Source organism: Lacrimispora sp. YZC11, from assembly GCF_057543815.1.
The window spans coordinates 173,015-228,724 of sequence record NZ_BAAJYQ010000003.1 but is presented as its reverse complement, the minus strand read 5'-3'; the positions used below and the strand labels follow the sequence as shown (position 1 = coordinate 228,724).

The window sequence follows — 55,710 nt, the reverse complement described above, 5'->3', positions numbered from 1 at the left end:
CAGCCGCAGACGCAGCCCATGACGCAGCCGCAGACGCAGCCTATGACTCAACCACAGCCCATGACTCCTGTTCCGGGAGAAGAAGATTTCGATAATTTAATGAATAATTGCCCAGGTGGGATGCAATCCTATACAATTCAAGCCGGAGATACCCTGTGGCTTATTTCGCGGCGCCATTCTATTACCATTGACGATATTATGGAGGCGAATCCAGGTATAAACCCGAATCGTCTGTTTATTGGTCAGGTAATCTGTATTCCACAGGCGGGCGGAAGCCGTAATATGCCTTCACAAGCCCAGCCGCAGACCCAGCCTATGACTCAGCCGCAAACACAGCCTATGACTCAGCCGCAGACCCAGCCTATGACTCAACCCCAGACACAGCCTATGACTCAACCCCAGACACAGCCTCAGTCCCAGTTTCACTCCCAATCCCAGGATTTTATTGAAGAAGACCGGAGACGCAGAAACAGAAGGAGCCAGTGTCCGGAAGGATTATATCCATACACAATTCAAGCAGGTGATACTTTATGGCTCATCTCACAGCGTCATTGTACGACTGTAGAGGCTATTATGGAGGCAAACCCGGGATTAACTCCTGCTAATCTGTTTATTGATCAGGTAATCTGCGTTCCTCGCGGAACAGGATGCGCAATGCCTGAAAGACCACATATCCGGCCACGCAATGAGGAAGAGCGGAGAGGGACCCGCAATGAGGAAGAACGGAGAGGGACCCGCAATGAGGAAGAGCGGAGAGGGACCCGCAATGAGGAAGAACGGAGAGAGACCCGCAATGAGGAAGAGCGGAGAGGGACCCGCAATGAAGAAGAACGGAGAGGGGGCCGCACTGAGAATCTCTGCCCGGGAGGATTGCATTCCTATATCATTCAGGCCAGCGATACCATTTGGATTATTGCACAACGTTTTCAGACTACCGTTGAGGCGATCCTGGATGTAAATCCAGGTATTAATCCTACAAATCTGTTTATTGGTCAGGTGATTTGTATTCCATATGGGCACAGACTGCCACCAGTCTGCCCGACTCCCCAGCCGATGCCGATGCCTCAACCCCAACCACAACCAAGGCCGCAGCCGATGCCGATGCCGCAGATGCCGCAACCACAACCCCAGCCGATGCCGATGCCGACTCCCCAACCCCAGCCGATGCCGATGCCGGTTCCCCAGCCCCAACCTCAGCCAATGCCGCTGCCTGTTCCCCAGCCTATCATGTGTGTCTCCGAGGCGGAACAAAGCTTAAGTAATTACATGAGGCTTTTGTGGTTACAGCATGTATACTGGACGAGAATGGTTATTGAGAGCGTAGCTTTTGACCTTCCGGATGCGAAATTTGTAACAGACCGTCTGCTGCAGAATCCTAAGGATTTTGAAGAAGTATTGATTACGTTTTATGGGCAGGATAATGCAGCTCAATTTGCAGAGCTGCTGACAACTCACCTTACTACCGCCAATGAACTTGTTGGGGCTATGAAGGAAGGCAATACTGATGCTGCTTCCGATGCGGAAAAACGCTGGTACGACAACGCAGATCAGATTGCAACATTCCTGGCCAATATCAATCCCAACTGGTCGGTCGATGACTGGCAGGATATGCTCTATAATCACCTGGCAATGACTAAGGCGGAAGCTAATGATATCCTGACACAGAATTTTGAAGACAGCATCAATGTATTTGCAGACATTGAGAGAGAAGCTCTGGAAATGGCCGACGTCATGACACAGGGGATCACACAACAGTTCATGCAGTTTTTTAGATAGTTACAGTTAAAGAAACGATGGTATCCCAAAAGGCATTCATTGCCTTTTGGGATACCTTTTTTGGTTACGGTAAATGAACACTGCAGCTGGCAGGCCGGAAACGTTTGTGGTAAAATATCCATAAGCTTATGGCAATTGTTTCTGTGGGCGTCAAACTTTGACAAAAGAATAGTATAGATTGGGAGAGAAAATGATAATCAGGGAATATAATTCAAAGGATATTGAGGAAATAGCAGCATTGTTTTATGATACGGTCCATGAAATATGCTCCAGAGATTACACAAAGGGGCAGCTCGATGCTTGGGCATCAATGGATATGGATAGAGATGCCTGGGACCATTCGTTTTTGAAGCATTATACCCTTGTGGCGGTGAAAGACGGCATGATTGCCGGATTTGGGGATATGGATAATACGGGTTATCTTGACCGCCTCTATGTCCACAAGGACTATCAGGGACAGGGAGTTGCAACCGCACTTTGTGACAGGCTGGAAGCTGGTTTTCCCGATGGTACGGTGACAACACATGCTTCCATAACCGCAAGACCGTTTTTTGAATCCCGGGGATACAGGGTTCTCAAAGAACAGCAGGTTGAGCGAAAAGGCGTTATTTTAACAAACTACGTAATGAAGAAAGATTAACTTAAACGAAAAAACCATTTTGGATAGGGCCGCGTTCTTTTCTGTTTGGGAATCATAATGGAAGAAACTCTACGGAGCGTAGATTGAAAAGCCCATGACAAACGACTACAATGATAGGTGGAGTAGAAACACTGAACGTCAGAAAGATGGTGAAAATAAAATGGATAAAACTTCAAGAAAAGCTCTGAAAGAGCAGTATCATAATAGAAAAGTAATTGGTGGAGTATATTGTATAAAATGCAGCGGCAAAACCGATGTATGGTTTCGGGCTACAACAGATATTCAGGGTGCAAAAAACCGGTTTCAATTTTCCGTGTCAACGGATTCATGCCCTGAAATATGTATGATGGCTGCATGGAAGGAGTCCGGAGCATCCGGATTTTCCTTTGAAATTATTGAGGAAATAGAAAAAAAGGAAACACAGACGGAACGTGAATTTTATGACGATGTAAATACGCTGCTGGAATTATGGCTGGAAAAGAACCGGAACCCTGCCCCTTGATTCCAGATAAGGAGGTAAATCATGGAAAACAGTAAAGTAGGCAGCATAATCCGCACCTTGCGGCAGGAACATGGCATGACACAAAAGGAACTTGCGGATAAAATGAACCTTAGCGATAAAACCATTTCCAAGTGGGAACGGGGCCTGGGCCTGCCTGATATTTCTCTTATTCCGGAGCTTTCCCAGCTTCTAGGAATTGATATAATGAATTTATTGGCCGGCGATATGACACCCAACAATTTTGCAGGAGGTAATATGAAAAATACGAGATATTTTATTTGTCCCTCATGCCATAATATAACGCTTTGCACAGGAGAAGCGGAAGTTTCATGCTGCGGCAAAAAGTTAGCGGCCCAGACCTTGAAAAAAGCGGAAGAAAACGAAATGCTGACTGTCCAGGTGCTGGAAGGTGACTGGTATATCACCAGCGAACATCCCATGGATAAAGAACATTACATTTCCTTTGTGGCTTTGGCTTTAAGTGACCGGATCCAGATCATCAAGCAATATCCGGAATGGAATTTAAATGTGCGCATTCCCAAAAGGGGCTATGGGATGCTGATATGGTATAGTACGGATTATGGTTTAAGGTATCAATTGATAAAGTAAAAAAAGCACAGGGAGGTCAATGCCCCCTGTGCTTTTCCTTGCGTTTTTCCTGCCGCAGTTCAAATTGGCGCTCTTTCTCAGCTTCCCGTTGTTCACGGGAATGGGATTTGCGTTCCGATTTTACCTGCTCCTGTTGAAGCTTCAAAGCCTGCTGCGCCTTTGTTCCGACCCCTGTGTTTTGCAGATGTCTATGGATTTCCCTCCGCAATCTCTTGGGATTGATGCGCCGTTCAGTCATTGATGACGCTTCCAGAGATGGACTAAACCGCAGCCTGTCGTAGTTTTTGAGTATGAAATCGTAGATTTCGTAGTCCTTGGGTTCCGCTCCAAAGGTGATTTTGCAAACCTCATATCTGCCTTCAAATTCACGCTCACAGATGCCCACCCAAAACGGCTCCTCAAAGAATACAGTCAGCCTGGAACCAGTCTTTCTCATGATAAAACCCTCCTTTTATATGCCTTACAAAGAACGGACAACCAAGGAGGCAGGTTACTGACAGCTCTCGCTGCGTCCGGACTACCAACCGGAACTGTGTTTTTATCTTTGCATTGTATATTTTAACACTTATTGCCTGGCTTTGGAACCTGATAAATAATATTACATCATTTTTTTTGAATCTTTTTTATCAGCTTTACTGCTTCATACCAGAATACCGCAAAAGCAGCGATGCCTGCAGCAGTGAAAAGCGTGGAAGCAGACAGGGGAGCAAGCTTTAAAAATGTATTGATCGGAGAATACAGAATGATCCCCAGCATTGTAAATGTTCCAAAGATCGCCGCCCACATCACCTTGTCTTTTGCAAGACGTTTTATGGACTGCACTGCAAAATCATGGTCAGAGCTGTTCACCTGCACCAGGAAGAGATTGGAAAGCATGATAATGGTAAGCCCCATTGCACGGGCTGTGGGTGCGTTTGCTTCATTGCCGTCAAGTATCGTATAATATGTGCCGAATGAAACGGCGAATATAACCAGTCCTTGCAGGACGCTTTTGAAAAGAAGGGCCGGAGTGAGAAGCTTCTCTTTTGGATCACGGGGCCTGCGCTCCATAATATCCATTTCAGCAGGCTGCCGCTCCAGTACAATGGAGCAGGTCGGATCAATCAACAGCTCCAGCAGCACAACATGCAGCGGCAGCAGCAAAAGAGCAGTGGGTGCGATGCCGAGCATAGGGGCAAGCAAGGATGCAAATGCAATCGGGATGTGGATGGTAAATACATAACCAACCGCTTTGCGGATGTTGTCATAAATACGTCTTCCGTCTTTTACGGTCTCTACAATGGTGGTAAAATTATCATCCATTAAAATTAAGCCGGCGGCTTCACGGGAAACCTCGCTGCCCCGCTTTCCCATGGCAATGCCAATATCGGCGTATTTCAGTGCAGGGGCATCATTCACCCCATCACCTGTCATGGCAACGATTTCGCCGTTTTCCTTAAATGCCCTAACAATCCTCATTTTGTGTTCCGGCACAACACGGGAGAAGATCGAAACATCTTTTACCTTTTCACGAAGCTCCTCATCACTCATTTCGTTTATCATATCACCGGTAATGATATGGTCACTGTTAAGCATATTGATCTTTTTTGCAATGGAAGAAGCGGTGATGCCGTTGTCACCCGTAATCATCACCACACGAATACCGGCTTTGCTGCAGACGGCAATATCTGCTTTTACACTTTCACGGGGAGGATCGGCAAGCCCGATCAGTCCGCAGAGTGTTAAGGCGCAGCCGGTGATCTCAGCCGGTATCTCTGCTTCGCTTTGGAGGTTTGCAGCGGCGACTGCAATTACACGAAGACCTTCCATGGACATTTCCATGATTTTATGGTCAACGGTTTTCCTTTCTTCATCGCTGAGATTGCAGATGGTAAGAATCCGTTCAGGAGAACCTTTTGCTGCAATGACCAGTTTTTCATTTCTGCGCCAGACATGCCCCATCATTTTCTGCTCGTTGGTAAAGGTGTATTCACTGACCAGTTCTCCGCTGAAAAGATGATCCTTGGTGATGCCAAGACTGCCGCAGTGGGAAAGCATGGCTTTTTCCATGGGATCATAAGCATCTGTTTCACAGCCAAATCCCATGGTCTCACATAAGGCATGATCATCTCCATCCAGTGCCCATACCTCCTGCACTGTCATTTGATTCATGGTAATGGTGCCGGTTTTATCTACGCAAAGTACTGATACAGCACCCAATGTTTCCACGGAGGGCAGCTTACGCACCAAAGACTGTTTTTTTGCAAGCCGCCATGCACCCATAGAAAGAAAAACCGTAAGAATCACTGGAAATTCCTCGGGAATCATCGCCATGGCAAGGGTAATGCCGGAAAGAATGCTTTCAATCAGCCGGTCGTGAAAGGCATGGTCCGGTATATTGAACCATGTGAATATTCCTACAAGGGTAAACAGAACAGCGGCGATGCCGGCACAAAGCGTAACAAGGCTGCGGGTTTGCTTTTGCAAAGGGGTATCCTCATTGGGAGCTGCGGCCACATTTGCACCGATTTTGCCATATTCGGTGGCAACGCCGATTTTATCCACACAAATGGTCCCCGTACCCTGGGTGACCAGGGTGCCTGCGTAACAATAATCCCTGCGCCAGTAGTCGGCAGCCGGGCCGGCATTTTCTTCGGGCAATTTCCAGACGCACTCTGCTTCGCCGGTGAGAGAGGATTCATCGACACATAAGTCGTTACACTTTACTATAATACCGTCTGCAGGAATTTTGACACCCTCACAGATCATCATAAAGTCACCGGGAACAAGATCAACGCTGGCAATGGTCTGTTCCCTGCCGTCACGGATTACTGTCACATGAGGGGCAGACAGATCTTTTAAGGCTTTTAAGGTTTTGTCGGTTTTCCATTCCTGTATGACATCGATGCTGATGATGCCCACTACAAAAATGAGCATGATGGCACCGTCTCTGGGCTCACCCAGAATGAAATAGATAATTGCAGCAACAATCAGCAGCAAAAACATTGGCTCACAGATAATGTGAAAAACCTTTCGAAAGAAGCTTTCCTTCTTCTGCGGTGTCAGTTCGTTTTTGCCGTATTGCTCCTGCAATCTTTTTGCTTCGGCGGTGGTTAAACCCGCCTTGTGTCCTTTGTTGTTTGTCATAAAAGTTACCTCCGTTTTAGCCTTTCGGCATTCGTTTGATAGCTCTATGGCACTCCATTTACGGGGTCTTTGTTCCATTTTGGTATGAAAAAACACACCTATGGAACATATTATGAAAACAAAGAGGTGTTTTCATAATCGGATGGACGGCGCGAAAAGTTACGCCTTTTTATGAGAAGAAAGCTTCTCATAAACCATACTACTGTCCCACAGATGTGCAATAATTGCAATCTGTTGCCACTTATTAGGCGGCCCGGCCCCATGACCTTTGCAAAAAGGTTCATCGCCTGCTCAGTTTGTACCGTTGATCTCGCATCCAAAATCGGATGTAATGCAGTGCAAAGAGATTACAGAATATTATATGCACTGATTTTTCGTTTGTCAACCGATACTGGATTTTTTTTAATAGAGTTATGTTTTATTGTTGGATTATGAGAATCTATCAAACGATAAACAGAGAAGTATCCTGGATTGTAATGGAATTGCATCGTATTGAAGCACTTTAATGAGGCAGTCATTTAGCTTGAAAAAACATGTTAAAAAACCAATTTTAATAGTAAAAGTGATGATGATATTTCGCAAGTTAATTAAATGTTAAAAAAAACTAACATAATGCATAAGAAAATCATTAAAAAAATGTTGACTTTTAAAAATCGACATGTTAGTATTTATCCAACAGTTAAGGGGGTGGTCGCAGATAGAAAGTAAATCCAAATCAAAAAGTAAATAGATGAAAACTAGTTATTATCATATCAGGAAGCACAGTTGGATCGTGAATATGGCTTGAACATATACGAAACCTGCTTGGTTCCGGGGATTTTTATCCCTGGAATCAGGCGGGTTTTCTTTTTTGGGGGGATCAGTAAGATGAAGATTGTCAAATTTTTAAACAATAATGCTGCACTGGTCTTAGACGGACAGGAGCGTGAACTGGTTGTCATGGGAAAAGGAATCGCTCATTTATCCCATAAAAATGAGGAGATATCACGTGAATTAATTGATAAAATATTCATTTTGGAAGACCGGTCACAGCTTGCGCAGTATACGCAATTATTTTCAGAGATACCGGATACGATTTTTGAATTGGCCGGCCGTTTTGTAACGGAAGCCAAAGAGGATCTAAACCGTACTTTGCAGAATTCTCTTGTCATATCCCTGGCAGACCATTTAAACAGCATGATTGAGCGTGGGAAGCTGGGAGCTTATCTGGAAAACAGAATGCTCTGGGATATCAGGAAAATGTATCAGGATGAATTCCGGCTAAGCAGGGAGCTGGTGGCTGAATTTAATAAGCTCTATGATACCTGGTATGATGATCATGAAGCAGCAACTCTTGCCATGCATTTTGTCAATGCGGAATTGGAATCAGGCATGGAACATGCAGGGAAGATAACAAAACTCATCGGTGAGATTCTAAATATCGTGAAATATCATTTTTTAATCGATTATGACGAAGAAAGTTATGCTTATTACCGTTTTGTGACTCATCTGCGTTTTCTTGCTCAACGGGTTTTTCAGGGCTCACAATTAAATGATGCCGATATGAGCGGGATGTTAAAAGACCATTTAAGCGAACGTTACGAAGATACGTTTCAGTGTGTGAAAAAAATCAGGGATTTTTTTTGTAGCCATTATCATTACTGCTTTACAGAACAGGAAGGATTATACCTGGCGATCCATATCATTAAGATCAATGATGATAATATAAAAACAGACTAGAAAGGGGAGATTTGCCATGGGAAAATATGAGGAACTGGCAAAGAAAATTGTCAAAGAAGTAGGAGGGAAAGAAAACATTGCGTCTTTGACCCATTGTATTACCCGCCTTCGTTTTCAGTTAAAGGATGAGAGCAAGGCACACGATGAAGTTTTAAAGAAAATGGACGGAGTCGTCACGGTTATGAAAAGCGGCGGACAATACCAGGTGGTTATCGGCAATCATGTGCCTGCCGTGTACGAAGAGGTTTGTCAGGCGGCGGGAATCAGCAGTGAAGGAGGGGCAGCAGCGGATGCAGGCAGTAAAAAGCTGTTTGATAAGCTGATTGATACGATCAGCGGCTGCTTCCAGCCATTCTTAGGGATTCTCTCAGCAGGAGGTATTATAAAGGGTATATGCGCACTTTTGGTATTTCTCGGCGTTTTTTCCACTACGTCAGGCACCTATGCAATGCTTAATGCCATAGGTGATTCTGTGTTCCAGTTTATGCCCATCATCATTGGCTTTACTGCAGCGGGAAAATTTAATGTAAACAGGATGACAGGCATGGCCCTTGGTGCGGCCCTGTGTTATCCGGGCATCCAGTTATCTGCCCTGTCAGGAGGAGACATCCTTGGTGTGCTGTTTGAAGGAAGCGTTTTTCACAGCGCTTATTACTTAAAGGCGTTTGGGGTGCCCTGGGTAGCGAATAACTATTTAAGCAGTGTAATTCCCGTTATTATTGTGGTCTGGTTTGCAAGCTATGTGCAGAAATTTGCAAAAAAAGTAATTCCGGAGATGCTCCAAAACTTTTTTGTTCCGTTTGTTGTTATGCTTGTATCCATGGTTGCGGGATTTTTGGTCATAGGACCGGTAATATCTATCCTGACAAGTTTTTTAAACTCAGGATTTTCTTCCCTCTTTGCAGCTTCTCCAATCCTATTTGGTATTCTGACGGGATTCTTCTGGCAGGTATTGGTTATTTTTGGCCTCCATTGGGCTTTGATTCCGTTGGCGTTCATTCAGCTGGCTGAACTTGGATATATCAACGTATTAAGCGGAATGTATGGTGCAAGCTTTGCACAGACAGCCTGTGTGCTTGCCATGTACTTTAAACTCAAGGATAAGAAAACAAAATCACTTTGTATTCCCGCCGTGGTTTCTGGTATCTGCGGTGTGACGGAGCCTGCGATTTATGGTATTACCCTTCCGAAAAAACTGCCCTTTATTTACTCCATGATCGGTGGTGCGGTAGGCGGAGCTATTATGACTACTATGAATGCAACTTCTTATACCATGGGCGGCCTTGGAATCTTTGGTGTGGTAAACTATATTAATACTGCAACAGGAGATGCAAGCGGAATGGTTACTTCCTTTATCTGTATCGCCGTTTCTTCCCTGGTTGGATTTTTACTTACTTTCTTCTTCTGGAATGATAAAGAGACGCCGGCAGAGGATAGCGAGGGTACCGATGCATCGGCAGGGACACAGGATAGTCCTGCAAAGACTATTTCCATAGAGGTTCTTTCTCCGGTAGAAGGTGATATTGTTCCACTGGAAAGTCTGGAAGATGCTGCATTTTCCAGCGGTACTTTGGGAAAGGGTATTGCGGTAAGGCCATCAAAAGGAGTTGTTGTTTCTCCGGCAGATGGTGTGATCAGTGCTTTTTTCCATACAAAACATGCTTTGGGCATTATAGCTGACAATGGTCTGGAGATTCTGATTCACATTGGAATGGATACCACAAGATTAGAGGGTGAAGGTTTTACCGCTAAGGCAGAGCAGGGACAGAGAGTAAAAAAAGGCCAGGTCTTATTGGAGTTTGATAAGGATTTTATACATTCTAAAGGATATTCATTGGTGACACCGGTATTGATTACCAATCTGGGTGAACATGACAGTATGATTTTGTGGAAAGAAAAGAAGGTGACTACAGAGGATTGTCTGATAGGAATTGAGAGAGCGGCTGTCCGGCAATAATCTTTATGCTCAGGCATATGAGCAGAAAAGTATAGAGGAAAGGAGTTATCATATGGCGTTAAGAAATGATTTTTTATGGGGCGGTGCAACTGCTGCCAACCAATGCGAAGGAGGATATGCGGAGGGAGGCAGGGGCCTTGCCAATGTGGACGTGGTTCCACATGGCAAAGACCGCTGGGATGTCGTTGCCGGAACCAGGAAAATGTTTGATTTTGATGAGGAACACTACTACCCGGCAAAAAAGTCTATTGATATGTATCATCACTATCTTGATGATATTAAATTATTTGGAGAAATGGGTTTTAAAACTTATCGTCTTTCCATCGCATGGAGCAGAATCTTTCCGAACGGGGACGATGACCTTCCCAATGAAGAAGGGCTGAAATTTTACGAAACTATTTTTAAAGAATGCCGCAAGTATGGTATAGAACCGCTTGTTACTTTGGTACATTTTGACTGTCCTATGCACTTAATCGCAGAATACGGCGGCTGGAGGAATAGAAAGGTCATAGACTTTTTTGTTAATTATTGTAAGACCGTATTTACACGCTACAAAGGACTGGTAAAATATTGGCTTACTTTTAATGAAATCAACATGATTCTCCATGGGCCTTTTATGGCGGCAGGCTTATATTTTGAAGAGGGGGAAGACAGAACGCAGATTCAGTACCAGGCCGCTCACCATGAACTGGTTGCCAGTGCTTTGGCAGTCAGAATGGCTCATGAGATCGATTCGCAGAATAAGGTGGGCTGTATGCTGGCGGCGGGACAATATTATCCATTCACCTGCAAACCTCAGGATGTATGGGCGGCGTTTGAAGGAGATAGAGAGGGGTATTTCTTCGTTGATGTGCAGGCAAGAGGCGAGTATCCTGATTATGCCTGGAAACGCTTTGAACGGGAGAAGATTAAACTGGATATAACAGATGGTGATCTGGAAATATTGAAAGAAACACCGGTTGACTTCATTTCTTTTTCTTATTATTCGTCGAGAGTCGCCAGCGGGGATCCAACTGCTGCGGGAACAACTGAAGGCAATGTATTTGCCTCCCTGAAAAATCCTTATCTGGAAGCAAGCCAGTGGGGCTGGCAGATCGATCCTCTGGGACTTCGAATTACCCTGAATGCTTTGTATGACCGTTACCAAAAGCCGCTGTTTATCGTGGAAAATGGTTTAGGTGCGAAAGATGTAGCTGATGTAAATGGATATGTGGAAGACGACTACCGCATTGGCTACTTAAAATCTCATATTGAAGCTATGAAAGATGCGGTCGAAATCGATGGTGTGGATTTAATGGGATATACGCCTTGGGGCTGTATTGATTTAGTAAGTGCTTCCACCGGAGAAATGAGTAAGCGCTATGGGTTTATTTATGTAGATCTGGATGATTCAGGAAATGGAACCGGAAAACGCTCCAGAAAAAAATCTTTTTATTGGTATAAAAAAGTCATTGCTACCAATGGGGAGGATCTGACCTATTAAAACCGGATGGAATGCTGCCATGCCTGTCGAGAGGAGGCGGGCCGGCAGCTATCCGGGGGAAATGATCATGAGGAGTATATAATAATGGGGATGAGGAAATAAAGAATGAAAAAAATTACCGGATATATGTCAGCATTTTTACTAGGAACCATGCTTTTAACAGGCTGCCGGACGGCATCTGTAAAGCAGCCGGAGACGGCAGTAACAAAGACTGAAACGGCAGTAACAAAGGCTGAAACAGAGAAAGCATCTGCAAAAGAGTCTGCGGCAGCGATTGATACGGTGACACTTTATATTACACGTCACGGTAAGACCATGTTAAATACTTCGGATCGTTCACAGGGCTGGATCGATGCACCGCTTACACCCGCCGGTATCGAGGTGGCAAGCGCTTTGGGACGTGGCTTAAAATTAGAAGGAGTTGAATTTGACGCTGTGTACACAAGCGATAGCGGGCGGGCCATTGAGACGGCAGAAATTGTACTGAACGAAAAGGGCCAGAATCTTGAGATTCATAAAGACAAGAGGCTTAGGGAGTTTAACTTTGGCACTTATGAAGGTATGCCAAATGATGAGATGTGGGGAGCAATTGCCAAAGCGCAGGGCATGACACTGGAGGATATGATGGCTTCTATGCAGACCGGAAGTTTCATGGACACGGTTGCATCATTTGCAGATACTCTGGCACAGCTGGATAAGGATAAGGCTGAGGAAGAGGGCAATTGGCCTGCGGAAGATATTGCCACAATACAAGCCCGTTTACAGGCGGCATTTAGCGATATCGTAAAGGAATCCATGGACAAAGGCTATGCTGACGTTCTTGTGGTTTCTCACGGATTAAGCATCGGAACTTTTCTTTCTACAGTCGATGCAAATGCTAAAGTGCCGGCAGCAGGGCTTAAAAATGCCAGTGTATCGAAAGTGGTTGTCAAAGATGGCATATATACAGTTGAAACGGTGAATGATTTGTCTTATGCTGAAAAAGGAAAATGATCATAAAAGAAAATGATCTTAAAAGGAAAGATGGGATGGAATTAACCTCACCTTGCTTTGTATCACGTTTTAGGCTATACTGGTGTTGTTTTATACTACAATAGGCAAAGGAAACGTGATTTACATGGACATAGAGATTAAGCATAAAGCAGCAATTCCCCGCTATCAGCAAATTGCCGTAGAGGTGGCAGCCCGGATAGCCAATGGAGAATATGAGGTTGGTGAGAAGATTTACGCCCGTTCCTCCCTGGCAAGCCAGTACAGCGTATCTCCGGAGACTGCACGGCGGGCGATCTGCATACTCAGTGATCTGGGGATCGTAACCTCAGAAAAGGGGAATGGGATCATCATTAAGTCCCAGAAAAAAGCAGCAGAGTACATTCAGCAAAACAGTAAGCGGCAGACCATTGATACAATCAAAGAGAATCTTTTAAAGAGTGTCAGCCGCCAAAAACAGGAAATGGAGTATTTAAATGACTGCCTGAAGGAACTGATAGAGGCCTCCGTTCATTTCCGGTCAATGAATCCATTTATGCCGTTTGAGATACGGATCACCAGCAATTGTGTCCATTTAAATAAGACGGTAACGGAAATCCAATTTTGGCAGCGGACTGGGGCGACGGTGATCGCAGTCAGCAGGAATGACACTGTCATAAAATCCCCCGGGCCATACGTTGCTCTTTCGGAAAATGATACCATATATTTCATAACACAGGATGACACCCCTGATCGTGTAAGAGAATTTTTATATCCGTCCAAATGAGAGTTTTATCATAACGCTTGAAGTCATTTTGCTTCAGGCGTTTTTTTTTGAAATTTGACAAAGTGCCAACTTTGTAATATAATTAAGTTGTTACTTTGCTAAAAAGGAGGGAGATATATGATACAATTTGAACGTATTTCCAAACGTTATAAGACAAAGCAGGTTCTGAATCAAATTACATTTACGATAAATAGCGGAAGCCTGGTGGCTATTATTGGTGAGAGTGGTTGCGGAAAGACCACACTTTTAAAAATGATCAACCGGCTGATCAAACCCACATCGGGTACGATCTCCATTGACGGGAAAAATATCGGCAGCATGGATGAAGTAGCCCTGCGGCGGAAAATCGGATATGTGATCCAGCAGACGGGATTGTTTCCCCATATGACGGTTAAGGAAAATATTGAGCTGATTCCAAAGCTTGAAAAGATGCTGCCCAAGGATGTTGAAGACAATACAAAGAAGCTGATGCAGATGGTAGGACTTGACTGTGATGAGTTTTTGAATCGTTATCCGACGGAGCTTAGCGGTGGGCAGCAGCAGCGGGTCGGCGTAGCCAGAGCCTTTGCCACTGATCCGAATATTATCCTGATGGATGAGCCTTTTTCGGCCCTGGATCCCATAACAAGATCAGATCTTCAGGATGAGCTGGTGCAGCTACAGGCAAAATTAAAGAAAACGATTGTTTTTGTGACTCATGACATGGATGAAGCCATTAAGATTGCGGATATGATCTGCATCATGAAGGATGGCGATATTCTGCAATATGACACGCCGGAGAATATCTTAAACAATCCTGTGGATGAGTTTGTTTCAAGCTTCGTAGGAAAAAACAGGATCTGGTCCTCACCGGAATACATCAAGGTGTCCGACATTATGATCGAGCAGCCAATCACTGCCACCAAAGACTTATCTGTCTTAAAATGCATTGAAAAGATGCGAAGAAACAAGGTTGACAGCCTTCTGATCGTGGACAGGGATACCCGGCGATTGGCCGGAATTGTCAAGGCCAGCAGATTAAGAGGCATAGAGGACAGAACCCAGTTGGCAGAACAATTTATGTATGAAGACTTCCCTGCCCTTTTACCGGACCAATGTATACTGGATGCACTGAAAATAGTGACGGAAAACCAGGTGTCAACAGTTCCGGTGGTGGATGACCAAAGGCGCCTTAAGGGGCTCATTACACGGAGCAGCCTGGTGACGACACTGAGTCAGCAATATTTTGACTATGAAGGAGGAGAGGTAGAATGAACTTTTGGAATTATATAATAAGCAATCATCCCCAGATCCTTTCATTATTGATCGAACATCTGAAGCTGACTGCCGTATCGGTGGGTTTGGCCATCCTGATAGGAGTGCCCCTTGGAATTTTTATTTCCTTTGCGGCAAAAGCCAGTAAACCGATTTTAGCAGTTGCAAACGTGATTCAGGCAATTCCCAGCATGGCACTGCTTGGCTTCATGATCCCACTATTGGGAATCGGTATCATTCCTGCAATTGTTGCAGTCGTTCTTTATTCTCTTCTTCCCATTATTAAGAATACCTATACAGGAATTGATAATATCAATCCCCAGACGCTGGAGGCTGCCAGAGGAATCGGATTGACGCCGTTTCAGGTGCTGACTAAGGTGCAGATTCCCCTTGCTCTTCCGATCATTATGGCAGGAGTGAGGATCGCTTCCGTAACAGCGGTGGGGCTTATGACCATGGCTGCGTTTATTGGAGCTGGCGGCCTGGGATATCTGGTGTTTTCCGGCATCCGGACGGTGAATAACATTCAAATCCTGGCGGGCGCTATTCCTGCCTGTATATTGGCATTGATGGTAGACTTTCTGATTGGTCTGATTGAAAAGCTGGTAACGCCGGTCAGCCTTCAAAAGGGAGATGCCTCGGTTAAGAAAAAAAGCAGGAATATCCAAAAGGCAATGCTTGGAGCGGCTGCGATGCTTATTGCGGCTATATTTCTTTTCACATCCGTTGGCAGTGTATCAGGGGATGTGCGTACACTCTCAGTCGGCTCCAAGGATTTTACGGAGCAGGAGATCCTTGGGAATATGGTGGCGGATTTAATAGAAGACAGAACTGATATCACCGTAAACAGAAAACTGAGCCTGGGTGGGTCACAGGTATGCTTTGCTGCAATGAAGACCGGAGATATTGATCTATATATTGACTACAGCGGTACCTCATACACTGACATCCTCAAATATCCGCCTATCAGTGATATGGAACAAGTGTATCAGACGGTAAAGAAAGAGTATAAGGAGCAGCTTGATCTGGAAGTGCTTCAGCAGATGAGCTTTAATAATACTTATACATTGGCTGTAACTCAGGAAACGGCAGAGAAGTATCATTTGGATAAAATAAGTGATCTTGCTAAAATAAGCGGAAGCTTGACATCCGGTACTACGTTTGAATTCTCCAACCGGGAGGATGGATTATCCGGACTGCAGAAATCATATGGTTTCCAAATAGGAAAAAACCTTACCTTAGACTCTTCTCCCCGCTATATGGCTCTGGGAAGCGGTGAGGTGGATGTCATTGATGCCTTCTCCACGGACGGACTTTTAAAAAAATTCGACTTAAAAACGCTGGCAGATGATAAGAACTTTTTTCCGCCCTATTTTGCAATTCCGATTATTCGGGCGGACGCATTGGAGAAATGTCCGGAAATCGCCGGTATCATGGAAGAATTGGCACCATTTTTAACCAATGAGGTTATGATTGAACTGAACTACAAGGTGGATGAATTACAGCAGTCACCTGCTGCTGTAGCCCAGGAATTTCTAAAAGAGAATGGATTGATATCATGATTTATGGAATTGTGCTTTTTTCATTTCTTTCCTTTGTTTTTTCTTCTCCAAGGTGGCGATGGCTGATAAGCGCTGATATGTCCCTGTCCCTAAGGGAAGAGAAAGCCGGGTTACTGTTTGGACGGTATATGCGGGATGCAGCTGCTGTGATGCTGCTTTTATGGTTACTCAGAACGTTGAATCATCCCTGGGTATACGTGGCTGCAGGGTGTGTATTTTTCCTGCGTACACTGGGCTTTCTCATTCATATGGCTCAGGTTTTTATAAAAGATTAAATGATATCAAAGAGCCGTTGCACCGGAAAAATTGCAACGGCCCAATTTCATCCTTACCTTACACACTTACATCCACCATACTCCACTATACTGCACCAAGGTATTCTTTAACTCTTCAAAACCTTATTACCGCAGCCGGAACAGAAGCTGTCCCCCTTTTGACAGGATTTGATTAGCTCAATATCATTCAAAACATCACCTCCCTTTGACTGATTTATTTTCAGGTTAAAGCCCGCAGCTTTTTTAGTCAGTTTCTAAACTTTCTTTGATTTTTTTCTACACATCAGCCAGATGATAATACCCACACCTGCAAATGCCAGCAGGATAAAAACAACATAGGAATATGTGTTGATGTAATCTGCAATGATACTCCATTTCTCTCCGGCAAAAGCCCCCAGATTAATAAGTATAACATTCCAGATTGCCGTACCCGATACAGTATAAAACAAGAATTTACTCATTTTCAATTTTGCCATTCCGGCGGGGATGGAGATGAGACTTCTGACAATAGGGATAAACCGGCAGAAAAAGACAGTAAGGCTTCCCCGCCGGTTAAACCAGTTTTCCGCTTTTAATATATCTTGTGTCTTCAATTGAAGAAGAAAACCCCATCTGTCGATGAATCGCCCTAAGCGTTCCGGCGTTACCAACCGTCCGATGTAATATAAAACGATGGCTCCGGCAGTCGAACCGGTTGTGGCGGAAAGAAGCACCAGCCAAATATTCAAGTTGCTTTTTGTTGTCATGAATCCGCCAAAGGTGAGAATAACTTCAGACGGAATTGGTGGAAATATGTTTTCGATTGCAATCAACAGGGCAATGCCAGCATATCCAAATTGGTTCATCGTGTTTATGATCCATTCTTGCATGTTAAATACCATAATCCTTTCCTTTTAGCTGTTAGTGAGCAAAATCTTTTCCTTATCTATAGAATAAACAAGATGCGGAATTTTCAATAATATTTTCTGATAAATGAATCAGAGCAGTATTGCGGGGACGGATGTGCAGGGACTGCAAAAATCCATTTAATTTGACTTACATCTAATTACACGAAATATATTATAAAAGGTTGAAAGGAATTTTAGCCATTATTGAGAACAGTCACTGCAAAAGAGCATAAGAATCCCCGTGTAAACCATTGGCTTACGCGGGGGTTCTGCCAGATCATTTTCAGCCTATTGTTCTGACAAGTAAATACAGTAGTCTAAAATAACATTACCTTGTTCATCCTTCTCGGAAAATCGCGGACAGTTATACCTTTCGAAAAAATAAGCCCTTTTTTCATTATCGTTTTTAAAATTTCCCATATCATATTCCTGGAATTTAAGAATGCACTCATCATGCATGCCATAGATGCTGCCGTCATCCTCTTTGCCTTTAATCCAGCATACACCGATGCTGGCCTCGTCCAAATCTATAAAATCATAACCATCGGGAACAGATGTATCTGATGGTAGGAACATGCCAATCCAGTATTCAAAAGTGTTTTCAAAATTGCTGCTGTTGCAGCGCATAAAGCCCAGAAAACTGTTTTCAATATTTGGATCCCCGCACAGTTTTTCAAGCTCCTCAAACCAGCCGTTTTGAAACCATTCCATCCATTTGTGACCAAATCCACCATCTCTGTCAGCGTTGGTATAGCATTTCCCAATAAAACGCAATGAGGGTAAATGCTCTTTATAGACTTTAATAATCTCTGCCATTTTTCTTCCCCCTATTTACAATTTTTTATAACCTTATTCTAACAGAAATCTGTCAGAATACAATTTAAGTTTTTATGACAGGAGGAAAACATCTCATGGATGCGCACCGCGGTATTTGTTTGACATGAACTCAAATAGTCAATATAATGAGAGCAAGCTTGTAAGAACAGGAGGTAATGAAATGTCAAATATTCATTCCGTAAATAACAGGAATAAAATAAATGATTTACTAAATATCTGGGAATCTGCTGTTGCAGCAACTCATACATTTTTGTCAGAAAGTGACATCCAGGCAATCAAACCGGAAGTTGTAAAGGGATTAAAAGAAATTGAACATTTGTATTGTTATTATGTTGATGATACTGCTCATGGTTTCATAGGTGTAGCCAACAATAAAATTGAGATGCTGTTTATACATGATAGGGCCAGAGGAAAAGGAATCGGAAAGAAGCTTATTCGTTATGCTGTAGATAACTTAGATGCAAAATATGTAGATGTAAATGAACAGAATGATCAGGGCATAGGATTTTATAAACACATGAAGTTTCATATCATTAGCAGGTCAGAGCTTGATGAACAAGGCAGACCATTTCCAATACTGCATCTCAAATTGAGTGACAATTGAATATTAACAGGTTGATTAGAAAAAGGCGAAGAACCATGCTGGGGACCGCCTTTTTCGCCCAGTATCTGCTTTTTATGTGCGTTTAAAGGGTTTCATGCGTTCAGCCCGTTCTTTGCTTTTGTTCATTATCGTCTATCCGAAAGCGCGGAAGTCGTATGCTTGTTCATAGTTCAGCAGGATAGGTAAATATATTTCCATAAAGTTCTATTCTATATCATTGCAAAGAAGTAAAAATGATGATAAGATATAGTTGAGACACTCATATATTGACTGTGTCAAATATATAATGGAAAGGTAAAATTATGTCTGATAATGATATACGGGTATCTGGCGCAAGAGAGCGAAATCTAAAAAACATAGATGTCCTGATACCCAAAAAAGAAATAACGGTTTTTACAGGAGTATCCGGTTCTGGTAAATCGTCTTTAGTGTTCGATACAATAGCAGCAGAATCCCAAAGGCAATTAAATGAAACCTACACCAGTTTTATCCGTCACCGTATGCCCCATTATGGAAAACCCGATGTGGATACAATCGAAAATTTATCGGTAGCTTTTATAATCAACCAAAAACGGTTGGGCGGCAATGCACGGTCAACGGTAGGCACGATTACAGATATTTATTCTTTATTGCGTCTGTTGTTTTCTCGAATTGGAAAACCTTTTGCCGGCTATTCCGATGTTTTTTCGTTCAATAATCCGGCTGGGATGTGCGGCGGCTGCCAGGGCTTAGGAAAGATTGAAGCGGTTGATATTGAACGACTGTTAGATAAAAATAAATCCTTAAATGAGGGAGCAATCCGTTTTCCGACTTTTGAACCCGGCGGCTGGCGACTGACCCGTTATATTTATTCTGGATATTTTGATAATGATAAAAAAATAAAAGACTATTCCGCCGAAGAACTGGAGATGCTGCTTTACGCTGACGGCATTAAGGTGAAAGATCCTCTTCCCGAATGGCCTAAAACTTCATTGTATGAAGGGGTGATTCCACGGATCGAGCGGAGCTTTCTCAAAAAAGAGGATGGCGAAAAGGTTAGATACAGCAAAGAAATTGAGGGCTTTGTCATAAAGCAGGATTGCCCCCACTGCCACGGGGCCCGCCTGAATGATGAAGTATTATCCTGCAAAGTGAACGGTAAAAATATAGCGGAATGCGCTGATATGCAGATAAACGAACTATTAGGTTTTGTCCAGTTAATCAATGCTCCAGTGGCGGCTACAATCGTTTCAGAATTGATGAATCGTCTGCAGCAAATGGTATCCATTGGATTGGACTATTTAAGTTTAAGCAGACAAACCTCCACTCTTTCGGGCGGGGAATCTCAAAGAATCAAATTGGTTTGCCAACTGGGCAGCAGTTTGACGGACCTTACTTATATTTTTGACGAACCAAGTATAGGACTTCACCCTCACGATATAAGCAAGATTAATGACCTTATGAAACTTTTGCGTGACAAAGGCAATACCGTACTTATCGTGGAGCATGATCCTGATATAATAAAGATTGCAGACCAAGTGATTGACATGGGACCCGGCGCGGGAATTCATGGGGGCGAAATAGTATATCAAGGGAATTTACAGGGGTTAAAAGCATCTGGCACATTGACGGGGAATTATCTGTCTTATCGGCCTGAATTAAAATCTGGTACACGTACCCCGAAAGGCTGGCTTTCCATTCACAATGCAACGCTGCACAATTTAAAGAACCTCTCAGTTGAAATACCCAAAGGAGTAATGACTGTTGTGACAGGGGTTGCCGGTTCAGGAAAAAGTACGCTTATCAATCAGGTGCTGCCCCGATTTTATCCTGAAACTGTATTTATCGACCAAAAGGGAATACAAGCATCAAAGCGTTCCAACATAGCAACCTTTACAGGTATCTTTGATATTATCAGAAAACTATTTGCAAAAAGCAACGGTGTCAGCGCCTCCCTGTTCAGTTTCAATTCCCAAGGCGCATGTCCGGTTTGTAAAGGCTTAGGTGTTACCTATACAGATTTAGCGTTTATGGATACAATCGTTACAGTATGTGAAGAATGTCACGGGAACCGTTATACCGACGAAGTGCTTGGGTATAAGCTAAGAGGTAAAAATATTGGTGAAATTCTTAAAATGACCGTATCGGAAGCCTTGGAATTTTTTCGGGAAGAAGAAATAAGAACAGTACTTAAAAGGCTTTCAGATGTTGGAATCACCTATATTTCTTTGGGGCAGCCATTGAACACACTTTCAGGAGGGGAATTGCAGCGGATAAAACTGGCTTCCGAGCTTGAAAACGGCGGGAAGGTTTATGTCTTGGACGAACCCTCAACAGGCTTGCATATGGCTGATATAAAACAGTTGATTGGTATAATGAATCGTCTTGTAGAACAAAATTCCACCCTTATTGTAATTGAGCACAATTTGGATATTATTTGCCAGGCAGACTGGATCATCGACTTAGGCCCATATGCCGGACAGCATGGCGGTAAAATTATGTATACAGGGTTGCCGGGAGAATTAATTAATTGTAAAGATTCCTTGACAGGAAAATCCCTGAAAAAATATATTAATAAAATATAGGAGATCGGCTTTATGGCAATGAGAGAATTAGAAGAAAGTTATGTCCCTTTTCAGTGTATGATTGTATCAGATTCAAACCGATTCAACGTAGAAGGCGTTTCAACGGCACAGTACTATATACTTGATACGTTGAGTAATCAAGGGCCAAAAACCACAAAAGAACTTGCCGAAATGAAAGGAATCTCGCAGTCGGGCATTTCAAAATTGACGAAACGGCTGTTGGAAAAAAAGTATATCTTACAGGAAAGGCAGCTTAATGACCGCCGCTCCTATAATATTATACTAACCAGTGAAGGAAAAGCCTTTTTAAACCGTGTCGATGATTTTGGAAATGAAATCATGAATTATATAGAAGAAGCATTGACGGCAGAGGAAGTAAAAGCCTTTTCCATGATGTGCAAAAAAATCACCAGCTTGTATGCTGAAAAAACATGATAGCTTAAGTGAGAAAAGAAGGAGGGTGGTTATTTGAATTATATCTTAACCAACAGCATTAGTGAAAATGATGCATTACGGCGTAGTTATAACAGTTTAGCTGAAAAAACCTTTGGACTGTCTTTTGAAGAATTTTATCAAAATGGATATTGGACAGATAAATATATTCCATATTCCTTGATTGATGATGGAAAGGTAATCGCTAATGCATCTGTGAATATTTTAAAATCCCTATATAATGGGCAGGAAAAACGATGCATCCAGATTGGCACGGTTATGACAGACTCCGATTATAGAAACCAGGGGTTATCCAGATACTTAATTGAAAGAATTTTAAGTGAATGGAGAGAAAAATGCGATACCATGTATCTGTTTGCCAATGACAGTGTTCTTGATTTTTACCCTAAATTTGGTTTTGTAAAAGCCGTTGAATACCAATGCAGCAGTCCAATCACTCCAACAGAAGGACGCGTAAGGAAACTTGACATGAGTCGTGCAAGTGATCGTGCTTTATTAAAGCAGTATTACACGAAATCCAACCCATACTCTGCGCTTATAATAGAGGATAACTATGAATTACTAATGTTTTATTGTACTTCATCTATGAAAGATTGTGTGTACTTTCTGGAAGATTTTGATGCTGTAATAATTGCTTCAAATAAAAATGAGATTTTAACCTGTTATGATATATTTAGCAACGGTGACCACGCTATGCTTGACGTGATATCCAGAGCAGCAGAGCCTCAAATACGTACTGTGGTTTTTGGCTTCACTCCTGCGGAACAGGCAGCTTTTCATTCACAGATTCTCGAAGAAGAGGATACGACTCTATTTATTCTTAAAGGAAAGGATAATTGGTTTGTGAATAATCAAACGATGTTTCCTGTTTTGTCACATGCATAATTAAATAAAGGCGAGAACATCTATGATGCATCATAGGGGATTATGGGATGTAACTAATTAAAAGAACAAAGGAGAGTCATACATGAGCCAAAATATATATGACAATGAAGTGTTTTTTAAAGAGTATATGAAATTAAGGGGCGAAAAAAGCTATAATGATCTATTGGAGCAACCGGAATTGTTTAGCAAATAGGAGAGGAAGACAAATGCTAGACTATAAAACTCTAAATAAAACAAGTATAGAAACACTTCACGAAGCATTTCGGAATGCATTTTCTGATTATCAGGTTGAAATGAATTTATCCATAGAAACATTCAAACAAATGCTTCAAAGAAGAGGGTATGCTCCTGAGATATCGATCGGTGCGTTTGAAAGTGATCGATTGGTTGGTTTTGTTCTTAATGGACTTAGAAGTTTCAACGGAAAAACAACGGTGTATGATATTGGGACAGGTGTTATCATTGATTACAGAAGACAAGGTGTTACAAGTAACATGCTCTTGAATGTCAAAGAAATACTTAAAGAAAAACAAATAGAACAGTATTTACTTGAGGTTATTCAATCTAATGCGTCTGCAATTCAATTATACAAAAAAGAAGGATTCAAGATTCAAAGGAATTTTTCATGCTTTAAATTGGATAAAAAAAGTTATGTTCCTTTGAAAAACCATAAAGTTGAGCATACAGACCAAATGGCTTGGGAACAATTTAGAGAATTTTGGGATTTTGAACCTTCGTGGCAAAATTCAATTGATTCCATTCATGCTGTATCAGAGGAATTTCTATATGCTATTGTACATTATGATAACACAATTGCTGGATATGGTATCATTAATAAAAAGACAGGAGATATTCCTCAAATTGCAGTAAATAAAAATGATAGAGGGAAAGGAATTGGCAGAAGCATTGTTACTGATTTAATCGTACATACGGAATCACATAAAATCAGTGTTCTTAACGTAGATGACGAATCTAAATGTACGAAAGATTTTCTGATTAGATTAGGGTTTGAACCTATTGTGAGTCAGTATGAGATGCTTTTGAACATATGATAGTAATGATTAAGCGCGGAGGAGGCCATATATGAGATATAAGCATATTGTCTTTGATATTGACGGAACATTGATTGATACTGAATATGCAGTTCTACACTCTTTGCAAGAGACTTTATTAGCCGTAACCGGGATTAACAAAGAAATCTGCGAACTGGCATTTGCTTTGGGTATTCCCGGAAAAGACGCATTGAAAAAACTTAATGTCCCGGACAGTTCACTTTCGCTTATTCTAAGTGATTGGGATAAAGGTATGTGCAAATTTAGTAATACGGTATGTATTTTTCAGGGCATACGAGAGTTGCTGGACACCCTTGTACAATTCGGCTATGAATTGGGTATTGTCACCTCAAAAACAAGAGAAGAATTTAAGCAGGATTTTGAACCATTTGATATTAACAAATATTTCACAACTATCATTTGCGCGGATGATACGGTTAAACACAAGCCAGATCCCGACCCTCTTTTCAAATATATGGAAGTCTCAAAAGCGGGCAATAACGAATTGCTTTATATTGGAGACAGTGTATATGACAGGAAATGTGCCAAAAGTGCCAAGGTTGATTTTGCTTTGGCGGGCTGGGGCAGTCTTTCCAGAGAAATACAGGCAGATTATTATTTAGAAAAACCTGACGATCTTCTTTCAATTATGAGTGATTGAACATACGATGTAACAGAAAAGCATATATCAAGATTATGAACCTGGCTGCGTTTGCAGCCGGGTTTTTATTTTGTCGGAGAGCGGTCCCGCGTTATCAAGTTGAAAAAAGCATAAGGAAAACCCGCATAGAAGAACGTGCTCCTATGCGGGTTTATAGCGGAAGCGGTGGGATTCGAACCCACGTGCCCTTGCGGACAACCGCATTTCGAGTGCGGCTCGTTATGACCACTTCGATACGCTTCCATGTAGTAAATATACAGTTTTTATGCGGAGATTACGTGATTTCGAGTCAGGTTCGTTATGACCACTTCATGAATCCCTTGCCTTATGAAAAAGACGAACGATACAATTATACACGAGAAATATGATTTTGGGTAGTACTTTTAGTAAAATTTTCATTTTTTCCCGTATAAGCACCAAAGCTATGGAAATAATAGGAACATATATGATAAAGTGCATATTTTTCTATGAAAAACCGATTTATTTTTATTAAAAAGACACACAAAGTATATCGGGAAAAAGGAGGTGCCACAGATGAGAAATATGAAACATACATTTTCCACGGTGGAAGATCTGGTTGCATTTGTAGTAAGGGCCGAAAGGTGCAGCTTTGATATTGATGTCATTTACAACCATCTGGTTATTGACGGAAAATCGCTGATGGGAATTTTGTTCATCGGCATTGGAAAGCAGGTAGAGATTGTTTGTCACAATGCAGCAGCGTCACCGGAAGAATTAGTAGGCTGTGCAGCCTGAATCCTAAAATATTAGAATATTGGGCAGAAACAGAGCGGTACAAGCCGGTCCTGACTTCTTATAACGGAATGTGGGACCGGCTTTCTCTGCTTCCTCCTCTAATCCATTGCCCCTGGCTGTGGCATACCTCCACACAGAGAAGGCCTGGTCTGAGAATATTTATTACAATGAGGGGGATTTAATTTGCTGCTTTCACTTGTTTCTGATTGACTTTAACCTAAGGAAAGACGTAAACTTAGAAAAAGGGATAATCAGGAGTTTGGAATATGAAGAATCAGACAAAAGAAAGCTATGACGAACTGGAACGCCGCCGCCGCGCCAGAGACAGGCGGCAAAAGCAAAAGAGGCAGCAAAAAAGAAAGCGGATTTTCTACATAGTGGTCAGAGTATTCATTCTGTCCATAGCCCTTGCTAGTATCGTATGGGGGATTAATCTGCTGTTTTTTAAAAACTATGTGGATTTAAAGAGGATTCCTATGCCGGACTGGGTGGAGGAAGACTTTATCGAAACAAATCCTTACTCAAGACCTGGGACAGAAATGAAAAGGGCTGATGGTATTGTAATTCATTATGTAGCAAATCCAGGTACAACGGCCAAACAGAACTTAAATTATTTTGATAGCCTTAAGGATCAGACAGGAGATAAGAAGATTTCGGCCAGCAGCCATTTTATGATTGGGCTGGAAGGGGAAATCCTTCAGGGAATCCCCATCTACGAGGTGGCTTATGCCACGTCAAAGGAAAAAAATGTGGATACGGTTTCCATTGAATGCTGCCATCCCGATGAGACAGGGAAATTTAACGAAGCAACCTATGATTCCCTGGTAAAGCTGACAGCCTGGCTTTGCAGGAATCTGGGATTAACGGAAAAAGATGTGATAAGGCATTACGATGCTACGGGAAAGGACTGTCCAAGGTACTTTGTGGCCCACGAGGATGCGTGGAAAAAGTTCCTTTCAGATGTGAAGGCGGCCAGAAAGCAGCCGGTTGAAGGAGAAAGATAAGAATAAAGATAAAGAACCTCCAATAGGCCTTATCAGGCTTATTGGAGGTTCCACATACGTACTTCATTCCCCTTTAAATAATTCACGGTCTATGATCCTTACGGCATCTGCGATGCAGTCATTGCAGGAACGGAGAACTTTTCCGGTATCCACGCCCTTTAAATCCTTGCAGATCACGCTTTTGTTCTGTACCTTAAAGTCTGACAGGCATTTTTTGGACGCTTCGTGGGAGGTCCGTTTGGAATCCGGCCGGTCCAGACGGGCGGAGCTGTTCTTTAGCCCGGAAAGTATGGCAGCAGCCCCGATGGCGCCGCAGGTGCCTTCCATGCCGCCCATACCAAGGCCCATGCCCTCCGTAAAGCGGAACATGGTTTCTTCGTCAATGCCTGTTTTATCACAGAAAGCACAGGAGACAGCCTGTGCACAATTATACCCCTTTGCATGCTTGTTAAGAGCTTCTTCCACTCTTTTTGATGTTATGTCTGACATGTAATGATTCCTCCTGAAGTTATGATATCCATTGCATTGCCCGGTTACGCTTCGGTCCGGGCGGAGAGCAATCGGAATTTACAAAATATTATGTGAAACAGAAAGCCGCCCAGACAGGTGGCAAACAGATAGACAGCATTTCCTATGGAAATGCCGTATTTTAACGCAATTTCATGAAAAACGATCTGGGCCGAAGGGTAATAGGGAGAAATGTAGAACATATCCGCCTGGCCCAAAGGCTTTGCCGTACGATTGATAATGGTAGCAATGATGCAGCTGATAAAAAACAGGGGTAACGTCCGCACGAATCCCAAAAGCGAGGTATCGGAAAGACGGGAAAATGCGATGACCAGCCCTATAAAAATCAAAAGCAGGTGCCAGATCAGGCCGTGAAGGGTTAAAAACCAGTAAGGATGAAAAAGCCCGGACGGTTCTGCCAATGCCATGATGCCTCCTAAAAGGTTAAAATCCTGCATAAAGGTACAGAGTACTTTTTGACCGTCCTTCGAAGAGACAAGCGGCAGGATAAGGCAGAAATACATGGGAAGGCTGCAAAGCTGAAATGGAAAATACCACCAGTTGTAGGTCTGTTCATTTACCACATAATATAAAAAAAGCTGTTTCCAGCATTCGGTGGCAGCCAAAAGGAGGCCGCAGAAAAAAAGCAGCCGGGGAAGCTTTGAGCTGTTGATTTTTCTGGTGGTGTAATAGGCCAGAAAAACAACAGAGGCAAGCCCTATGGCGATAAATACGATGTGGAACAGGGAATAAGGGGCCGGAGGATTCATGGGCCACGCTGTTTTTTCAAGGAAATCCTTCATAAGCAATTACAGACCTTTCTTTCATGCTTCTGATTTTTCGATAATCGGATTGACGGGCTAAAAAGCACCCCTTTTATCAAAACGTGCTTTGCAGGTCCCGATAAGCCATATTATATAGGATTGCCTGAAATCATGCAAGATAAATGAAAATAACGCGGAGAAAAAAGAATCTTCTTCTTATGAAGTACTTGATTAATTTCGAAAATGCTATATAATGTATAACTGACACTTTGTTTAATAATTATGCATATTTGTGTATATAAGAGGAGGAATCATTATGAAAAAGAATGTAATTGCTATGATGGGTGTTGTATGCATGGCAGCTTTATTAACTGCTTGTGCAGGTTCCGGAACAAAGACAGAGACAGGGACAACTGCTGCAGAGCAGAAAGAAGCTGCAGGAAAGCTGGTCATGGTAACCAATGCAGAATTTCCGCCCTATGAATATTATGATAAAAATGAAATCGTTGGAATTGACGCAGATATTGCAAGGGCAATCGCTGATAAGATGGGTGTGGAGCTGGAAATTCAGGATATGGCCTTTGATTCCTTAATTCCGGCTGTTCAGTCCGGTAAGGCAGACTTTACTGCTGCAGGTATGACCGTTAACGAAGACCGTAAGAAAAATGTTGATTTTACCGATACTTATGCAGAAGCAGCTCAGGTAATCATTGTTAAGGAAGGCAGCGAGATCAAAACACCGGCTGATTTAACGGGAAAGAAGATCGGTGTACAGACCGGCACCACCGGCGATATTTATGCAGATGATATTGAGAATGCGGACGTTCAGCGTTTTAATAAGGGAATGGAAGCAGTTATGGCTCTTACTCAAAGCAAAATAGATGCAGTCATCATTGACCGTGAGCCTGCAAAGGTATTTGTAAAGGAAAATGCCGGATTGGTGATCCTTGACGAAGCATTTACCGAGGAAGAATATGCAATCGCCGTTAAAAAGGACAACAAAGAGCTGTTAGACAAGATAAACAGTGCCATTAAGGAATTAAAGGAATCCGGTGAATTGAAGAAGATCGTGGATAAATACATTACCGCGGAATAATAAAAAAGGAAGAGTGCCATGTGGGAAAAGCTAAGAGATGATTTTTATCAGAATTTTATCGTAGATGACCGTTGGAAATATATTACCGGCGGTCTGCAAAACACGTTAAAGATCACGTTTTTTGCAGTTTTAATCGGTATTTTACTGGGATTACTGGTTGCCATCATACGATCAACCTATGAAAATACCCATAAGCTGAAAATACTAAATGCAATCTGCAGCGTTTATCTGACGGTGATCCGGGGTACGCCAGTGGTTGTACAGCTTATGATTATGTATTTTGTCATCTTTGCGTCCACTGATCCGGGCCAGGTGCCTACGGCCATTCTGGCGTTTGGAATCAACTCTGGTGCCTATGTGGCGGAAATCTTCCGGAGCGGGATCAGTTCCATTGAAAAGGGACAGTTTGAAGCCGGCCGCAGCCTGGGCTTTAATTACGCCCAGACCATGTGGTTCATCGTTATGCCCCAGGCCTTTAAAAATGTGGTTCCTACTCTTGCTAATGAATTTATCGTCCTGTTAAAGGAGACTTCTGTAGCAGGATACATAGGGCTGCAGGATTTGACCAAGGGCGGCGATATCATCAAGAGCCGTACCTATTCTGCGTTTATGCCTCTGATTGCAGTGGCCATTATTTATCTGGTTATGGTTATGGTATTTTCATATCTCGTAAAATTACTGGAGAGGAGGCTGCATAGAAGTGAGCATTGATAGAATGGAAAATCCCCTGATTCAGGTACAGAATCTGGGTAAGAAGTTTGGTGACGCAGAAGTGCTTAAGGACATTTCCGTTGATATTTATAAAGGGGACGTAGTATGCGTCATAGGACCTTCCGGTTCAGGAAAGAGCACATTTCTCCGCTGCTTAAACCGTCTGGAAGAACCCTCCGGGGGACATATCCTGTTTGAAGGCGTGGACATTGTAGATAAGAAAACCGACATTGATAAGCACCGTCAGAAGATGGGAATGGTGTTCCAGCAGTTTAACCTGTTTCCCCATATGACTATTTTAAAGAATTTAACCCTTGCTCCCATGATGCTTCAGGGACGCAGCAGGCAGGAGGCGGAAGAGCAGGCATTAGGGCTTCTTCATAAGGTGGGCCTTGCCGACAGGGCGGACTCTTATCCCAATCAGTTATCCGGCGGGCAGAAGCAGCGTATCGCCATTGTCCGTGCCCTGTGCATGAATCCGGATGTCATGCTGTTTGACGAACCGACCTCCGCTCTTGATCCTGAGATGGTAGGCGAGGTGTTAAATGTAATGCGGGAGCTGGCTGAGGAGCGGATGACCATGGTCGTAGTCACTCACGAAATGGGGTTTGCCAGAGAAGTAGCAACCCGCGTCATGTTCATGGACGGCGGCTATTTCCTGGAAGAAAACGAACCAAATGAATTTTTTGCAAATCCGCAAAATGACAGATTGAAGCTCTTTTTGAGTAAGGTGCTTTAAACAACAGCGCGCCTTATCCCACGATCCAAGGCTATGAGGATTTTTACGTTTTTGGCTAAAAGAAAAAGATAGATGATAATCTGCCCCTGAATCTGGTCATGTTTAGAACCGTCACGAAAGTGGCGGTTTTTTTATTTATGCTTTTTCATTCAAAAATCCTATCATAAGCGATCAATTATTAGTATTTTTCAACAAAGGCAAAAAGTGTTAAAATATAAACAAGAATGTTAAAAAAGTAACTTGAAGGGAGTAACAAAGGTGGGATTCTTATGTTCATACATTGGTGGAGGGTCCGGAAAAGTGCAGGAGATACTGGCTGCCTATGACCAGGCAAAAGATCAGGGATTAAGGCGGAGCTTAAATAGATTTAGACAGGGAGGTTTGGGAGTGTGAATTGGAAAGGTGTTTTTCGGAGCCGTTTTAATGCGGAAAAGCCTTGTAATATCTTTGGATATATGGTATGTAAGAAATGCCGGGTCCTGCAGAAATGCCCGGTTTCCGGTCCGGAAAGATATCATCCGGACCGGAAAGGTATCACTTGTCTTTAAGAAGAGAGCCCAAGCAGTTTCCTTGCCGCATCCAGTAATTCCTGGCTTGTTTCCTCTACCAGGACAACATCTGCGACAGAGGGAAATGCGGCTTTGATTTCAGCCGCAATCAGTTCTTCGCTGGTGCGGCCGGCAGCGGGGCATCCGGAACATTTGCCGGTTAACCGGACTTTCAATATGTTGTTTTCCAGGCTCAGTACCGTGACGTTGCCTTCATGTTCGGCCAAAGCCGGGCGTACCTTCTTATTGAGGATCATTTCAATCTGCTCTCTTGTTCCTATCATGGCAACCCCTCCTTTTGAAACAGTTTAACAGCAGGAAGGAGCCTTTGTCAATCCGGATACTGATACGAATATCTGATGGATACAGATAGGAAAAAACAATAAAAGAAAAGAGGGATTCGGTATGTCGGCTAATTTTGAACATTATAAAGTTTTTTATTATGTGGCTAAGTATAAGAATTTCACAAGGGCTGCCAATGCTCTTTTAACCAGTCAGCCTTCTGTGACCTGCTATATACAGAACCTTGAAAACGTGCTGGGCTGCAAGTTGTTTATACGGTCGAAAAAGGGCGTTGTTTTGACCAATGAAGGTGAACTGCTTTACAGCTATGTGGCTCCTGCCTGTATGCAGTTTATGCAGGGAGAGGAAGCCTTAAAGGAGAGCCTGGGTAAACAGAGTGAGCAGATTAACGTGGGAGCCACCCAGATGGCTATGCATTCCTATCTGCTTTCAGGGCTTCATCAGTTTAAAGAACAATTTCCCCAGGTCAGGTTAAACATCTTCACCTATAACACGCCTCAGACCTTAAGCGAACTAAAGGCAGGGAAAATTGATTTAGGAATTATTACAACGCCGTTTTACTGTGATGAGAACATAAAGGCAGTCAAGGTAAAGACCTTTTGCAGCCTGCTGGCGGGAGGAAAGAAGTATGGGGAATACAGCGGAAAAACCAGTTACCTTTCGGAACTTTCGTCACTTCCGCTGATAACCATGTCCAACGTCACAACTACCTTTGCCTTTTTTCAGGAATTTTACCATTCCTGCGGCCTGGTTATGCAGCCGGCCATTGAAGTGGCGGGAATTGACTTAATTCTTCCGGTAATCGTGCAGAACTTAGGCATTGGATTTGTTCCCGAAGAGCTGGCCCAACCGGCCCTTGAAAAGGGAGAAATCGTAGAAATAAAGCTGCATGAGCAGATACCGGAGCGGAGCATCTGCATTGTCAGCGACAGCCGCCGGCCCTTAAGCTCGGCCGCAAGGCAGCTTCAGCAGATGTTAGAAGGCAATGTGGAGTGACGCAATAACCACAAAAGCAATGAGCAGTGCGAAATTTGGCAGGAAAAGATTTTCGCTGTGCATGTACATATAAAATCTTTTCCTGGCTCATTTCATAGGGCGACTGCCCGTGAGCGAGTAAAACCGCAGGTTTTGCAAGCTGCACTGCGGACTTATGGTATAGAAAATGGAGGAGCACAAACATGGATTTCAGTTTATCGAATAAACATCTAGTCGCCAGAAGCCTGTTTCGGTATTTTGCTGAAAATGAAGTAAAGCCCTTGGCGCAGGAGACCGACGAGACAGAAAAGTTTCCGGAAGCAACCGTTGAAGAGATGGCAAAATACGGATTCCTGGGTATTCCGGTCCCCAGAGAATACGGCGGCCAGGGCTGTGATCCCCTTACATACGTCTTATGCGTGGAGGAACTTGCCAAGGTGTGTGCAACAACTGCCGTCATTGTATCCGCCCACACCTCTCTTTGTATTGATCCCATACTTACCTATGGGACGGAAGCCCAGAAGCAAAAGTACATTCCTGACCTGGCTTCGGGAAAGAAGCTTGGCGCCTTTGGACTGACGGAGGCCGGGGCAGGGACCGATGCCCAGGGACAGCAGACAAAGGCAGCACTGGATGGAGACCACTGGGTATTAAATGGCTCCAAGTGCTTTATCACCAATGGAAAAGAAGCCGGTGTTTACGTGATTATTGCTGTGACCGGCACGGTGGAAAAGCGTGGGAAAAAGATAAAGGAAATCTCCGCCTTTCTAGTGGAAAAGGGAACTCCTGGATTTTCTTTCGGAACAAAGGAGAAGAAAATGGGGATCAGGGGTTCTTCTACCTATGAATTGATTTTTACGGACTGCCGCATTCCCAAGGAAAACTTACTTGGAGGACTGGGAAAGGGCTTTCAGATCGCCATGCATACCCTGGACGGTGGAAGGATCGGCATTGCTGCCCAGTCCCTGGGCATTGCGGAAGGGGCATTTGATGCGACTGTTAAATATGTTAAGGAAAGAAAGCAGTTTGGCCGCAGCATCGGCCAGTTCCAGAACACCCAGTTTCAGTTAGCGGATATGGCAGCCAGGATCGAAGCAGCCAGGCTGCTGGTATATAAGGCAGCTATGGCAAAAGCCACGCAAAAGATCTACAGCGTGGAAGCTGCCATGGCAAAGTTATATGCGGCGGAGGCTGCCATGGATGTGACCACAAAAGCGGTACAACTGCATGGTGGTTACGGATATATCAGGGAATACGAGGTGGAACGCATGATGCGGGATGCCAAAATCACGGAGATATACGAGGGAACCTCGGAGGTGCAGCGCATGGTCATATCCGGGAACATTTTAAAATAAGGAGGACTTGTTGTGAAAATTGTGGTCTGTATCAAACAGGTACCTGATACTAAGAATGGGGTAAAATTTAAACCAGACGGCACTTTGGACCGTGGAGCCATGGCAAGTGTCATGAACCCGGACGACAAAGCAGGACTGGAGGCAGCCCTGCGAATAAAGGACCGGCATGGCGGGGAAGTGACTGCTATCACCATGGGACTTCCAAAAGCGGACGAGGTATTGCGTGAGGCCCTGGCCATGGGGGCGGATAAGGGGATCTTAATAACGGACCGGGTACTGGGAGGAGCCGATACCTGGGCTACTTCCTCCACATTGGCCGGCGCAGTCAGAAACTTAGAATACGATCTGATTATTACAGGACGTCAGGCAATTGACGGGGATACAGCACAGGTTGGGCCCCAGCTTTCCGAACATTTAAGCATTCCGGTGATTTCCTATGCCCAGAAGATCCGGGTAGAGGGAGACAGTGTGATTGTGGAGCGTCAGTTTGAGGACCGGTATCATGTGTTAAAGGCAAAGCTTCCCTGTCTGATCACAGCGCTTTCTGAGCTGAACGAGCCGCGTTACATGACACCGGGCGGTATCTTTGATGCGTATGATGCGGATATTACAGTGTGGGGGAGAGGGGATTTAAAAGACGTAGCTGATACGGACATTGGATTAAAAGGCTCTCCCACCCAGATAGCAAAGGCTTCCGATAAGGTGAAAAAAGGGACGGGAGAGATGATAAATGGAAACCCTGGGGAATCTGCTGCATTTATTGTGGAAAAGTTGAAGGAAAGGCATGTTATTTAGCGCAAGAGAGGGGAGGCAGGCGATATGAATTTGGAAGAATACAAAGGGATCTGCGTTTTTGCACAGCAGACAGATAACCGGTTAAACAGCATTGCTTTTGAATTGCTTGGAAAAGGAAAGGAACTTGCGAAGGATTTAAATACAGATGTGACCGCAGTGCTCATTGGTTTTGGAATTAAGGGACTGGCGGAGGAACTTGCCTCATATGGTGCCGACAGGGTGATCGTCGTGGACGGACCGGAGTTAAAGGAGTACCGTGCAGAGCCCTATACCCATGCACTTGCTTCTGTAATCAGGAAATACAAGCCGGAAATCGTTCTCATAGGCGCCACTGCTGTGGGAAGAGAGTTAGGGCCCAAGGTATCGGCAAGAATTGCAACAGGACTTACAGCGGATTGTACAAAGCTGGAAATCGGGGATTTTCCGTTAAATAAAGTTTCGGATAAGGAGCAGAAGCATAATCAGCTTCTGATGACGCGCCCCGCTTTCGGCGGCAATACCATAGCGACCATCGCCTGCCCCAACCATCGTCCCCAGATGGCCACGGTCCGTCCGGGAGTGATGCGCACCGCAGGGAAAAACCCGGGTAGAAAGGCTGTGATTGAGGAATTCAATCCCGGCTTTTGTCATAGTAATAAAGATACGGAAATTCTGGAGATTGTGAAAGCCGTAAATGAATCAACAGATATTATGGACGCTAAAATACTGGTGTCAGGGGGGCGTGGCATAGGCGGTACGGAAAACTTCCGCCTTCTGGAAGAGCTTGCAAAGGCAGTAGGTGGAGAGGTAAGCTGCTCAAGGGCGGTTGTGGACGCAGGCTGGAAGCCGAAGAACTTACAGGTGGGTCAGACCGGAAAGACCGTTCGTCCCAATGTGTATTTTGCCGTAGGAATTTCCGGGGCAATCCAGCATGTAGCAGGTATGGAAGAGTCTGATTTGATCATAGCGATTAATAAGGATGAAAGCGCCCCTATTTTTGAGGTAGCAGATTACGGGATTACCGGAGACTGGAAGAAAATCGTGCCGGAACTGACCAGGCAGCTTCAGGCAGACAGGGCTGGAATGTAGGGATCTGATCTTCAGCCGGATTGGCTGTTGAAATAGAGGATATGGTATGTTATAATAATTTAATATCGGTCCAGAGAGAAAGAGAGCGCAGCAGGACAACTGAAAGGTTGTCTTTTGGGTGCGCTTTTTTTTGCTTTGGAGGATAAAAAGGGATCTTATTTGATGCCATTATTTACAGGAGGGGTTGGAAAATATGTATCAAACAATCATCATAGAAGATGACCCTATCGTTGCTTCTATTAACCGTCATTATGTAGAATTAAATAAAGATATGGAAGTATGCGGTTGTTTTACCAATGGACAGGATGCTCTAAACTATCTGGAGGAGCATTCCGTAGATTTGGCCATCACGGAGTTGTATATGCCGAAAATGGATGGAATGGAGCTTCTGCGGGAGATCCGGAGACAGGAGAAGGATCTGGATGTCATAGTAGTAAGTTCCGCCAACGATGTAAAGCATGTAAAGAAGTTTCTTTCGCTTGGAATTATCGATTATCTGATAAAGCCATTTGAATATACCAGGTTTAACCATGCTTTGGAGAAATTTGCGAAAAATCAGGAACTGCTGAAACCTCGTAATTTTTCCCAGTCCCAATTAGATAAGCTTTTTCATATCTCTTCTCTGCCCCAGGCAGAAGATAACAGTAAGGGAATCCAGGAAGCTACTTTAAGCGGTATTTTGGATTATATGAAAATGCACCAGCTAGATCCAATGACAAGCGATATGATCGCCAAAGAGGTCCGGTTGTCCAGTGTGACTGTCAGAAGGTACATGAACTATTTGCTGGAAAAACAGAGAGTTGTCAGTGACATTGATTATAATACTGGAGGAAGGCCCAGTGTTATCTACCGCTACATAATAGAAGAGGAGTGCCTGGCATAGTGAGAAAAGTGCCGGAAACACTGTGCAAGTGTTCCGGCCTTTTCCTTTTTTTGGTCACATTAGCAGGAGTGTAAAGGAATCATTATGCCCAGGGGACCACACTGTAGAGAAGTACTGCAGCAAAGGCGCCGATCAGGGGCCCGAAAAGCACGATGGGAGCATATTTCCAGTTGGAACTGCCTTTATCCTTGATTGGAAGAACTGCGTAAGCAAGGCGGGGGCCTAAGTCTCTGGCAGGATTGATGGCGTATCCGGTTAAGCCTCCAAGGGACATACCGATGGAAACGATGATTCCAAAGACCAGAAGGTTATTAACTCCCGCAGGAACATTTCCTGCCTGTCCGATGCCTTTAATGGCAAATACCAGAACAAAGGTTCCGATGATTTCGCTTAAAAGGTTGCGGCCGGTGTTGGGAATCGCAGGTGAAGTACAAAATACGCCCCTTTTCGTGGCCTGGCTCTCTGTTGCGTCAAGCTGATCCTTAAACAATAAGTAAACCAGGACGGCGCCGGTAAATGCTCCCGCGAACTGTGCGATCACATATCCAGGAACAAAGTCCCATGGAAAGCTTCCGTCTGCTGCAAGGGCAATGGTAATAGCCGGATTGAAATGCGAACCGGAAGCTGCGCCGAAGATAAATGCGGGAATCATAACCGCTAATCCCCATGCAAAGGTGACCTGGACGGATCCTCCTCCCTTCATACCGGATTTATCCAGGTTGACATTGGCGACCACGCCTTCCCCCAGTAAAATCATAATCATAGTTCCTAAGAATTCCGCTAAATACATTAACATACTTTCCCTCCCCAAATCTTTATTTAATTTTTAATCTTCTTTTGCCCAATCAAAGGAATATTTCACAGCTCTGTTCCATCCATTGATCCTCTTAGTTCTTTCTTCCCCGCAGATATTAGGTTCAAAGGTCCTGTCAATGGCCCAGTTCTTTATGACATCTTCCTTATTTGCCCAATATCCCACTGCAAGGCCTGCCAGATAGGCGGCTCCCATAGCAGTAGTCTCCACACATTGCGGACGGTTTACGGGTGCGTTTATGATATCTGCCTGTGTCTGCATGAGATAATTGTTGGCACTGGCTCCTCCATCAACCTTTAGGGATGCCAGTTCGATTCCGGAATCCGACCTCATTGCCTGCAGTACGTCATTTACCTGATAGGTCAGGGAATCCAGGGTGGCGCGGATGATGTGGTACTTGTTCACGCCCCGGGTAATTCCCACCACAGTACCTCTGGCGTACTGATCCCAGTGGGGAGCCCCTAGCCCTGTAAATGCTGGTACTACGTAACAGCCGTTGGTGTCCTTTACCTTGCGGGCCATATATTCGGAATCCTGAGCGGAATCAATGAATTTCAGTTCGTCCCGAAGCCACTGGACGGCGGCTCCTGCTACGAAGATGGAGCCCTCTAAGGCATAATTCACTTTTCCATCCAGCCCCCAGGCAATGGTAGTTACCAGGCCGTTGCTGGAGAATACTGGCTTTTCTCCGGTGTTCATCAATAAGAAACACCCGGTTCCATATGTATTTTTAGCCTCACCGGGAGTAAAGCAGGTCTGCCCGAAAAGTGCTGCCTGCTGGTCCCCTGCCGCGCCGCTGACCGGAATAGGACCGCCAAAGAACTGAGAGTCCGATTCTCCGTATATACAGCTTGAGGGCTTTGCCTGGGGAAGCAGGGACTTTGGAATGTCAAGCTCTGCCAGAATATCATCATCCCACTCTAAGGTATTGATATTAAACATCATGGTCCGGGAAGCGTTGGAGTAATCTGTTACGTGAACCCGTCCTTTCGTCAGCTTCCAAATCAGCCATGTTTCTACGGTTCCGAATAAGAGTTCCCCTCTTTCAGCCCTTTCTCTTGCTCCCTCCACGTTGTCCAGGATCCATTTTAATTTGGTTCCGGAAAAATAAGCGTCAATGACCAGGCCGGTTTTGGAGCGGAAGGTGTCGACCAATCCTTTAGCCTTTAAGGAGTCACAGTATTCGGAAGTTCTGCGGCATTGCCATACGATTGCGTGATAGACGGGATCGCCAGTTTCCTTATCCCATACGATAGTAGTTTCTCTCTGGTTTGTGATGCCGATCGCAGAAATATCTTCTGCAGAAGCACCTATTTTGGACATGGCTTCCACTGCAACCCCCAATTGCGTGGACCAAATCTCATTTGCATCGTGCTCCACCCAGCCGGGTTTTGGAAAATACTGAGTAAATTCCTTTTGAGCAACGCTGCAGATTTCCCCTTTTTCATTGAACAGAATACACCGGTTACTTGTTGTGCCCGCATCCAATGCCATTACATACTTTGCCATAAAAAATCTCCTTTTCCTTTTATTTTTAATCATTATAGGAAAACCCTGGCGAAAAAAGAAGAATAGGTAAGTAAAGAATGGATTATGTAAGTAAGAAATACAGATCCACTTATTTTACTTACAAAATGTATTCAATACTTGCCAATGATTCCGCTCACTTCTGATCTATGATAAATTATTATCAATGTAAGAGATTGGGAGGTTTTATACCATGGTTTACAGCTATTATCCGGGCTGCACATTGAAGGCAAAAGCGAAGAAACTGGACCGCTATGCAAGGGATTGTGCCCAAATATTTGAGATTGAGCTGGAAGAGATAAAAGACTGGCAATGCTGCGGAGGCGTCTACCCTGGGATGGCAGACGAACTGGCTACGCGCCTTTCTCCTGTGCGCGCATTAAGGGAAGCCGGGGATAAAAAGCAGGATCTGGTGACTGTATGCTCTGCATGTCATCACGTGATAAAAAGGGTCAATGAGGATGTAAAGACCTCCGGAGAGATGAGGAGGAAGATCAACGCCTATCTGGAACCTGATAATGGTTATGAAGGTGAGACAAAGGTGATCCACTACTTAGAACTGCTTCGCGACCGGATAGGCTTTGACCGGATCAGGGAAAAAGTAAAACAACCTCTTAATGGAATGAAGATAGCTCCTTATTATGGCTGCCTGCTCTTAAGGCCTTTTGAGGTAATGAATTTTGACGATCCGGAAAATCCAACGATTATGGAAGAATTTCTCCTTGCAATCGGTGCCCAGCCGGTTCATTACGCTTTAAAAAATGAGTGCTGCGGCGGGTATGTGACCGTGGAAGATGAGGGATTTGCTTCTGAAAAAAGTTCCTCTATTATGGAAGCTGCTATGGACCGGGGCGCTGAAGGCATGATTACGGCCTGTCCGCTGTGTAAATACAATCTGGAAAATGGCGGTCTGAAAAAGGACATTCCGGTCTACTATTTTACGGAACTTTTTGCGGAGGCTTTGGGAGTGAAAGAACAGGAGGAAGGAACGTGAGGGAAGAAATTTTAAGGATCAGCGGTGTGAATCCCTTAAAATGCATGAAATGCGGAAAATGTACCGCTTCCTGCCCTGCATTTGAAAAGATGGAATATCACCCTCATCAATTTGTGGAAATGGTTCAAAACGATCAAATAGCTCCTCTTTTGGAATCGGAATCCCAGTATTACTGTATGTCCTGTCTGGTCTGTGAGGAGCGGTGCCCCAGAGGGGTAAAGCCCCAGAAACTCATAGAAGCCGTCCAGGTTTTAAAGCTTAGGGCGTTGGAAGGCAACCGGCTGAAACCCCAGGATGTGGCAAAACGGCTGGATCCTTCGCTTCCCCAGCAGGCCCTTATGGCGGCATTCAGAAAGTACAGCAGGTGACAAAAGAAAGGAAGGGAAGAATTTGCAGAAAATAGGAGTTTTTGTCTGTTGGTGCGGAAGCAACATTGCGGCTACTGTGGATGTAAGTGAGGTCGTAGGAGCTGCAAAGGAAGAACCAGGCGTTGTTTTTGCATCTGATTATTCCTACATGTGTTCGGAAGCCGGCCAGCTTATGATCCAAAACGCCATAAAGGAAAAGGGGCTGACCGGAATCGTAGTGTGCTCCTGCTCTCCGCGCATGCATGAGGCCACGTTCCGCAAAGCTGCACAGGCTGCGGGTCTGAATCCTTACATGGTGGAGATCGCCAATATCAGGGAGCAATGCTCCTGGATCCATAAAAATAAAGAAGAAGGAACGAAAAAAGCAATTCTTTTAGCAAAGGCGGCAATCGCCAAGGTCCACTTCAACGAACCACTGACAGCGGGGGAAACCCCGGTGACAAAGCGGGCTCTGGTGATCGGAGGAGGAATTGCGGGAATCCAGACTGCCCTTGATATTGCGGATGCAGGCTATGACGTTGACATTGTAGAGAAATCACCTACCATAGGCGGAAAAATGGCTCAGCTTGATAAGACTTTTCCCACTTTGGACTGTGCGGCCTGTATCCTCACGCCTAAGATGGTGGATGCAGCAGCCCACGAGAAGATCCGTTTGTTTACCTACAGTGAAGTGGAGAAGGTAAAAGGCTTTGTGGGTAATTTTACCGTAGACATCCGGAAAAAAGCCAGAAGCATACTGGAAGAGAAGTGTACGGGCTGCGGAGCGTGTACGGAGAAATGTCCTTCTAAAAAAACGGGAAACGAATTTAACGAAAGGTTAGACAACCGGACTGCTATTTATATCCCCTTTGCCCAGGCAATCCCCAACATACCGTCCATTGACAGGGAAGCCTGCATTCATTTTAAGACCGGTAAATGCGGCTTATGCCAAAAGACCTGCGGCGTGGGAGCCATTGACTTTGACCAGCAGGATGAGATGATCACCAGGAAATACGGAGCCATTGTGGCTGCCACAGGGTTTCAGCCCATATCTCTGGAACGGTTTGACGAATTCCAGTATTCCAAAAGTCCCGACGTCATCACTTCTTTAGAACTGGAACGGCTGATGAATGCCGCCGGCCCCACAAAGGGAGAGCTGGTAAAGCCTTCCAGCCGCAAGCACCCGGAAGATATGGTATTCATCCAGTGCGTCGGCTCCCGGGGGGAATCCTGCAGGGAAAAGAGTTACTGCTCCAAGATCTGCTGCATGTACACGGCCAAACACGCCATGATGATCCGTGACAAATATCCGGACATCAATGTTCATGTATTTTACATTGACGTACGCACACCGGGAAAGAATTTCGACGAATTTTACCGCAGGGCAGTGGAAGATTACGGCGTTGATTACCGGAAGGGAATGGTGGGAAAGGTGATGGAGCAAAAGGACGGTAAGCTGCTGGTACAGGCATCCGACTTACTGACTGGAGAACAGCTTCTGCTACATACGGATATGGTGGTGTTGGCAACGGCTATAGAGCCGGATAAATCAGCCAGGGCTCTGGCCACGATGCTTACGGCCAGCATGGACACCAACGACTTTTTTACAGAGGCCCATCCAAAACTGAGGCCCGTGGAAAGTCCCACTGCAGGAATATTCTTATCAGGAACCTGCCAGGGTCCCAAGGACATCCCAGAGACAGTGGCCCAGGCAGGAGCAGCCGCAGCAAAGGTCATCGGACTTTTGAGCAGGAAGAAGCTTCTGAATAACCCTCAAGTAGCCAAGGCAGAGGAACGTTTGTGCAGCGGTTGTTCGGGCTGTTCCAAAGTCTGTCCTTACGGAGCGATTGACTACGAAGTGAGAGAAGTCCGGGATCATGGAGTCAGGCAAATGCGGAGGTTAGCTATGGTAAACGAGGCGGTGTGCCAGGGCTGCGGAGCCTGTACGGTGGCCTGTCCATCCGGAGCCATGGACCTAAAAGGATTTACCGCAAAACAGATTATGGCGGAGGTAGATGCGATATGCAGATAGAAGATAACAGCAACAAGGAGTTCCGGCCACTCATCCTGGCATTTTGCTGCAACTGGTGCAGCTATGCAGGGGCCGATCTGGCGGGTTCCAGCCGATCTTCCTATCCGGCAGAAGTAAAGATTATCCGGGTTCCCTGTTCCTGCAGGGTGAATCCCTTATTCCTGTTAAGGGCCTTTGAAAAGGGGGCAGATGGTGTGATCTTAGCCGGCTGCCATCCGGGTGACTGCCATTATTCTACAGGCAATTACTATACCAGAAGAAGGATGGCCCTTTTGTTTGACATGTTGGACTACCTGGGAATCGAAAGGGAAAGAACCAGGGTGGAATGGATTTCCGCAGCAGAGGGTGCCAAGTTCTCTGCGACCATGAATGCCTTCACCCAGACGATAAAAGAACTGGGACCAAACAGAAAGCTGAGGGATTTACGATGCATGCCATAGAAGAGACCATAAAAGAAACGTGTAAAAAGCTCTGGGATGATGGAGAGATAAACCGGATTCTGGCATGGGAAAAAGGACTCTTTGACTATGACGCGGCACCTGCCCTGTTCCGGAGCCGGGAACGTATTTCCCGTCTGGTCTACAATGAGCACTGCGGGGGAAACTTAAGCAAATTCCTGATAAAAGAAATGGAAAAAGAAGGAAAGGTACTGGTCCTTTTAAAGCCCTGCGATACATACGGATTTAACCAGCTTTTATCGGAGAAGCGGGTAAACCGGGAAAAGGTTTACATTCTGGGCGTTCCCTGCGGCGGAATGAGGGATGAAAAGAGCCTTCTCTTCAAATGCCTTTCCTGTAAGGGCAATGATTTCAAAGCTTTTGACCAGATCATAGAATCGGACTTATCCGTTCCGGCTCCGGTCCCCTCCGGAGAAGAAGAGAAATTAAACCAGATGACTGCAGAAGAACGTTTTGCTTTTTGGCGCGGACAGCTTTCCAAATGTATCCGCTGCAATGCCTGCCGCAACATATGTCCTGCCTGCAGCTGCATCAAATGCGTGTTTGACAACCAGGATTCCGGAATAGAGGCAAAGGCCAATTCCGATGCTTTTGAAGAAAATCTGTTTCATATGATAAGAGCCTTTCACGTGGCAGGAAGGTGTACGGACTGCGGGGAGTGCAGCCGGGTCTGTCCCCAGAACATTCCCCTTTATTTGCTTAACCGGAAAATGATTGAGGAGATTAATGAACGGTACGGAACTTATCAGGCAGGAGAAAATCCTGAAGCCAGGTCTCCGTTAACGGATTTTAAGGAGTCTGATCCGGAAGTTTCGGCCGTAAATGGGAAAGGGGGTGTGTCTTAATGTTAAAAATGCCATTGAAACGTCTTGATGAGCTTTTTTTGGAACTTTCAAAGGAGCACAAAGTATTTGCTCCCATGGAAAAGGCGGGGAGTGTCTCGTTTTTTCCGTGGAAAAAGGGAGATACCGTATGTCTTGATACTCTTTTAACAGATCATGCACCCAAGTCCTTTTTCTTTCCCCAGTCGGAAACTTTATATCGCGCCCGGAGAGAAGAGGGAAGTCTTTCCATTATTCCCGAAGAGGCGGAGGAAAACAGCGCTGTTTATTTTGGTGTAAGAGCCTGCGACCGGAGAAGCTTTGAGATCCTGGACCGGGTGTTTCTAAGCACGCCCTGCGATTCCTGCTATGAGTCCAAAAGAAGGAATGGGTATGTGGTAACTCTGGCCTGCGAAAATCCAGAAGACACCTGTTTTTGTCAAACCTTCGGCATCGACCCGGCCTGGCCGGGAGGGGATGTGTCCCTTTGGATCGCAGACGGAGAACTTTACTGGAAAAGCCTGACGGAAAAGGGAGATGCATTGACGGAATTAGTCGAAGCTTTGTTTGAGGAGGGAGACCGCAAAAAAGCAGAAGAGCAGAAAGTAAAGATCAGGAAAAAGCTGGAAGCTCTGCCCCTTAAGGATTTGAGTTTAGGACGGTTTGAGCATAGGGATTCCTCCATGAATTTGTTTGAGTCAGAAAAATGGGAATCCTTATCCGACACCTGCTTAGGCTGCGGGATCTGCACATTTTTATGCCCTACCTGCCAGTGCTATGATATATGCGACTACGACGCAGGTCATGAAATCAGGAAGTTCCGCTGCTGGGATTCCTGCATGTATCCGGGTTTTACGGAGATGTCCCATGGGAATAACAGAAACAGCCAAATGCAGCGGTTCCGTCAGAGATTCATGCATAAGCTGGTATATTTTCCGGAAAACAACGGCGGAGTATATTCCTGTGTGGGCTGTGGAAGGTGTCTGCGCAAATGCCCGTCTTCCTTAAATATTGTCAGAGTGATAAAAGCTCTTGGAGAGTCAGACGCCGAAGGAGGAAACGATGAGTAACAGAACCAATGTATTGATTCCGGGAATCGGTGTGATTACAGATGTAAGAAGAGATACACCGGATGTGAAAACCTTCCGCGTAAACGGGTCAGAGGGAAGAAAACCCTTTGAGCATATGCCGGGACAATGTGCCATGCTTTCCATTCCAGGGGTTGGGGAAGCCATGTTTTCCATCACTTCCTCACCCACCAACAGGGATTACATGGAGTTTTCCATTAAAAAATGCGGCTGTCTCACCGACTGGCTCCACCAGATGGAAAAGGGGCAGGAAATTGCCCTGCGTGGACCATATGGCAATTTCTTTCCGGTTGATTCGGATTTAAAAGGAAAGAACCTGCTCTTTATCGCCGGGGGGATCGGAATCGCACCCCTGCGGTCTGTGATTCATTACGTCATTGATAACCGGGCGGATTACGGCTTGGTGGACATTGTTTACGGAGCCCGTTCGTCAGAGGATCTGGTGGATTTAGAAGAAATGAGGAAAGACTGGTCAAACGTGGAGGGCTTTTGCGTACATCTGACCATTGACCGGGCGGAAGAAGGCTGGGATGGGAACGTGGCCTTTGTGCCTGATTATGTCAGGGAGCTGAAATTTTCTAACAACAGAACCGCTTTGGTCTGCGGTCCGCCTGTTATGATAAAATTTGTGCTTCAGGCACTGGAAGAAATGGGATTTGCCAGTACTGAAATCTATACGACCATGGAACTTAAGATGAAATGCGGAGTGGGCAAATGCGGACGCTGCAACATAGGCTCTAAGTACGTCTGCAAGGATGGACCGGTGTTCCGTTATGATGAATTGGGCGTTCTGCCCTCTGAATATTAGGAGGTTGACCAATGAATGACATGATTACTGTTTATCTGTTCGGTAAAAAATACATGGTTCCGTCCAATTTAACCATAATGGGAGCAATGGAATACGCAGGATACCAGCTTGTGCGGGGTTGCGGCTGCAGGTGCGGCTTCTGCGGAGCCTGTGCCACGATCTACCGCATCAAGGGAGACAGGGAATTAAAGACCTGTCTGGCCTGCCAGACCCAGGTCCGGGAAAATATGTATGTAGCCACCCTCCCCTTTTTTCCTCTGGTAAAGGAGGTTTATGACATAAGCCAGGTTCCGGTCAATGAACAGGTCATGATGGAGCTGTATCCGGAAATCTACAAGTGCATCGGGTGTGCGGCCTGTACCAAGAGCTGTCCCCAGGGCCTGGACACCATGCAGTACATCGCATATGCCCAGAGAGGGGAATTGGAAAAATGTGCCGAAGAGTCCTTTGACTGTGTGATGTGCGGGATCTGTTCTTCCAGGTGCCCGGCCGGGATTTCCCATCCCCAGGTAGGCCTTTTGGCCAGACGGATCACCGGAAAATATCTGGCTCCGGAGGCAAGGCACTTAACCAACCGGGTAAGAGAGGTAGAGGCAGGTGATTTTACGGAGTTGATGGAAGCGATCATGGCAAAACCCCTGGAAGAACTGAAAAACCTTTATAATACCAGGGAAATCGAAAAGTAGGAGGAATAGACATGTTTACAGCCAAGATGATGGATTCCGTAAAAAAGGTCGAGGCCACCAGAAAAGAGCGGATGGAGACAGAGCCCCGGAGAATGACGGCCGAGGAAAAGGAAAAGCTGCTGAAAGCCTATCACCCGGATTATAAAGAGGAAGAGTTTGTCATACTGAAGGCAGGCCCCAATAAGGGAGAAAAAGTGCCCAGAGAACTGGGAGTCCTTTTGCAGGCAAGGAGCCGGATCAGGGACACAGTCGTGGATTTATCATCTCCGGATTACGATACGGACGTTCTGATTATAGGAGGAGGGGGAGCGGGCTGTGCAGCTGCCATTGAGGCTTCCAAGGCAGGGGCAGAGGTATTGATCGTCACGAAGCTCCGTCTGGGGGATGCTAACACCATGATGGCGGAAGGCGGGATCCAGGCTGCGGACAAAGGGAACGATTCTCCTCAGATCCACTACTTAGACGCCCTGGGAGGGGGACATTTCGACAACCGGCCCGAGCTTTTGAAAAAGCTTGTTATGGAAGCTCCGGGGGCCCTTAAATGGTTAAATGAACTGGGCGTGATGTTTGACAAGGACAAAGACGGAAACATGATCACCACTCACGGCGGCGGCACTTCCAGAAAGCGCATGCACGCTGCGGCAGACTATACGGGTGCGGAAATCATGAGAGTGCTCCGGGATGAAGTATTAAACCTCCCGATTTCCGTGACTGATTATACCTCTGCCATTGAACTCATTTTAGATGAGGAAAAAAAGGCGGCGGGAGCAGTCCTTTTGAACATGGAAACAGGAGAACTTCTGACAGCCAGGGCAAAAACCGTTATCCTGGCAACAGGAGGAGCCGGACGGCTCCACTATCAGGGATTTCCCACCTCCAACCACTACGGGGCCACGGCCGACGGCCTGGTTTTAGCTTACCGGGCAGGGGCAAAGCTTCTCTATCAGGACACCCTTCAGTACCATCCCACGGGGGTTGCTTTTCCGGAGCAGATTTATGGGGCTTTGGTCACGGAAAAGGTCCGTTCCTTAGGCGCCATGTTAGTCAATGCCGGGGGTGAGGCTTTCATGCACCCATTGGAGACCAGGGATGTGTCCGCCGCCTCCATTATCAGAGAGTGCGCAGACGGGAAAGGGGTTGTCACTCCTCTTGGGAAGGGGATCTGGCTGGATACTCCCATGATCGACTTGATTCATGGGAAAGGGACCCTGGAAAGGCGTCTTCCCGGTATGCTGCGCATGTATTTGAAATATGAAATCGATATGAGAAAAACACCTATATTGATCTATCCTACCCTCCACTACCAAAACGGCGGAATCGAGATCGGAGCGGATTGCCAGAGCACCATAGAAAACTTATTTGTGGCAGGAGAAGCGGTGGGAGGGATTCACGGAAGGAACCGGCTTATGGGGAATTCTCTTCTGGATATTATTGTTTTTGGCCGTAATGCCGGAACATGTGCGGCCAGGCGCGTGAAAGACGTACATACAGGGAAGCTTACTTTGACACACATAAGAGAGATGGAAGAGGAGTGCCAAAGAGCCGGTATTGTTACGGATAAAATTTCCCCGCTGCTTTTGCCAAAGTATGCCAGAACAGCGGGACAGCTATAAGGAGGAAGCCCCCTGCGGGGATATCTGTATGCCCTCGGGATTCGCGCTTTAGAGGGGCGCTCACCCTGGGGCAGGCTCTGCCCAAAAAGCATGGGCAAGAAGGAGGAAAAGATGAGAGAAATATCAGTGAAAATGTTGATCGATGTAGTAGAAAAGCTGTGCATTGATGCAAATCAGTACTTACCGGAAGATGTGAAGAAGGCGATCAAAACCTGCCGCGCCTGTGAGGACTGGGACATTGCAAACGGGGTTCTTGACAAGATTATCGAGAACTTTGAAATCGCAGAAAGGGAAGATGTTCCCATCTGTCAGGATACGGGCATGGCCTGTGTTTTTCTGGAGATCGGCCAGGATGTCCATTTTATTGACGGGGACTTGACCGAATCGATCAATGAAGGCGTGCGCAGAGGCTACGAAAAGGGATTTTTAAGAAAGTCCGTCGTAAAAGACCCGGTAAGGCGGGGAAATACGGGTGATAATACTCCGGCTCTGATCTATACGGAAATCGTTCCGGGAGACCAGGTGAAAATTACGGTGGGACCCAAGGGCTTTGGAAGCGAGAACATGAGTGCACTCCGCATGTTCAAGCCTTCTGCAGGGATCCAGGGAATCAAGGATTTTATTCTGGAAACCGTATCCGCTGCAGGTCCCAATCCCTGTCCTCCTGTGGTCGTGGGCGTAGGGATAGGAGGCAGCTTTGACAAGGCAGCTCTTTTGGCTAAAAAGGCTTTGATGAGAGATTTAGATTCCTCCCATCCGGATCCTTACTATGCAGATCTGGAAAAGGAGATGCTGGAAAAGATCAATCTTCTGGGAATCGGCCCCCAGGGCTTTGGCGGAAAGACCACTGCCATCGGGGTAAACATTGAAACCATGCCTACCCATATCGCAGGCATGCCCTGTGCCATCAACATCAACTGTCATGTGACACGCCATAAAACGAAAGTAGTTTAAATGTCTTTGAAAGACTTAAACGGTGAAGGACGCACGCCGCTTTTCCTTACTTTTTCGTGCCGCAGGCGTCAGCGGCGGATTGGAGATAAAAATGATAAAGCATATTACACTGCCTTTGACAAGAGAATTGTCTAAAACCCTTCACGCAGGAGATACGGTTTATCTGACCGGTGATATCTACACATCCAGGGACGCCGGGCATAAGCGTATGTGTGAGACCCTGGCAAAAGGAGAAAAGCTGCCCTTTGATCCCATGGATGCCACGATTTACTACGTGGGACCCACTCCCGCAAAGCCAGGCCAGGTAATCGGGTCTGCAGGACCTACTACCAGCGGCCGGATGGACGCCTATGCTCCAACTATGATGTCCGTAGGAGCCAGGGGTATGATAGGAAAAGGAGCCAGGCAGCCGGACGTGGTAGAAGCCATAAAGAAGTATGACGGTGTTTACTTTGGCGCCATCGGGGGAGCAGGAGCGCTGCTTGCCAAATGCATCAAAAAGCTGGAACCCATCGCTTATGAGGATTTGGGAGCAGAAGCTTTGTGTAAACTTTACGTAGAAGAAATGCCTTTGGTGGTCATTATAGACTGCGAAGGAAATAATCTCTATGAAGAGGGGAAAAATGCTTATTTAAAGTCAAGAGAGTAATTGGAATGATACGCAGCAGCCTTTTAATGAAAAAGCGGAGGTTTCCATCATATGGGAGCCAATGTTTTTAAATAAATTAAAAAAATACAGGAGGTAATTTATGGGAACCAAAACAAACATTGTGGATTGGAAGACAATTACGGATTTTGTAGTGGATGCATTCAAGGGGTATGGGATTCCGGAAGAAGACGCGAAAATCTGTGCGGATGTGTTGCTGGAGTCTGACAAGAGGGGAATTGAATCTCATGGGGTAAACCGCTTTAAGCCCATTTATCTGGACCGAATCAAAGCGGGAATCCAGAACCCGGTAACAAATTTTGAGGTAGTAAAGGAAACAAAAACTACGGCAGTAGTGGACGGCCATGACGGCATGGGCCAGGTAATCGGTGTAAGATCTATGAATATGGCCATTGAGAAAGCCAAAGAATATGGCATGGGCATGGTAGTTGCCCGCAATTCCACCCACTACGGCATTGCAGGCTATTATGCGACCATGGCTTCCCAAGCAGGCTGTATCGGAATTACAGGAACCAACGCAAGACCTTCCATTGCTCCTACCTTTGGCGTGGAAAATATGCTGGGAACGAATCCTCTTACCTTTGGTATGCCTACGGATGAGGAATTCCCCTTTGTACTGGACTGTGCGACTTCCATTACCCAGAGAGGCAGAATCGAATATTATTCCCGTATCGGCAAGTCCACTCCTTCCGGCATGGTAATCGGACGGGACGGGCAGCCCCAGACGGATTCAGACCAGATTCTTTCTGACTTAAATACGGGAAAAGCAGCTCTTGCACCCTTAGGCGGAATCGGTGAAGAACTGGCAGGCTACAAGGGATATGGCTATGCCACTGTGGTTGAAATTCTTTCCGCAGCTTTGCAGCAGGGAAATTTCTTAAGAGCCTTAACCGGCATTGGTGAAAAGGGAGAAAAGATTCCCTTCCACTTAGGCCACTTCTTCATTGCCATTGATACGGAAGCCTTTATGGGCCTGGATTCCTTTAAAAAGACCTGCGGCGATATTCTGCGGGATCTTCGCGGCTCTGTCAAAGCTCCTGGGGAAGACCACATTTATACGGCAGGTGAGAAGGAGTATCTGGTATGGCAGGAGCGCAAAAACAGCGGTGTGCCGATCAATGATGCGGTGCAGAAAGAACTTATTAAGATCAGGGATGAACTGGGACTTGGCCAGTACCGGTTCCCATTTGAATAAGTAGTTTTGCCATTTGATTATATGCCCCCTTCCGGCAGACGAGTGAAATAATAAAACCCGTTTGCCTGGAAGGGGGCATTTTAGCATAACCTTATGGTCGTTTTAATGTCTGGTTGCTCTTTTCTGCCATCGTATGTTAAAATAGGTAAGAGTTTTTATGAACTGATTCTAACGATAAGAAGGCTGGAAGAATGATGTATTGTATGAGTGTAAGCCACAAAAAGGCTTCTGTGAATATCCGGGAACGATTCGCCTTCCATGAAAATGAGAAGACAGAATTTATAGAACGGCTGATGAGGAAGGAAGCGGTGACCGGTGTGGTTGTGCTTTGCACCTGTAACCGCAGTGAAATTTATGTTTCAGGAACAAAGCATGCAATCGGAGAGCTTCAGCGGGAGGCTGCTGATTTTAAAGGGATCCGTCTGGAGGAACTGCTGAAATATCTAAATATCTACAGTGGGGAAAGTGCCATAGGGCATTTGTTTAAAGTGGCTTGCGGGTTCGACTCCATGGTTCTGGGAGAAGATGAGATTTTAGGCCAGGCAAAGGATGCCTATCAGATTTCCAAGGACCAGGGAGCAGTGGATTATGAAATGAATGTGCTGTTCCAAAGGGCGTTTGCCTGCGCCAAACGGATCAAGACGGATACCAATTTATCCAGAACCCCTCTTTCCGTTGCAACCCTTGTAGCCAATGAGGTGTTCCGCTTTGAAAAAGAGGGCGGGGAAAAGAATGTAATGGTGATCGGCATGACCGGTAAAATGGGAAATACTATAACAAAGAATATTTTAAGTAAACCGGGTATTCGAGTTACAGGAACGGTCAGAAGCCATAAGTCCGATCTGACCCTAGAGGTGAAGGGAGACCGGGTGAGGATCGTGGATTACAGAGACCGCTATCAGTGCATGGATGAGATGGATATCGTCATCAGTGCCACTTCGGGACCTCATTATACCGTGACCTGCGAAGAACTGTCAGAGCGGGTAATGCCGGAAAAAAAACGTCTGTTCATGGATGTGGCTGTACCTGTGGATATGGACCCTGAAATTGGGGAACTGGAAGGACTGACCCTTTATAACATCGATTATTTTGAAACGCTTTCAAAAAACAACACGGAAATAAAGCTGAAGGAGCTGGACCGGGCAAACGTGATCATGGAAGAGGAGCTGGATGGGGCCATCAAGGAGGTGGTGTTCCATCCATATATCAAAAGAATGGCTGAGCTTAGGGAAGCATTTGCGGGAAAACGTCTGGATACTCTTCTCTATGAGATCAGGGATCATGTTTCCAGTGAGGACTTAAAGGTGGTGCTTAAAACGCTGGATGGGCTGGAATGCTGGATTAAGGAGGGATGACCGTGGCTTATTTCCCGTTTTTTGTTGATATTGAGGGAAAAAGGTGTCTGATTGCAGGCGGAGGAACGGTTGCCTGCCGAAAAGCTCTGACACTTATGGATTATGGCCCGGACATTGTGATCGTGGCTCCCCGGGTGATTCCAGAGATGGAACGGCTCATAAAGGAGAGCGGAGGAAAAATCACATGGAGGTGCCGGGAGTTTGAAGATACGGACCTGGAAACTATGGATTTTGTAATAGCGGCAACCTCGGATGAAGAGGTAAACAGGAGGATATCCATCTGGTGCAGGGAGCGGAAAATTCCGGTCAATGTGGCGGATATGCAGGAGGAATGCAGCTTTATTTTCCCGGCTCTTATTAAGGAGGGGGATATTACGGTGGGGATTTCCACGGGAGGAAGCTCTCCGGCCCTTGCCCGGTATATAAAAAAGCAGCTTATAGAGGCCATTCCCAAAGGACTTGGCAGTCTGGCACAGCAGCTTGGTTTATACAGGGATATGGTCAGGGAAAAGGTGGATTCCCTTTCTGTCAGAAGGTCAATTTTTAGAGCTATGACAGAGGAGGGAATCCGCCAGGGAGAATTTACCAGAGAACAGGCAGAAGAACTGATAGAAAGGAAGCTGGCAGAGCATGAGAAGTAAGACCATTCGCATTGGAACGAGAAGAAGCGCTTTGGCCGTAGCCCAGGCAAACATAATGGCTGAGGCCCTTGAAAGGGCAGGTTCCGGCCTGTCGGCAGAACTGGTACTGAAACAGACGGAAGGGGACCGGATCCTGGATAAGCCGCTTCTGGAATTTGGAGGAAAAGGCGTGTTTGTGACGGAATTTGAGCAGGCCCTTTTGCGGGGAGAGATTGATTTTGCCGTCCACAGTGCCAAGGATCTTCCCATGGAGCTGGAAGAGGGTCTGGGAATTGTTGCAGTTTTGGAAAGGGAAGATCCCAGGGATGTTCTGGTGACGCCTGCCTCCAGTGATCTTTCCGGAAAAAGGGAAATCATAATCGGAACCTCCAGTTTAAGAAGAAAGATTCAGATTGAGGAAATCGGAAAGACCATGTGGCCGGAGGCTTTGGTGCGCTGTGAGAATTTAAGGGGAAATGTACAGACCAGGCTTTCAAAGCTCATGGAAGGCTCTTATGACGGCATTCTATTGGCCGCTGCCGGATTAAAGCGGCTGGGACTTTGGGAGGACAGCCGGTATCATTACCATTGTTTTGATTGTGAGACCTTTATTCCGGCCGGAGGCCAGGGAATACTTGCCGTGGAAGGACGGCTGGATTCCGGGCTTGAGGCAGTGGTAAGACCTCTTGAGGATGAGGAAGCCAGGATGTGCCTGTCTTTGGAACGGAAAATTTTAAGGCTCTTAGATGCCGGCTGCCATGAGCCGATTGGTGTGTATTCCCGGCTGAAAGGCGGGGATATGGAGGTTCTTGGGATCAGCAGGAGAGGGGAAGAAATGAAACGGATCCATCTGTGGGGAGAAACCGGGGAACTGGAGAAGCTGGCGCAGCTGGCTGCCCAGGGCCTTGCGTAAAAAGGAGGATGCTATGAAGGAAACAGGAGTCGTCTATCTGATAGGGGCAGGTCCCGGAGATCCGGGTCTTATTACAGAAAAGGGGTTGTCCAGGCTGCGGATCTGTGACGCAGTGGTTTATGATTCCCTTCTTTCTCCGCGCCTCCTTGATGAGGTACCGGACCAATGCCGGAAAATCCATGTAGGAAAACGCGCCGGGCGCCATTCCATGAAGCAGGAGGAAATTAACAAACTTCTGGTGGAACTGGCTGGGGAAGGTCTTGCAGTGGTGCGGCTAAAGGGCGGTGATCCCTTTGTGTTTGGCCGGGGAGGAGAAGAGATCATGGCTCTTTCTGAGGCAGGGATCCCTTATGAGGTGGTTTCGGGAGTTACCTCTGCGGTCGCAGCCCTGGCAAGTGCCGGGATCCCGGTAACCCACCGGGCGGTCAGCAGAAGCTTTCATGTCATGACCGGACATACTCTTTCAGAAGAAGGAACGCTTCCACCTGATTTTGCTGAATTTGCCAGACTTTCCGGCACATTGGTTTTTCTTATGGGTCTTGGAAACTTATCCCTCATTGTAAAGGGCCTTTTAAATCAGGGTAAACCAGGGCTGACACCTGCTGCGGTCATTCAAAACGGAACTCTTCCGGGAGAGAGAACGATCCGCGGAACCTTAACGGATATTGAGGAAAAAGTGCTTGCGGACGGAATCGAAAGTCCTGCCATCATTGTGGTGGGAGAGGTGGCTTCCCTTGATTTTTCTTCCACATTAAAACAGCCTCTGGAGGGAAGCCGGATTGGAGTGACAGGAACAGACTCCTTTACGGTCAGGCTGAGAAAGCAGCTGGAATCTCTTGGAGGAGCTTCGGAATGCATTCTGAGCCTTTCGATAGAATCCCACCGTAAGGGTGGGAAAATGAAGGAAGCATATGGAAAGCTGCCGTCCTACACCTGGATCGTATTTACCAGCGCCAATGGAGTAAGGGAATTTTTTCATGGGCTTTTGGAATGGGGGTATGATTTCCGGTCGGTGGGTCATGTGAAGATCGCCGCAGTCGGAAAGGGAACAGCCGATGAATTGCAGCGGTACGGCTTTTTGGCAGATTACATACCGGAGAAGTATCAGGTGCAAGATCTGGCGGCAGGCTTAAAAGGCATGGTTTCCGGGGACGACAGGCTTTTGATCCCCAGATCCTTAAGCGGCTCAAAGGTACTCAATGAGATCCTAGATGAAACCGGTATTCCTTATGATGATATCGTCCTGTATGAAGTGGCCCTGGCAGGCACCGGGACGGAAAACAGGGCGGAAGCCTTAAAGCATTTGGACTATCTGACCTTTTCAAGTGCTTCCGGTGTGGAAGCCTTTTTCCGGGAGGCAGATGAGGAAATAAAGGAAGCCCTGGCAGGTCTCAAAGTGGTCTGCATCGGGGATATTACAGCAAAAGCCCTTATGGAGCAGGGGAGGAAGGCGGATATCATTGCCGGGATTTACAGCATCCAGGGAATTACGGAAGCCATCTGCCGGGATTGGAAAGAGGAAAAGAGGAAGAACTGATAACGTATTAAAATGCTAATTGTTTATATATTGGAGGTGATTTATTTGAATACATCAATAAAGAATGCAGAAATGAAGAATAAGGATCGGTTTTTAGGATTTGCGGATGTCTATGATCAGGTAAGGCCGGGAATGCCAGAATATCCGATTGAAATCATAACGAAATATTTAAATAAAAAAGCAGATGTTGTAGTTGATTTAGGCTGCGGTTCGGGCTTATCAACGATTGCATGGAAAAATCATTGTAACGCCGTTATCGGTATTGAACCAAGCGATGACATGTTCCTGGCTGCCAATCAAAAAGCAGATCATACCATTTCATTTAAAAAGGCTTTCGCCCATGAGACAGGTCTGAGCAGTGATTGCGCCGATGCTGTTATATGTTCGCAGTCTTTTCATTGGATGGATCCTGAATTAACCCTGGCAGAAGTAAACCGCATTTTAAAGACTGGCGGCGTATTTGCTGCGGTCGATTATGACTGGCCGCCTGTCTGCAAATGGGAAGCGGAGGCTGCCCACAAGCAGCTATTTTATAAGGTCAGCTGCCTGGAGGAAGAACATGGGGATTTGAAAGAAAGTTTTATAAGATGGGATAAAAATAAACATCTGTCCAATATCATAAACAGCGGTTACTTTCGGTATCAAAGAGAAATTGTTTTTGCAAACAGGGAGCTCTGTGATGCCAAAAGATTTATCGGAATGGCATTAAGCCAAAGCGGACTCCAGAGTATCATCCAACATAAGCCGCATCTGATTAAGAATGCCCTGGATGAATACACTGAGACAATACAGTGTTTGTTCGCCGGTGAGACGATGGAAGCGGACTTCTGTTATCGTATGCGCCTGGGTATTAAATAATCATATTTACCAGTAAACGGAAGATGTATATCATTGCCGGGGGGTACAGCATCCGGAGGATGACGGAAGCCATCTGACGGGATTGGAAAGAGGAAAGGAGTCAGTCAAAATGAAAATAGAAGAATCCAAGGAATTATTTGAAAAATCAAGGGAGTATTTCCCGGGCGGAGTCAACAGTCCGGTCCGTGCGTTTGGGTCCGTGGGAGGAGTTCCGGTCTTTGTAAAACGGGCGTCAGGCTCCCATATATACGATGAGGATGGAAATGAATACATTGATTACGTGAATTCGTGGGGACCATGCATTCTTGGACATGCAT

The 55,710-nt window shown here is 45.4% G+C and carries 54 protein-coding genes, 1 tRNA gene and 1 riboswitch (1 of these 56 running past the window's edge); of the genes, 45 read left to right on the top strand and 10 right to left on the bottom strand.

Translation table 11 applies throughout. The annotated features are described in order from the left end of the window. The 4 genes from AC27IJ_RS02945 to AC27IJ_RS02930 all read left to right on the top strand — a co-directional run. Positions 1 to 1,776: LysM peptidoglycan-binding domain-containing protein (locus AC27IJ_RS02945; protein ID WP_487147361.1), on the top strand; the 1,776-nt coding region annotated here is incomplete at its 5' end. A 190-nt stretch (positions 1,777 to 1,966) separates the two neighbouring features. Further along, complete coding sequence (locus AC27IJ_RS02940) at positions 1,967 to 2,416, top strand: GNAT family N-acetyltransferase (protein WP_312447699.1); 450 nt, start codon at positions 1,967 to 1,969, stop codon at positions 2,414 to 2,416. 160 nt (positions 2,417 to 2,576) lie between these two features. Next, positions 2,577 to 2,918: a GIY-YIG nuclease family protein gene (locus AC27IJ_RS02935; RefSeq protein WP_312447701.1), complete on the top strand. Its 342-nt coding sequence runs from the start codon at positions 2,577 to 2,579 to the stop codon at positions 2,916 to 2,918. 21 nt (positions 2,919 to 2,939) lie between these two features. Beyond that, positions 2,940 to 3,527, top strand: a complete 588-nt coding sequence (locus AC27IJ_RS02930) for a helix-turn-helix domain-containing protein (RefSeq protein ID WP_312447703.1) — start codon at positions 2,940 to 2,942, stop codon at positions 3,525 to 3,527. A 16-nt stretch (positions 3,528 to 3,543) separates the two neighbouring features. On the opposite strand, the gene AC27IJ_RS02925 is transcribed toward AC27IJ_RS02930, so the two are convergent. Further along, positions 3,544 to 3,963, bottom strand: coding sequence for a YjdF family protein (locus AC27IJ_RS02925; protein WP_312447705.1), 420 nt, complete (start codon positions 3,961 to 3,963; stop codon positions 3,544 to 3,546). 167 nt (positions 3,964 to 4,130) lie between these two features. Continuing rightward, complete coding sequence (locus AC27IJ_RS02920) at positions 4,131 to 6,653, bottom strand: cation-translocating P-type ATPase (protein ID WP_487147357.1); 2,523 nt, start codon at positions 6,651 to 6,653, stop codon at positions 4,131 to 4,133. Between the two features lie 200 nt (positions 6,654 to 6,853). Continuing rightward, positions 6,854 to 6,958: riboswitch (NiCo riboswitch) on the bottom strand. 562 nt (positions 6,959 to 7,520) lie between these two features. On the opposite strand from AC27IJ_RS02920, the gene AC27IJ_RS02915 reads away from it, so the two are divergent. The 7 genes from AC27IJ_RS02915 (at position 7,521) to AC27IJ_RS02885 (ending at position 16,384) form a co-directional block, all read left to right on the top strand. Next, on the top strand, positions 7,521 to 8,372 hold the full coding sequence (locus AC27IJ_RS02915) for a PRD domain-containing protein (RefSeq protein ID WP_487147355.1): 852 nt from the start codon (positions 7,521 to 7,523) through the stop codon (positions 8,370 to 8,372). A gap of 16 nt (positions 8,373 to 8,388) precedes the next feature. After that, positions 8,389 to 10,329, top strand: a complete 1,941-nt coding sequence (locus AC27IJ_RS02910) for a beta-glucoside-specific PTS transporter subunit IIABC (RefSeq protein ID WP_312447710.1) — start codon at positions 8,389 to 8,391, stop codon at positions 10,327 to 10,329. A gap of 52 nt (positions 10,330 to 10,381) precedes the next feature. Then, a complete protein-coding gene (locus tag AC27IJ_RS02905) occupies positions 10,382 to 11,812 on the top strand; it encodes a 6-phospho-beta-glucosidase (RefSeq protein WP_312447713.1) in 1,431 nt (476 codons plus the stop codon). A gap of 105 nt (positions 11,813 to 11,917) precedes the next feature. Then, complete coding sequence (locus AC27IJ_RS02900) at positions 11,918 to 12,805, top strand: histidine phosphatase family protein (RefSeq protein ID WP_312503301.1); 888 nt, start codon at positions 11,918 to 11,920, stop codon at positions 12,803 to 12,805. Positions 12,806 to 12,929: 124 nt separating this feature from the next. Further along, positions 12,930 to 13,568: a GntR family transcriptional regulator gene (locus tag AC27IJ_RS02895; RefSeq protein WP_312447716.1), complete on the top strand. Its 639-nt coding sequence runs from the start codon at positions 12,930 to 12,932 to the stop codon at positions 13,566 to 13,568. A gap of 117 nt (positions 13,569 to 13,685) precedes the next feature. Then, positions 13,686 to 14,822 (top strand): ABC transporter ATP-binding protein, encoded by a 1,137-nt coding sequence (locus tag AC27IJ_RS02890; protein WP_312447719.1) that lies wholly within the window; start codon positions 13,686 to 13,688, stop codon positions 14,820 to 14,822. After that, entirely contained in the window at positions 14,819 to 16,384 is a 1,566-nt protein-coding gene (locus AC27IJ_RS02885) for an ABC transporter permease/substrate-binding protein (RefSeq protein ID WP_312447722.1), read from the top strand. The genes AC27IJ_RS02890 and AC27IJ_RS02885 overlap by 4 nt, the downstream gene beginning before the upstream one ends. 529 nt (positions 16,385 to 16,913) lie before the next feature. Here AC27IJ_RS02885 and AC27IJ_RS02880 read toward each other — a convergent pair. Together AC27IJ_RS02880 and AC27IJ_RS02875 are read right to left on the bottom strand one after the other, a co-directional pair. Beyond that, positions 16,914 to 17,540 carry a DedA family protein gene (locus tag AC27IJ_RS02880; protein ID WP_312447725.1) on the bottom strand — a complete coding sequence of 209 codons (627 nt, stop codon included), beginning with the start codon at positions 17,538 to 17,540 and terminating at the stop codon, positions 16,914 to 16,916. Positions 17,541 to 17,834: 294 nt separating this feature from the next. Then, on the bottom strand, positions 17,835 to 18,362 hold the full coding sequence (locus AC27IJ_RS02875) for a hypothetical protein (protein WP_312447728.1): 528 nt from the start codon (positions 18,360 to 18,362) through the stop codon (positions 17,835 to 17,837). A 181-nt stretch (positions 18,363 to 18,543) separates the two neighbouring features. Here AC27IJ_RS02875 and AC27IJ_RS02870 point away from each other — a divergent pair, with 181 nt between their 5' ends. The 6 genes from AC27IJ_RS02870 (at position 18,544) to AC27IJ_RS02845 (ending at position 24,602) form a co-directional block, all read left to right on the top strand. Then, positions 18,544 to 18,987, top strand: coding sequence for a GNAT family N-acetyltransferase (locus AC27IJ_RS02870; RefSeq protein WP_312503300.1), 444 nt, complete (start codon positions 18,544 to 18,546; stop codon positions 18,985 to 18,987). Positions 18,988 to 19,289: 302 nt separating this feature from the next. Then, the gene (locus AC27IJ_RS02865; RefSeq protein ID WP_312503299.1) at positions 19,290 to 21,551 is read left to right on the top strand and encodes an ATP-binding cassette domain-containing protein; all 2,262 of its coding nucleotides are present in this window, start codon (positions 19,290 to 19,292) and stop codon (positions 21,549 to 21,551) included. A gap of 12 nt (positions 21,552 to 21,563) precedes the next feature. Next, entirely contained in the window at positions 21,564 to 21,986 is a 423-nt protein-coding gene (locus AC27IJ_RS02860; protein WP_312447737.1) for a MarR family winged helix-turn-helix transcriptional regulator, read from the top strand. A gap of 33 nt (positions 21,987 to 22,019) precedes the next feature. Beyond that, the gene (locus AC27IJ_RS02855; protein ID WP_312503297.1) at positions 22,020 to 22,889 is read left to right on the top strand and encodes a GNAT family N-acetyltransferase; all 870 of its coding nucleotides are present in this window, start codon (positions 22,020 to 22,022) and stop codon (positions 22,887 to 22,889) included. A 206-nt stretch (positions 22,890 to 23,095) separates the two neighbouring features. After that, a complete protein-coding gene (locus AC27IJ_RS02850; protein WP_312503296.1) occupies positions 23,096 to 23,941 on the top strand; it encodes a GNAT family N-acetyltransferase in 846 nt (281 codons plus the stop codon). Between the two features lie 31 nt (positions 23,942 to 23,972). Further along, positions 23,973 to 24,602, top strand: coding sequence for an HAD family hydrolase (locus tag AC27IJ_RS02845; protein WP_487147348.1), 630 nt, complete (start codon positions 23,973 to 23,975; stop codon positions 24,600 to 24,602). 157 nt (positions 24,603 to 24,759) lie between these two features. On the opposite strand, the gene AC27IJ_RS02840 is transcribed toward AC27IJ_RS02845, so the two are convergent. Further along, positions 24,760 to 24,845 (bottom strand) — tRNA-Ser (locus AC27IJ_RS02840). 291 nt (positions 24,846 to 25,136) lie between these two features. Here AC27IJ_RS02840 and AC27IJ_RS02835 point away from each other — a divergent pair. Together AC27IJ_RS02835 and AC27IJ_RS02830 are read left to right on the top strand one after the other, a co-directional pair. Beyond that, positions 25,137 to 25,358: an HPr family phosphocarrier protein gene (locus AC27IJ_RS02835; RefSeq protein ID WP_312447746.1), complete on the top strand. Its 222-nt coding sequence runs from the start codon at positions 25,137 to 25,139 to the stop codon at positions 25,356 to 25,358. A 266-nt stretch (positions 25,359 to 25,624) separates the two neighbouring features. Then, positions 25,625 to 26,362 carry a peptidoglycan recognition protein family protein gene (locus AC27IJ_RS02830; RefSeq protein ID WP_312447747.1) on the top strand — a complete coding sequence of 246 codons (738 nt, stop codon included), beginning with the start codon at positions 25,625 to 25,627 and terminating at the stop codon, positions 26,360 to 26,362. Between the two features lie 63 nt (positions 26,363 to 26,425). Here AC27IJ_RS02830 and AC27IJ_RS02825 read toward each other — a convergent pair whose 3' ends face one another. Further along, positions 26,426 to 26,851 (bottom strand): C-GCAxxG-C-C family protein, encoded by a 426-nt coding sequence (locus tag AC27IJ_RS02825; RefSeq protein WP_312447749.1) that lies wholly within the window; start codon positions 26,849 to 26,851, stop codon positions 26,426 to 26,428. Positions 26,852 to 26,895: 44 nt separating this feature from the next. After that, a complete protein-coding gene (locus AC27IJ_RS02820; RefSeq protein WP_487147371.1) occupies positions 26,896 to 27,672 on the bottom strand; it encodes a TMEM164 family acyltransferase in 777 nt (258 codons plus the stop codon). Positions 27,673 to 27,949: 277 nt separating this feature from the next. On the opposite strand from AC27IJ_RS02820, the gene AC27IJ_RS02815 reads away from it, so the two are divergent. The 3 genes from AC27IJ_RS02815 to AC27IJ_RS02805 are packed head-to-tail and all read left to right on the top strand — an operon-like array spanning position 27,950 to position 30,179. Continuing rightward, a complete protein-coding gene (locus AC27IJ_RS02815) occupies positions 27,950 to 28,729 on the top strand; it encodes a basic amino acid ABC transporter substrate-binding protein (RefSeq protein WP_487147345.1) in 780 nt (259 codons plus the stop codon). Positions 28,730 to 28,747: 18 nt separating this feature from the next. After that, on the top strand, positions 28,748 to 29,440 hold the full coding sequence (locus AC27IJ_RS02810; protein WP_312447753.1) for an amino acid ABC transporter permease: 693 nt from the start codon (positions 28,748 to 28,750) through the stop codon (positions 29,438 to 29,440). Positions 29,441 to 29,444: 4 nt separating this feature from the next. Beyond that, entirely contained in the window at positions 29,445 to 30,179 is a 735-nt protein-coding gene (locus tag AC27IJ_RS02805; protein WP_312447813.1) for an amino acid ABC transporter ATP-binding protein, read from the top strand. A gap of 544 nt (positions 30,180 to 30,723) precedes the next feature. Here the strand turns inward: AC27IJ_RS02805 and AC27IJ_RS02800 are convergent. Continuing rightward, positions 30,724 to 31,011: a NifU family protein gene (locus AC27IJ_RS02800; protein WP_312447754.1), complete on the bottom strand. Its 288-nt coding sequence runs from the start codon at positions 31,009 to 31,011 to the stop codon at positions 30,724 to 30,726. 121 nt (positions 31,012 to 31,132) lie between these two features. On the opposite strand from AC27IJ_RS02800, the gene AC27IJ_RS02795 reads away from it, so the two are divergent. From AC27IJ_RS02795 to AC27IJ_RS02775, 5 genes are all read left to right on the top strand, one after another. Beyond that, positions 31,133 to 32,026, top strand: coding sequence for a LysR family transcriptional regulator (locus AC27IJ_RS02795; protein WP_312447756.1), 894 nt, complete (start codon positions 31,133 to 31,135; stop codon positions 32,024 to 32,026). 182 nt (positions 32,027 to 32,208) lie between these two features. Next, positions 32,209 to 33,360: an acyl-CoA dehydrogenase gene (locus tag AC27IJ_RS02790; RefSeq protein ID WP_312447758.1), complete on the top strand. Its 1,152-nt coding sequence runs from the start codon at positions 32,209 to 32,211 to the stop codon at positions 33,358 to 33,360. A 12-nt stretch (positions 33,361 to 33,372) separates the two neighbouring features. Beyond that, on the top strand, positions 33,373 to 34,155 hold the full coding sequence (locus AC27IJ_RS02785) for an electron transfer flavoprotein subunit beta/FixA family protein (RefSeq protein WP_487147343.1): 783 nt from the start codon (positions 33,373 to 33,375) through the stop codon (positions 34,153 to 34,155). A 24-nt stretch (positions 34,156 to 34,179) separates the two neighbouring features. Next, positions 34,180 to 35,223: an electron transfer flavoprotein subunit alpha/FixB family protein gene (locus tag AC27IJ_RS02780; protein WP_312503291.1), complete on the top strand. Its 1,044-nt coding sequence runs from the start codon at positions 34,180 to 34,182 to the stop codon at positions 35,221 to 35,223. Positions 35,224 to 35,416: 193 nt separating this feature from the next. Continuing rightward, positions 35,417 to 36,106 carry a response regulator gene (locus tag AC27IJ_RS02775; protein WP_312447762.1) on the top strand — a complete coding sequence of 230 codons (690 nt, stop codon included), beginning with the start codon at positions 35,417 to 35,419 and terminating at the stop codon, positions 36,104 to 36,106. Positions 36,107 to 36,188: 82 nt separating this feature from the next. On the opposite strand, the gene AC27IJ_RS02770 is transcribed toward AC27IJ_RS02775, so the two are convergent. Further along, entirely contained in the window at positions 36,189 to 36,902 is a 714-nt protein-coding gene (locus tag AC27IJ_RS02770; RefSeq protein WP_312447764.1) for an MIP/aquaporin family protein, read from the bottom strand. A 30-nt stretch (positions 36,903 to 36,932) separates the two neighbouring features. After that, entirely contained in the window at positions 36,933 to 38,429 is a 1,497-nt protein-coding gene (gene glpK / locus AC27IJ_RS02765) for a glycerol kinase GlpK (RefSeq protein WP_312447766.1), read from the bottom strand. Positions 38,430 to 38,640: 211 nt separating this feature from the next. On the opposite strand from glpK, the gene AC27IJ_RS02760 reads away from it, so the two are divergent. From AC27IJ_RS02760 to hemL, 18 genes are all read left to right on the top strand, one after another. Next, complete coding sequence (locus AC27IJ_RS02760) at positions 38,641 to 39,441, top strand: CoB--CoM heterodisulfide reductase iron-sulfur subunit B family protein (RefSeq protein ID WP_487147342.1); 801 nt, start codon at positions 38,641 to 38,643, stop codon at positions 39,439 to 39,441. Next, a complete protein-coding gene (locus AC27IJ_RS02755) occupies positions 39,438 to 39,809 on the top strand; it encodes a 4Fe-4S dicluster domain-containing protein (RefSeq protein ID WP_312503288.1) in 372 nt (123 codons plus the stop codon). Before AC27IJ_RS02760 ends, AC27IJ_RS02755 begins: the two co-directional genes overlap by 4 nt. Positions 39,810 to 39,831: 22 nt before the next feature. After that, positions 39,832 to 41,820, top strand: a complete 1,989-nt coding sequence (locus AC27IJ_RS02750; RefSeq protein ID WP_312447770.1) for a CoB--CoM heterodisulfide reductase iron-sulfur subunit A family protein — start codon at positions 39,832 to 39,834, stop codon at positions 41,818 to 41,820. After that, entirely contained in the window at positions 41,811 to 42,260 is a 450-nt protein-coding gene (locus AC27IJ_RS02745; protein ID WP_025234494.1) for a hydrogenase iron-sulfur subunit, read from the top strand. Before AC27IJ_RS02750 ends, AC27IJ_RS02745 begins: the two co-directional genes overlap by 10 nt. Continuing rightward, complete coding sequence (locus tag AC27IJ_RS02740; RefSeq protein WP_312447774.1) at positions 42,248 to 43,123, top strand: 4Fe-4S dicluster domain-containing protein; 876 nt, start codon at positions 42,248 to 42,250, stop codon at positions 43,121 to 43,123. Before AC27IJ_RS02745 ends, AC27IJ_RS02740 begins: the two co-directional genes overlap by 13 nt. After that, a complete protein-coding gene (locus AC27IJ_RS02735; protein ID WP_312503283.1) occupies positions 43,123 to 44,169 on the top strand; it encodes a 4Fe-4S dicluster domain-containing protein in 1,047 nt (348 codons plus the stop codon). The genes AC27IJ_RS02740 and AC27IJ_RS02735 overlap by 1 nt, the downstream gene beginning before the upstream one ends. After that, the gene (locus tag AC27IJ_RS02730) at positions 44,162 to 44,995 is read left to right on the top strand and encodes an FAD/NAD(P)-binding protein (protein ID WP_312503282.1); all 834 of its coding nucleotides are present in this window, start codon (positions 44,162 to 44,164) and stop codon (positions 44,993 to 44,995) included. The genes AC27IJ_RS02735 and AC27IJ_RS02730 overlap by 8 nt, the downstream gene beginning before the upstream one ends. 11 nt (positions 44,996 to 45,006) lie before the next feature. Then, entirely contained in the window at positions 45,007 to 45,681 is a 675-nt protein-coding gene (locus AC27IJ_RS02725) for a 4Fe-4S dicluster domain-containing protein (protein WP_312447778.1), read from the top strand. Between the two features lie 71 nt (positions 45,682 to 45,752). Continuing rightward, entirely contained in the window at positions 45,753 to 47,294 is a 1,542-nt protein-coding gene (locus AC27IJ_RS02720; protein ID WP_442913806.1) for an FAD-dependent oxidoreductase, read from the top strand. 111 nt (positions 47,295 to 47,405) lie between these two features. After that, the gene (locus AC27IJ_RS02715; RefSeq protein ID WP_487147341.1) at positions 47,406 to 48,248 is read left to right on the top strand and encodes a fumarate hydratase; all 843 of its coding nucleotides are present in this window, start codon (positions 47,406 to 47,408) and stop codon (positions 48,246 to 48,248) included. A gap of 91 nt (positions 48,249 to 48,339) precedes the next feature. After that, a complete protein-coding gene (locus tag AC27IJ_RS02710) occupies positions 48,340 to 48,897 on the top strand; it encodes a Fe-S-containing hydro-lyase (RefSeq protein ID WP_312447782.1) in 558 nt (185 codons plus the stop codon). Between the two features lie 100 nt (positions 48,898 to 48,997). After that, on the top strand, positions 48,998 to 50,110 hold the full coding sequence (locus AC27IJ_RS02705) for an Ldh family oxidoreductase (protein ID WP_312447784.1): 1,113 nt from the start codon (positions 48,998 to 49,000) through the stop codon (positions 50,108 to 50,110). 191 nt (positions 50,111 to 50,301) lie between these two features. Continuing rightward, on the top strand, positions 50,302 to 51,465 hold the full coding sequence (gene hemA, locus AC27IJ_RS02700) for a glutamyl-tRNA reductase (protein WP_313154132.1): 1,164 nt from the start codon (positions 50,302 to 50,304) through the stop codon (positions 51,463 to 51,465). Continuing rightward, positions 51,462 to 52,106 carry a precorrin-2 dehydrogenase/sirohydrochlorin ferrochelatase family protein gene (locus AC27IJ_RS02695; RefSeq protein WP_312447788.1) on the top strand — a complete coding sequence of 215 codons (645 nt, stop codon included), beginning with the start codon at positions 51,462 to 51,464 and terminating at the stop codon, positions 52,104 to 52,106. The genes hemA and AC27IJ_RS02695 overlap by 4 nt, the downstream gene beginning before the upstream one ends. Then, positions 52,096 to 52,998 carry a hydroxymethylbilane synthase gene (gene hemC, locus AC27IJ_RS02690; RefSeq protein ID WP_313154130.1) on the top strand — a complete coding sequence of 301 codons (903 nt, stop codon included), beginning with the start codon at positions 52,096 to 52,098 and terminating at the stop codon, positions 52,996 to 52,998. The genes AC27IJ_RS02695 and hemC overlap by 11 nt, the downstream gene beginning before the upstream one ends. Positions 52,999 to 53,011: 13 nt before the next feature. Next, entirely contained in the window at positions 53,012 to 54,535 is a 1,524-nt protein-coding gene (gene cobA, locus AC27IJ_RS02685; protein WP_487147340.1) for a uroporphyrinogen-III C-methyltransferase, read from the top strand. A gap of 12 nt (positions 54,536 to 54,547) precedes the next feature. After that, entirely contained in the window at positions 54,548 to 55,393 is an 846-nt protein-coding gene (locus AC27IJ_RS02680) for a class I SAM-dependent methyltransferase (protein WP_487147339.1), read from the top strand. Positions 55,394 to 55,502: 109 nt separating this feature from the next. Next, positions 55,503 to 55,710 carry the 5' portion of a glutamate-1-semialdehyde 2,1-aminomutase gene (gene hemL, locus AC27IJ_RS02675; RefSeq protein ID WP_312447795.1) on the top strand. The gene runs 1,070 nt beyond the window's last position, so the window shows 208 of its 1,278 coding nt (coding positions 1-208); its start codon is at positions 55,503 to 55,505; its stop codon lies beyond the right edge, outside the window.

Bases quoted from the DNA above. Each gene is read 5' to 3' on its own strand.
- cobA (WP_487147340.1), top strand. From the start codon at position 53,012: ATGAAGGAAACAGGAGTCGTCTATCTGATAGGGGCAGGTCCCGGAGAT.
- AC27IJ_RS02695 (WP_312447788.1), top strand. From the start codon at position 51,462: ATGACCGTGGCTTATTTCCCGTTTTTTGTTGATATTGAGGGAAAAAGG.
- AC27IJ_RS02860 (WP_312447737.1), top strand. From the start codon at position 21,564: ATGGCAATGAGAGAATTAGAAGAAAGTTATGTCCCTTTTCAGTGTATG.
- AC27IJ_RS02800 (WP_312447754.1), bottom strand. From the start codon at position 31,011: ATGATAGGAACAAGAGAGCAGATTGAAATGATCCTCAATAAGAAGGTA.
- AC27IJ_RS02925 (WP_312447705.1), bottom strand. From the start codon at position 3,963: ATGAGAAAGACTGGTTCCAGGCTGACTGTATTCTTTGAGGAGCCGTTT.
- AC27IJ_RS02710 (WP_312447782.1), top strand. From the start codon at position 48,340: ATGATAAAGCATATTACACTGCCTTTGACAAGAGAATTGTCTAAAACC.
- AC27IJ_RS02730 (WP_312503282.1), top strand. From the start codon at position 44,162: ATGAGTAACAGAACCAATGTATTGATTCCGGGAATCGGTGTGATTACA.
- AC27IJ_RS02725 (WP_312447778.1), top strand. From the start codon at position 45,007: ATGAATGACATGATTACTGTTTATCTGTTCGGTAAAAAATACATGGTT.
- AC27IJ_RS02805 (WP_312447813.1), top strand. From the start codon at position 29,445: ATGGAAAATCCCCTGATTCAGGTACAGAATCTGGGTAAGAAGTTTGGT.
- AC27IJ_RS02850 (WP_312503296.1), top strand. From the start codon at position 23,096: ATGCTAGACTATAAAACTCTAAATAAAACAAGTATAGAAACACTTCAC.
- AC27IJ_RS02890 (WP_312447719.1), top strand. From the start codon at position 13,686: ATGATACAATTTGAACGTATTTCCAAACGTTATAAGACAAAGCAGGTT.
- AC27IJ_RS02775 (WP_312447762.1), top strand. From the start codon at position 35,417: ATGTATCAAACAATCATCATAGAAGATGACCCTATCGTTGCTTCTATT.
- AC27IJ_RS02900 (WP_312503301.1), top strand. From the start codon at position 11,918: ATGAAAAAAATTACCGGATATATGTCAGCATTTTTACTAGGAACCATG.
- AC27IJ_RS02740 (WP_312447774.1), top strand. From the start codon at position 42,248: ATGCATGCCATAGAAGAGACCATAAAAGAAACGTGTAAAAAGCTCTGG.
- AC27IJ_RS02835 (WP_312447746.1), top strand. From the start codon at position 25,137: ATGAGAAATATGAAACATACATTTTCCACGGTGGAAGATCTGGTTGCA.
- AC27IJ_RS02895 (WP_312447716.1), top strand. From the start codon at position 12,930: ATGGACATAGAGATTAAGCATAAAGCAGCAATTCCCCGCTATCAGCAA.
- AC27IJ_RS02705 (WP_312447784.1), top strand. From the start codon at position 48,998: ATGGGAACCAAAACAAACATTGTGGATTGGAAGACAATTACGGATTTT.
- AC27IJ_RS02795 (WP_312447756.1), top strand. From the start codon at position 31,133: ATGTCGGCTAATTTTGAACATTATAAAGTTTTTTATTATGTGGCTAAG.
- glpK (WP_312447766.1), bottom strand. From the start codon at position 38,429: ATGGCAAAGTATGTAATGGCATTGGATGCGGGCACAACAAGTAACCGG.
- AC27IJ_RS02910 (WP_312447710.1), top strand. From the start codon at position 8,389: ATGGGAAAATATGAGGAACTGGCAAAGAAAATTGTCAAAGAAGTAGGA.
- AC27IJ_RS02745 (WP_025234494.1), top strand. From the start codon at position 41,811: ATGCAGATAGAAGATAACAGCAACAAGGAGTTCCGGCCACTCATCCTG.
- AC27IJ_RS02915 (WP_487147355.1), top strand. From the start codon at position 7,521: ATGAAGATTGTCAAATTTTTAAACAATAATGCTGCACTGGTCTTAGAC.
- AC27IJ_RS02875 (WP_312447728.1), bottom strand. From the start codon at position 18,362: ATGGCAGAGATTATTAAAGTCTATAAAGAGCATTTACCCTCATTGCGT.
- hemA (WP_313154132.1), top strand. From the start codon at position 50,302: ATGATGTATTGTATGAGTGTAAGCCACAAAAAGGCTTCTGTGAATATC.
- AC27IJ_RS02920 (WP_487147357.1), bottom strand. From the start codon at position 6,653: ATGACAAACAACAAAGGACACAAGGCGGGTTTAACCACCGCCGAAGCA.
- AC27IJ_RS02935 (WP_312447701.1), top strand. From the start codon at position 2,577: ATGGATAAAACTTCAAGAAAAGCTCTGAAAGAGCAGTATCATAATAGA.
- AC27IJ_RS02940 (WP_312447699.1), top strand. From the start codon at position 1,967: ATGATAATCAGGGAATATAATTCAAAGGATATTGAGGAAATAGCAGCA.
- AC27IJ_RS02810 (WP_312447753.1), top strand. From the start codon at position 28,748: ATGTGGGAAAAGCTAAGAGATGATTTTTATCAGAATTTTATCGTAGAT.
- AC27IJ_RS02815 (WP_487147345.1), top strand. From the start codon at position 27,950: ATGAAAAAGAATGTAATTGCTATGATGGGTGTTGTATGCATGGCAGCT.
- AC27IJ_RS02680 (WP_487147339.1), top strand. From the start codon at position 54,548: ATGCTAATTGTTTATATATTGGAGGTGATTTATTTGAATACATCAATA.
- AC27IJ_RS02735 (WP_312503283.1), top strand. From the start codon at position 43,123: ATGTTAAAAATGCCATTGAAACGTCTTGATGAGCTTTTTTTGGAACTT.
- AC27IJ_RS02790 (WP_312447758.1), top strand. From the start codon at position 32,209: ATGGATTTCAGTTTATCGAATAAACATCTAGTCGCCAGAAGCCTGTTT.
- AC27IJ_RS02720 (WP_442913806.1), top strand. From the start codon at position 45,753: ATGGAGACAGAGCCCCGGAGAATGACGGCCGAGGAAAAGGAAAAGCTG.
- AC27IJ_RS02830 (WP_312447747.1), top strand. From the start codon at position 25,625: ATGAAGAATCAGACAAAAGAAAGCTATGACGAACTGGAACGCCGCCGC.
- AC27IJ_RS02845 (WP_487147348.1), top strand. From the start codon at position 23,973: ATGAGATATAAGCATATTGTCTTTGATATTGACGGAACATTGATTGAT.
- AC27IJ_RS02825 (WP_312447749.1), bottom strand. From the start codon at position 26,851: ATGTCAGACATAACATCAAAAAGAGTGGAAGAAGCTCTTAACAAGCAT.
- AC27IJ_RS02885 (WP_312447722.1), top strand. From the start codon at position 14,819: ATGAACTTTTGGAATTATATAATAAGCAATCATCCCCAGATCCTTTCA.
- AC27IJ_RS02820 (WP_487147371.1), bottom strand. From the start codon at position 27,672: ATGAAGGATTTCCTTGAAAAAACAGCGTGGCCCATGAATCCTCCGGCC.
- AC27IJ_RS02780 (WP_312503291.1), top strand. From the start codon at position 34,180: ATGAATTTGGAAGAATACAAAGGGATCTGCGTTTTTGCACAGCAGACA.
- AC27IJ_RS02930 (WP_312447703.1), top strand. From the start codon at position 2,940: ATGGAAAACAGTAAAGTAGGCAGCATAATCCGCACCTTGCGGCAGGAA.
- AC27IJ_RS02760 (WP_487147342.1), top strand. From the start codon at position 38,641: ATGGTTTACAGCTATTATCCGGGCTGCACATTGAAGGCAAAAGCGAAG.
- hemC (WP_313154130.1), top strand. From the start codon at position 52,096: ATGAGAAGTAAGACCATTCGCATTGGAACGAGAAGAAGCGCTTTGGCC.
- AC27IJ_RS02880 (WP_312447725.1), bottom strand. From the start codon at position 17,540: ATGGTATTTAACATGCAAGAATGGATCATAAACACGATGAACCAATTT.
- AC27IJ_RS02870 (WP_312503300.1), top strand. From the start codon at position 18,544: ATGTCAAATATTCATTCCGTAAATAACAGGAATAAAATAAATGATTTA.
- AC27IJ_RS02770 (WP_312447764.1), bottom strand. From the start codon at position 36,902: ATGTTAATGTATTTAGCGGAATTCTTAGGAACTATGATTATGATTTTA.
- AC27IJ_RS02715 (WP_487147341.1), top strand. From the start codon at position 47,406: ATGAGAGAAATATCAGTGAAAATGTTGATCGATGTAGTAGAAAAGCTG.
- AC27IJ_RS02905 (WP_312447713.1), top strand. From the start codon at position 10,382: ATGGCGTTAAGAAATGATTTTTTATGGGGCGGTGCAACTGCTGCCAAC.
- AC27IJ_RS02865 (WP_312503299.1), top strand. From the start codon at position 19,290: ATGTCTGATAATGATATACGGGTATCTGGCGCAAGAGAGCGAAATCTA.